The 45,598-nt window shown below is 40.7% G+C and carries 44 protein-coding genes and 1 other annotated feature; of the genes, 2 read left to right on the top strand and 42 right to left on the bottom strand.

Going from position 1 to position 45,598, the window contains the following annotated elements; genetic code table 11:
* Positions 1-500 precede the first annotated feature (500 nt).
* Positions 501-689: a 50S ribosomal protein L28 gene (gene rpmB / locus ABES52_RS12220; RefSeq protein ID WP_429651437.1), complete on the top strand. Its 189-nt coding sequence runs from the start codon at positions 501-503 to the stop codon at positions 687-689.
* A 70-nt stretch (positions 690-759) separates the two neighbouring features.
* On the opposite strand, the gene spoVM is transcribed toward rpmB, so the two are convergent.
* From spoVM to ABES52_RS12135, 17 genes are all read right to left on the bottom strand, one after another.
* Positions 760-840: a stage V sporulation protein SpoVM gene (gene spoVM, locus ABES52_RS12215; protein ID WP_017551496.1), complete on the bottom strand. Its 81-nt coding sequence runs from the start codon at positions 838-840 to the stop codon at positions 760-762.
* Between the two features lie 109 nt (positions 841-949).
* Positions 950-1,600, bottom strand: coding sequence for a thiamine diphosphokinase (locus ABES52_RS12210; protein WP_429651436.1), 651 nt, complete (start codon positions 1,598-1,600; stop codon positions 950-952).
* 252 nt (positions 1,601-1,852) lie between these two features.
* On the bottom strand, positions 1,853-2,521 hold the full coding sequence (rpe, locus tag ABES52_RS12205; RefSeq protein WP_429651435.1) for a ribulose-phosphate 3-epimerase: 669 nt from the start codon (positions 2,519-2,521) through the stop codon (positions 1,853-1,855).
* 2 nt (positions 2,522-2,523) lie between these two features.
* A complete protein-coding gene (gene rsgA / locus ABES52_RS12200) occupies positions 2,524-3,405 on the bottom strand; it encodes a ribosome small subunit-dependent GTPase A (protein WP_429651434.1) in 882 nt (293 codons plus the stop codon).
* A gap of 11 nt (positions 3,406-3,416) precedes the next feature.
* Entirely contained in the window at positions 3,417-5,375 is a 1,959-nt protein-coding gene (pknB, locus tag ABES52_RS12195) for a Stk1 family PASTA domain-containing Ser/Thr kinase (RefSeq protein ID WP_429651433.1), read from the bottom strand.
* 5 nt (positions 5,376-5,380) lie between these two features.
* Complete coding sequence (locus tag ABES52_RS12190; protein ID WP_429651432.1) at positions 5,381-6,133, bottom strand: Stp1/IreP family PP2C-type Ser/Thr phosphatase; 753 nt, start codon at positions 6,131-6,133, stop codon at positions 5,381-5,383.
* Positions 6,134-6,138: 5 nt separating this feature from the next.
* Positions 6,139-7,230 carry a dual-specificity RNA methyltransferase RlmN gene (gene rlmN, locus ABES52_RS12185; RefSeq protein WP_429651431.1) on the bottom strand — a complete coding sequence of 364 codons (1,092 nt, stop codon included), beginning with the start codon at positions 7,228-7,230 and terminating at the stop codon, positions 6,139-6,141.
* On the bottom strand, positions 7,231-8,571 hold the full coding sequence (gene rsmB / locus ABES52_RS12180) for a 16S rRNA (cytosine(967)-C(5))-methyltransferase RsmB (protein WP_429651430.1): 1,341 nt from the start codon (positions 8,569-8,571) through the stop codon (positions 7,231-7,233).
* Positions 8,564-9,517, bottom strand: coding sequence for a methionyl-tRNA formyltransferase (gene fmt / locus ABES52_RS12175; protein ID WP_429651429.1), 954 nt, complete (start codon positions 9,515-9,517; stop codon positions 8,564-8,566). Before fmt ends, rsmB begins: the two co-directional genes overlap by 8 nt.
* 8 nt (positions 9,518-9,525) lie before the next feature.
* Positions 9,526-9,999: a peptide deformylase gene (gene def / locus ABES52_RS12170; protein WP_429651428.1), complete on the bottom strand. Its 474-nt coding sequence runs from the start codon at positions 9,997-9,999 to the stop codon at positions 9,526-9,528.
* A gap of 27 nt (positions 10,000-10,026) precedes the next feature.
* Positions 10,027-12,444: a primosomal protein N' gene (gene priA / locus ABES52_RS12165; RefSeq protein ID WP_429651427.1), complete on the bottom strand. Its 2,418-nt coding sequence runs from the start codon at positions 12,442-12,444 to the stop codon at positions 10,027-10,029.
* Complete coding sequence (gene coaBC, locus ABES52_RS12160; RefSeq protein WP_429651426.1) at positions 12,435-13,655, bottom strand: bifunctional phosphopantothenoylcysteine decarboxylase/phosphopantothenate--cysteine ligase CoaBC; 1,221 nt, start codon at positions 13,653-13,655, stop codon at positions 12,435-12,437. The genes priA and coaBC overlap by 10 nt, the downstream gene beginning before the upstream one ends.
* Positions 13,656-13,760: 105 nt before the next feature.
* Positions 13,761-13,970: a DNA-directed RNA polymerase subunit omega gene (gene rpoZ / locus ABES52_RS12155; protein WP_429651425.1), complete on the bottom strand. Its 210-nt coding sequence runs from the start codon at positions 13,968-13,970 to the stop codon at positions 13,761-13,763.
* Positions 13,970-14,587 carry a guanylate kinase gene (gene gmk / locus ABES52_RS12150; RefSeq protein ID WP_429651424.1) on the bottom strand — a complete coding sequence of 206 codons (618 nt, stop codon included), beginning with the start codon at positions 14,585-14,587 and terminating at the stop codon, positions 13,970-13,972. Before gmk ends, rpoZ begins: the two co-directional genes overlap by 1 nt.
* Before the next feature lie 14 nt (positions 14,588-14,601).
* Entirely contained in the window at positions 14,602-14,856 is a 255-nt protein-coding gene (remA, locus tag ABES52_RS12145; protein WP_429651423.1) for an extracellular matrix/biofilm regulator RemA, read from the bottom strand.
* A gap of 51 nt (positions 14,857-14,907) precedes the next feature.
* Entirely contained in the window at positions 14,908-15,783 is an 876-nt protein-coding gene (locus ABES52_RS12140; protein ID WP_429651422.1) for a YicC/YloC family endoribonuclease, read from the bottom strand.
* 146 nt (positions 15,784-15,929) lie between these two features.
* Positions 15,930-18,620, bottom strand: a complete 2,691-nt coding sequence (locus ABES52_RS12135; RefSeq protein ID WP_429651421.1) for a calcium-translocating P-type ATPase, SERCA-type — start codon at positions 18,618-18,620, stop codon at positions 15,930-15,932.
* A 163-nt stretch (positions 18,621-18,783) separates the two neighbouring features.
* On the opposite strand from ABES52_RS12135, the gene ABES52_RS12130 reads away from it, so the two are divergent.
* Positions 18,784-20,493: an Rqc2 family fibronectin-binding protein gene (locus ABES52_RS12130; protein ID WP_429651420.1), complete on the top strand. Its 1,710-nt coding sequence runs from the start codon at positions 18,784-18,786 to the stop codon at positions 20,491-20,493.
* Between the two features lie 121 nt (positions 20,494-20,614).
* Here the strand turns inward: ABES52_RS12130 and safA are convergent, their stop codons facing one another.
* The 25 genes from safA to spoIIGA form a co-directional block, all read right to left on the bottom strand.
* Complete coding sequence (gene safA, locus ABES52_RS12125; protein WP_429651438.1) at positions 20,615-21,181, bottom strand: SafA/ExsA family spore coat assembly protein; 567 nt, start codon at positions 21,179-21,181, stop codon at positions 20,615-20,617.
* Between the two features lie 236 nt (positions 21,182-21,417).
* Positions 21,418-22,041 carry an orotate phosphoribosyltransferase gene (gene pyrE, locus ABES52_RS12120; protein WP_429651419.1) on the bottom strand — a complete coding sequence of 208 codons (624 nt, stop codon included), beginning with the start codon at positions 22,039-22,041 and terminating at the stop codon, positions 21,418-21,420.
* Positions 22,038-22,760, bottom strand: coding sequence for an orotidine-5'-phosphate decarboxylase (pyrF, locus tag ABES52_RS12115; RefSeq protein WP_429651418.1), 723 nt, complete (start codon positions 22,758-22,760; stop codon positions 22,038-22,040). Before pyrF ends, pyrE begins: the two co-directional genes overlap by 4 nt.
* A complete protein-coding gene (locus ABES52_RS12110; RefSeq protein WP_429651417.1) occupies positions 22,727-23,668 on the bottom strand; it encodes a dihydroorotate dehydrogenase in 942 nt (313 codons plus the stop codon). Before ABES52_RS12110 ends, pyrF begins: the two co-directional genes overlap by 34 nt.
* Entirely contained in the window at positions 23,665-24,438 is a 774-nt protein-coding gene (locus ABES52_RS12105) for a dihydroorotate dehydrogenase electron transfer subunit (protein WP_429651416.1), read from the bottom strand. The genes ABES52_RS12110 and ABES52_RS12105 overlap by 4 nt, the downstream gene beginning before the upstream one ends.
* Entirely contained in the window at positions 24,435-27,644 is a 3,210-nt protein-coding gene (carB, locus tag ABES52_RS12100) for a carbamoyl-phosphate synthase large subunit (RefSeq protein ID WP_429651415.1), read from the bottom strand. The genes ABES52_RS12105 and carB overlap by 4 nt, the downstream gene beginning before the upstream one ends.
* Positions 27,637-28,728 carry a carbamoyl phosphate synthase small subunit gene (locus tag ABES52_RS12095; RefSeq protein ID WP_429651414.1) on the bottom strand — a complete coding sequence of 364 codons (1,092 nt, stop codon included), beginning with the start codon at positions 28,726-28,728 and terminating at the stop codon, positions 27,637-27,639. Before ABES52_RS12095 ends, carB begins: the two co-directional genes overlap by 8 nt.
* Positions 28,725-30,011, bottom strand: coding sequence for a dihydroorotase (locus ABES52_RS12090; protein ID WP_429651413.1), 1,287 nt, complete (start codon positions 30,009-30,011; stop codon positions 28,725-28,727). The genes ABES52_RS12095 and ABES52_RS12090 overlap by 4 nt, the downstream gene beginning before the upstream one ends.
* Before the next feature lie 12 nt (positions 30,012-30,023).
* Positions 30,024-30,905 (bottom strand): aspartate carbamoyltransferase catalytic subunit, encoded by an 882-nt coding sequence (locus ABES52_RS12085; protein WP_429651412.1) that lies wholly within the window; start codon positions 30,903-30,905, stop codon positions 30,024-30,026.
* A 186-nt stretch (positions 30,906-31,091) separates the two neighbouring features.
* Positions 31,092-32,417, bottom strand: coding sequence for a solute carrier family 23 protein (locus tag ABES52_RS12080; protein WP_429651411.1), 1,326 nt, complete (start codon positions 32,415-32,417; stop codon positions 31,092-31,094).
* A 172-nt stretch (positions 32,418-32,589) separates the two neighbouring features.
* Positions 32,590-33,132 (bottom strand): bifunctional pyr operon transcriptional regulator/uracil phosphoribosyltransferase PyrR, encoded by a 543-nt coding sequence (gene pyrR, locus ABES52_RS12075; RefSeq protein WP_429651410.1) that lies wholly within the window; start codon positions 33,130-33,132, stop codon positions 32,590-32,592.
* Positions 33,133-33,325: 193 nt separating this feature from the next.
* Positions 33,326-34,237 carry an RluA family pseudouridine synthase gene (locus ABES52_RS12070; RefSeq protein ID WP_429651409.1) on the bottom strand — a complete coding sequence of 304 codons (912 nt, stop codon included), beginning with the start codon at positions 34,235-34,237 and terminating at the stop codon, positions 33,326-33,328.
* Positions 34,212-34,703, bottom strand: a complete 492-nt coding sequence (gene lspA, locus ABES52_RS12065; protein ID WP_429651408.1) for a signal peptidase II — start codon at positions 34,701-34,703, stop codon at positions 34,212-34,214. Before lspA ends, ABES52_RS12070 begins: the two co-directional genes overlap by 26 nt.
* A 68-nt stretch (positions 34,704-34,771) precedes the next feature.
* A complete protein-coding gene (locus ABES52_RS12060; RefSeq protein WP_429651407.1) occupies positions 34,772-35,041 on the bottom strand; it encodes a TraR/DksA C4-type zinc finger protein in 270 nt (89 codons plus the stop codon).
* A gap of 389 nt (positions 35,042-35,430) precedes the next feature.
* Positions 35,431-38,199 (bottom strand): isoleucine--tRNA ligase, encoded by a 2,769-nt coding sequence (ileS, locus tag ABES52_RS12055; protein WP_429651406.1) that lies wholly within the window; start codon positions 38,197-38,199, stop codon positions 35,431-35,433.
* 50 nt (positions 38,200-38,249) lie between these two features.
* Positions 38,250-38,481, bottom strand: a binding site (T-box leader).
* Between the two features lie 55 nt (positions 38,482-38,536).
* On the bottom strand, positions 38,537-39,052 hold the full coding sequence (locus ABES52_RS12050; protein ID WP_429651405.1) for a DivIVA domain-containing protein: 516 nt from the start codon (positions 39,050-39,052) through the stop codon (positions 38,537-38,539).
* Positions 39,053-39,234: 182 nt separating this feature from the next.
* Positions 39,235-40,008 carry a YlmH family RNA-binding protein gene (locus ABES52_RS12045; RefSeq protein ID WP_429651404.1) on the bottom strand — a complete coding sequence of 258 codons (774 nt, stop codon included), beginning with the start codon at positions 40,006-40,008 and terminating at the stop codon, positions 39,235-39,237.
* Between the two features lie 68 nt (positions 40,009-40,076).
* Positions 40,077-40,337: a YggT family protein gene (locus ABES52_RS12040; RefSeq protein WP_429651403.1), complete on the bottom strand. Its 261-nt coding sequence runs from the start codon at positions 40,335-40,337 to the stop codon at positions 40,077-40,079.
* 8 nt (positions 40,338-40,345) lie between these two features.
* On the bottom strand, positions 40,346-40,771 hold the full coding sequence (locus ABES52_RS12035; RefSeq protein WP_429651402.1) for a cell division protein SepF: 426 nt from the start codon (positions 40,769-40,771) through the stop codon (positions 40,346-40,348).
* 18 nt (positions 40,772-40,789) lie between these two features.
* Positions 40,790-41,461: a YggS family pyridoxal phosphate-dependent enzyme gene (locus tag ABES52_RS12030; protein ID WP_429651401.1), complete on the bottom strand. Its 672-nt coding sequence runs from the start codon at positions 41,459-41,461 to the stop codon at positions 40,790-40,792.
* A complete protein-coding gene (gene pgeF, locus ABES52_RS12025) occupies positions 41,458-42,276 on the bottom strand; it encodes a peptidoglycan editing factor PgeF (protein WP_429651400.1) in 819 nt (272 codons plus the stop codon). The genes ABES52_RS12030 and pgeF overlap by 4 nt, the downstream gene beginning before the upstream one ends.
* Positions 42,277-42,330: 54 nt before the next feature.
* Entirely contained in the window at positions 42,331-42,606 is a 276-nt protein-coding gene (locus ABES52_RS12020; protein ID WP_429651399.1) for a YlmC/YmxH family sporulation protein, read from the bottom strand.
* Between the two features lie 126 nt (positions 42,607-42,732).
* Positions 42,733-43,509, bottom strand: a complete 777-nt coding sequence (sigG, locus tag ABES52_RS12015; protein ID WP_429651398.1) for an RNA polymerase sporulation sigma factor SigG — start codon at positions 43,507-43,509, stop codon at positions 42,733-42,735.
* A gap of 133 nt (positions 43,510-43,642) precedes the next feature.
* Positions 43,643-44,362, bottom strand: a complete 720-nt coding sequence (gene sigE, locus ABES52_RS12010; protein WP_429651397.1) for an RNA polymerase sporulation sigma factor SigE — start codon at positions 44,360-44,362, stop codon at positions 43,643-43,645.
* Between the two features lie 46 nt (positions 44,363-44,408).
* Entirely contained in the window at positions 44,409-45,338 is a 930-nt protein-coding gene (spoIIGA, locus tag ABES52_RS12005) for a sigma-E processing peptidase SpoIIGA (RefSeq protein ID WP_429651396.1), read from the bottom strand.
* Positions 45,339-45,598: the final 260 nt, after the last annotated feature.

Here is a 45,598-nt window from a genome sequence, read left to right as displayed (position 1 = left end):
ATAGAGGAGAGTTAAGGAACTAACTTAATAGTAGGACAAATTTTTTGGCTTTGTTAACTGATACTGTTGATATTTATACATTTCGCTACAGGCGGACGCTTTCCGCGGGCAAGCCGTAAGCCGCTTTCCTCGCTATGCTCAAGTATGGCTCTTGCGGCTTCTTGTTCCCGCTGGAGTCGCCGCCTTTCGCTTCATGTCAGATGAGGGTTTTATCCCTTAACGATACATTCATTAAAAACAAGTATCAATGATCGGAATTCGTCTAGGAATGAATGTCCCTTTTATTATTGTTCACCTAACCAATTATTTACTATGCAGTGAAATAGTTTCATTTTTATAGATCTTATATACTTCCACGATGTCAAGGAAATTTTCTTGAAAGTCTTTGCAAGAAGTATTGCAATCTCTTACTATGTGTGATAAATTATTAAGGTATCTTTTAAGATAATTTCAAGTGATGATTCATATGGAAATAGCTTCACTAGTGAGGAGGGAATAAAATGCCAAAAAAATGTGTAATCACTGGTCGTAAAACTCGTTCCGGTAACTCTCGCTCCCACGCAATGAACGCAACAAAGCGCACTTGGGGAGCTAACCTTCAAAAAGTTCGCATTCTTGTAGATGGTAAACCAAAACGTGTTTGGGTTTCTGCAAGAGCATTAAAATCAGGTAAAGTTGAGCGTGTGTAATCACGTTTTCACTAATTCAAACACAAAAAAGGTGTCCTTCCGTAATCGCGGTCGGACACTTTTTTTAGTCTTATCCTTTTTTAAAGGTTCCTAACATTGCTCGAACAATGCCTCCAAGAAATTTAGGTAATTTAATTGTATAAAATTTCATTATACTCCCTCCTCATCAAATCAAAAGCTTTCTAGACAAAATTACATTCTAACCTATATTATTCAAATGAAGTCGATAAGTACGTAAGCTTCCCTAAATCGGGCGTCTATCAAAGGTCGTTACTTCTTATCATCATTAATATGCCCTCAGTAAACGAAAAAGTACCATAATCTTCTTTTAGTTCATTACTAATCGTTAATGTCGAACCCATGAAGATGTCTCTTTGATGAAGAGGATACTTAAAACCTTGTAAAGATAATTGCTTAACCGTTAGTGTAAGTGGGAGAAACGAAACATATTTTTTATCATGGATGATAGGTAATCGATATTCCCCTGGCGGATAAACAGCAATGATATTTTGGTCATCAATGAGTTCCACTTTTCCTTCCAAACGTAAAACGGAATCCAAGGTTAACAGTTGGACGTTCGCCATGAAATGGTCTAGCCGGCCACCTGTTGCCCCAAAAATACGAACTCGTTCCGGCTGCTGCCTGATAGCCCAATTTAATGCTAATTCCATATCTGTTTCATCTTTTTCAGGTACAAATTTTTTAATATGAGAAACAGCCTGATTAATTTCCTCCCATTCATTTTCCGTGACTGAATCAAAATCTCCAAAAGCAACATGCGGTGTGATTTTCTCATCTAATAACCGTTTAACACCACGATCTACTCCAACCCAAACAACGGAGGAACCATCATATGGCCCCAGCGGCGGATAAAAATGCTTCGGACCTCCACCAACAATATGGATAATCACATGTCCCTCTCCTTTCTAAAAGGCTCTACCCTAAAATAACTAACTGTTGATATTTATACATATCGCTTGTGGCGGACGCTTTCCGCGGGCAAGCCGCAAGCCGCTTCCCTCGCTACGCTCAAGTAGGGTCTTGCGGCTTCTTGTTCCCGCTGGAGTCGCCGCCGTGTGAATAACTGACTAAAAAACAACAATGACATATAACAATCCTTCTAAAAAGAATACCAGCACAAGGGCTGGTTTCTTTCGTACAAATTATTTATTTAATGCACTTAAAGCTGATTGTCGGATCGCATCAATTGCTTTTGCTCTATTTTCTTGATTATACACGGCAGAACCAGCAACTAACACGTTAGCTCCCGCTTCAACACACAATTTAGCCGTTTGCTCATTCACTCCACCATCGACTTCGATTTCAACATCTAGTCCATTTTGATCAACAAAATGTTTAACTTGACGGATTTTTGGTAACACCGTTTGGATAAATGATTGTCCGCCAAACCCAGGATTTACCGTCATTAATAGGACAAGATCGACATCGTGAATAATATGTTGAATCATTTCCACAGGGGTATGAGGATTTAACACCACCCCAGCTTTTACCCCTAATGATTTGATATGTTGAATGGTCCGGTGTAAATGTGAACATGCTTCCACGTGTACTGATATGTAATCAGCACCTGCTTTTGCAAATGAATCTAAATAACGGTCAGGTTGTTCAATCATTAAATGGACATCAAGTGGTAACTTCGTAATAGGACGGATCGCCTCCACGATTTGAGGTCCTAACGTAATATTAGGAACAAAATGTCCGTCCATTACGTCTACGTGGATATAATCTGCTCCACCTCGTTCCACATCGACGATTTCTTCTCCAAGTTTCGCAAAATTAGCGGACAAAATAGACGGAGCGATTTTGATCATCATTAAAACCTCGGCTTTCTGTCTTTAATTTCTTCGTAAAATTGCAAGTAATGCTCATAACGGTAAACAGGAATATCTCCTGCTTGCACCGCTTCTTTTACCGCACATTTCGGCTCATTAATATGCTGGCATCCCCGAAACTTACATCCTTCACTCCATTTCACCATTTCAGGGAAGTAAAGGTTCAAATCGGCGGCTTCAATATCGATAAATTCTAGAGAACTAAATCCAGGAGTATCAGCTACTAAGCCGTTTCCAATTTCAATTAGTTCGACATGTCGCGTCGTATGTTTTCCTCGTCCTAAATGGTGAGAAATCGCCCCTGTTTTTAATTGTAACTCAGGACGTATCGCGTTTAATAAAGACGATTTCCCAACCCCTGATTGACCAGCAAATACAGACACTTTTCCGTCTAAAAGTGGGAGTAATTCTTTGATTCCATCGGACGTTTTAATCGAAGTTTTAATCACGTTGTACCCAATATGTCGATAATCTTGTACATATTGTTCAAGCTGTTCTTTAGTTGTCTCATCGAGTAAATCCATTTTTGTAATGACGATAATAGGCATGATATCTTTGGATTCAACAAGAACTAGAAACCGATCTAAAAGAATTGGACTAAAGTCCGGTTCGACAGCTGAAAACACTAAAATTCCTTGGTCTACGTTCGCAATAGGAGGGCGAACTAGCTCATTTTTTCGTTCTTTAATTTCTAAAAGGTAACCTTCTTGTTCATTTTCTGCTTGAAAAACAACATAATCTCCAACGAGAGGAGTGACGTTTTTCTTACGAAACACTCCTCTTCCGCGACATTGATAAACGGTTTGCCCCTCTTTTACATAATAAAACCCGCTAAGTGCTTTTACAATTTTTCCTTCGGCCATAGCATTCCTCCTTATTCTTCTTCGGGATACGGAATCACTTCATCCATGATTACATTGCGATCTTTAATCACTTTAAAGCCAGCTTTTTCACCGGGCGCAATAAAAAATTCCAATCGTTTTTTCACCGTTTCAGTAATATAAAACGTTTCATACGGTTCTGTCATACTATGATTGATGTCCTCAATAAAAATTTGGATTTCTTGTGGCGTTCCTAGTGGTTCAGCATCGTAAGGAATCGTAATTTCTCGAAAAACTTGTTTCGGTGGGATTTCTTCTTTCCCTTTAGATACGACGACTTTCACTTCATCCCCTTTGTCCAGCTCAGTTCCAGGTTCAGGTGATTGAGAAATAACAAAGCCTATTGGGACTTCATCGTCATACTTTTCTTCCACAATGTTTATAACTAGGCCAGTGGCTTCTGCATAGGCATTTAAATTTTGTAAATTAAAGTTTGTTAAGTCTTTTAAAACAATTTTTTCAGGTCCGATGCTCACAGTAAATTCAATATCGGTTTCTTCTGGTACGACTTCCGTATTCGGTTCTGGTGATTGCCCAACAATCGTTCCTTCTGGTTGATGATGATGAACTTCTTTTTTCGTGACAGACCGAAACCCTTGACTCTTTAAAAACGTTTCAACTTGCTCGTACGAACGGCCTGTAAAATCGACCAATCGTATCGTTTCTTTACCTGAACTTATAAATAAATCTACTACCGTTCCTTCCTTAACGACTTTACCAGCATTCGGCGCTGTCTTTATCACTTTTCCTTTTTCAATTTCATTGCTTGGAGTTTCCGTCGTATCTCCTACTTCAAAACCTAGTGAAATGAGGGTTGATATAGCATTATCTAATTCCTCTCCAGTTAAGTAAGGAACTTCGATTTCATCAGGTCCAAGCCAATCAGGAAGAACGGTCAGAGCCAATACCCCTAATAATGATAAGACAATTAGAAAGAAGAATAAAAACCATGGCCATTTTTTCCGCTTCTTTTTCTTAGCCTTTTCTTGCTTTCCTAACTTACCCTCTCCATTTTTATGATGGACAATAGTCTCATCCAATGAAGGGGTAGTTCTTTCACTCGAAATAATCGGTATTGCCTTTGTTGCTTCTTCATCTTCGGGAATGATAAATTTCGGTTCATTGAGACGTTCCGGTTCTAATGCCGTACGCAAATCCTCGGCCATTTCTTCTGCACTTTCATAGCGTTGAAATGGATCTTTTGCCGTCGCTCGTATGACGATATTTTCTACACTTTGTGGAATGCTTTCATTCCATCTTCGTGGTGAAGGAATGTTCGATTGCAAATGTTTTAACGCAATAGAAACGGCAGATTCCCCAGAAAATGGTAACCGACCGGTTAACAACTCGAACATGACAATTCCTAAAGAATAAATATCGGACTTTTTCGTTGCCATTCCCCCGCGGGCTTGTTCTGGTGATAAATAATGAACAGATCCTAAAACCGAATTGGTTTGGGTAATCGTCGTCGCACTTAACGCCATAGCAATTCCAAAGTCGGTAATTTTGACATTCCCATTTCTATCAATTAATATGTTTTGCGGTTTTATATCTCGATGAACAATATGATTTTGATGGGCATGGGCAACCGCAGATGTTAATTGCAGCATAATATCTAACACTTTTTCAACCGATATTGGGTGATGCTTTTGGATATATTGTTTTAACGTTAATCCATCAACGTATTCCATGACGATGTAGTAAATATCATTTTCCTCACCAACATCATAAATGTTAACGATGTTTGGATGAGCTAGACTGGTGGCTGATTGTGCTTCCCGTTGAAAACGCCGTATAAACTCTTCTTCACTTGCAAAGTCTAATCGCAAAATTTTCACGGCAACATCCCGTTCTAAAATAACGTCCCTTGCTAAGTAGACGTTGGCCATTCCTCCGCCACCGATCATGTCTAAGATTTTATATCGTCCACTGAGTCGTTTACCAATTAACATGTGCATCACCCGCTCTCACTATCAGCTGCGAATTCAATAATGACAAGGGTAATATTATCTTCCCCACCGTTATCGTTTGCCATTTGGATTAACGTTTTGCCCTTTTCCTCAATGGATATCTTATCATCCAAAATATGACGTATTTCGTCTTCCGTCACTTTATTAGACAATCCATCCGAACAGAGAAGTAAAAAATCCCCTTCTTCAAATGTAATTGTTTTAAGTTCGACTTCGACTTTTTCCTCGGTACCTAAAGCTCTTAACAGGATATTTTTACGCGGGTGATGCTCGGCATCTTCTTTACTGATTTGACCAGTTCGGACGAGTTCGTTTACTAGAGAATGATCTTCCGTTAATTGACGAATCCCTTGTTCATTATATATGTACCCGCGACTATCCCCAATATGGGCAATTGTCACAAACTTTTCAGTACATATGGCGGCCACTAACGTTGTTCCCATTCCTTCGCATTCTTTATGGCTTGTTGAATATTCAAATACTTTATCATTCACATATTTGATTTGCTCATTTAACCATTGTTCAGCCATCTGTGGAGTTTCAAATGGTTCAGTCGTTGCCTCCCATTGTTGTTGCAAAAGGGAAATCGTCATTTCACTGGCGACTTCCCCTGCTTGGTGCCCTCCCATTCCATCAGCGACAATCGCTAACACGTCTCCATATGAATTTCGGAATATGCCTCCATTATCTTCATTTAATTGGCGCACTTTCCCACGGTCTGTATAATAAACTGCCCGCAAGCTCCTCACCTCGTTTCTTCTTTCCGCTCCTTTGCCCGAAGCTGACCGCATGCGGCATCAATATCGTGCCCATGTTCGCGACGAATCGTTACATTAATACCATGTTTTTTCAACGTGCGTTCAAATGTAAATATTTGATTTCGTGGCGTTCGGACATAATTTCGCTCCGGAACATAGTTTACAGGAATTAAGTTTACGTGACATTTTAAACCTTTAATTAATTGGGCTAATTCTTCAGCATGTTCGACTTGGTCGTTAACGCCACCAAATAGGCCATATTCGAAACTTACTCTACGACCAGTTTTTTCAATATAATATTTCACCGCATCTATTAAATCTGGGAGTTTATACGCTTTATTAATTGGCATTAATTTTGTACGTAATTCTGTATTTGGGGCATGCAGTGAAATCGCAAAATTAATTTGTAATTGTTCCTCCGCGAATTGATAAATCTTAGGAATGATTCCACTTGTTGAGACCGTGATGTGACGGGCACCAATGTGTAAACCTTTCTCATGGTTAATAATTTTTAAGAAGGCCATCATTTCATCATAATTGTCAAAAGGTTCACCAATTCCCATAATTACGACATGGCTGACCCGTTCTCCTGCTTCATCTAGTGCTTTTTGAACGTTTACCACTTGGGCAACAATCTCCCCAGCTTCTAAGTTCCGTTTTAGACCACCTAATGTAGAAGCACAAAATGTACAACCGATGCGACATCCCACTTGTGTTGTCACACAAACGGAGTTACCGTAATTGTGACGCATTAACACCGTTTCAATCGAATATCCGTCATGCAATTCAAATAAAAATTTGATTGTCCCATCTTGAGAAGTTTGTTTAACGATCGTTTTTAACGTAGTGATGGAAAACTGTTCCGCTAATTTTTCCCGCAAGCTCTTTGATAAATTCGTCATTTCATCAAACGAAGTGACCCGTTTTTTATACAACCATTCGTAAATTTGCTCGGCCCGAAAGGCCTTTTCTCCATTATCTTTTAACCACTCTTTTAGTTCTGTAAGCTGAAAAGAGTAAATGGATGGCTTTTCCGATTTTTGTAGGACTTTCCGTTGTTTCACCGTGGTTGATTCCATTTACTTCACCTTCTTTCGTAAGCATGCTATATAAAACCCATCGCTTCCAAAATCTTGAGGAAACACTTGCACTTGATGACCGTTAACCAACGGTTGAACGGGTTCTGGAAGTGAAAGTGGTTCAGGCATATATTCAGGATGTTGTTGCAAAAACTGTTCAATGACTCGGTCGTTTTCATCTCGGTCGACCGTACATGTACTATAAACAAGAATTCCCCCTTGTTTTACTAGAGGAGCCACTGCATGTAAGATGCTTTGTTGTACAGATTTTAGAGCTTGCACATCTTCTACGTTTTTCGAGTATTTAATATCTGGCTTACGGCGCAGTACTCCTAAACCAGAGCATGGGGCGTCCACTAACACTCGGTCAAAAGTCTCATTAGCAAAATAATCTCCGGCCTTACGACTATCTATACATTTCGTATGAATAATCGTTAACTTTAACCGGTTCCGCTGTTCTTCAATGAGCTTCACTTTATGCTCATGTAAATCAAGAGCCCAAACTTCTCCCTCGTTGTCCATCATTTCGGCAATGTGTGTGGTCTTTCCACCAGGTGCCGCACAACAATCTAATACTTTCATCCCCGGTGTTAGTTTCAATGCGTGTGCAACCAGCATCGAACTTTCATCTTGAACCGTCAACAGGCCTTCATTAAAGGCTTGTGAATGTGCTAAATTCCCACGTAACGAGCGAATCCCTTCAGGAACAATCGGACTTGGTTGAACGTTCCAGCCATCATTTGTAAGCTGATCGAGAAGTTGTTCACGTGAAAGTTGAACGGTGTTCGTACGAACGGTTTGAACAGGTGCAATTAAATTTTCTTCACACATTTGTTTTGTTCGCTCAAGTCCAAATTGTTCAACCCATCGCTTCACTAACCATATAGGATGACTTGTTTCAATTGAAATTCGCTCAATCGGATCGCTGATTTGATCTAAGGAAGGAACTCCTTCGCGTTGCACTGATCGAAGAACACCATTCACTAGCCCGGCAATTCCTCGATGCCCTTTTCTTTTCGCAATTTCGACCGCTTCATGGATCACCGCTCGATCAGGAATTTTATCTAAAAATACCATCTGGTAAAGGGATAATCGCAATAATTGGCGAACCCAGCTTTGAAGTTTTTTCGGTTTTTTTAAAAAGGGAGCCAAGAAATAATCTAAAGTATATTGACGTTGAATCGTTCCATATGTCAACTCGGTTAGTAGCGCAGTATCTTTTGGAGGCAATTGGTGCTCTTTAATCACATGATTGAGCAATATATTACTGTACGACTGATGTTTCTCAACCGCTAATAATACGTCTAAGGCAACTTCGCGAACGTTTTTCGTTTTAGACATTTTCTTCTCCTAACTTCATACCGATTGTAATATGACTTCCTGCCCCCCGTAAAAAGTCCTTGGCCTCCATTCGTTTTTTACCAGCTGGCTGGAGTTCGGTAATTTTAATACCAATTTCGTTACCCGTAGCCACCACAAAACCATCTTCTTCGACCTTTACGATTTCGCCAGGTGTACTCTTATGATTGAGCGGATATTTGACGCCCCACCAAATTTTTAATACGTTACCAGCCAATGTCGTAAAGGCCACTGGCCACGGGTGAAGACCACGAATGTGGTTGTAAATGTCTTCTCCATTTTTCGACCAATCAATTTTTTCTTGCTCTCGTTTAATATTATAGGCAAACGTTGCTTCTTCATCATTTTGTGGAATTGGCTCAATGTCTCCACGAAGAAGCTTCGGAATTGTTTGTGATAATAGCTTGGCTCCTGCCTCACTTAATTTATCGTGCAGACTTCCAACGTGGTCATCCTCTTCAATAGGGACTTCCACTTGCGTTAAAATATCGCCTGCGTCAAGTTTTTCTACCATATACATAATGGTTATTCCCGTTTTTTTCTTTCCTTGAAGAATTGCATAATGAATCGGGGCACCGCCTCGTAATTCTGGAAGCAAGGAAGCATGAACATTAATACATCCGTAACGAGGTGCATATAGTATTTCTTTCGGTAATATTTGACCGAAAGCAGCGGTTACAATTAAGTCGGGTTGTAACGCTAAAATTTTTTCATATTCTTGAGGATCTTTAATTTTTTCCGGTTGATAAACAGGAATTCCATGCTTTTCGGCTTCTACTTTTACAGGCGGTGGCGTTAACACGCGTTTTCGCCCAACAGGACGATCCGGCTGGGTAACGACGGCCACGACGTCGTACCCATCTTCAATGATTTTTCGAAGTACGGGGACCGAAAAATCTGGTGTTCCCATAAAAACGATTTTTGTCATTCGCTCTCCTACCCTTCTAATTCTTCTTCTTTGACGTATTCAATAATTTTAGAAGTAAATAAGATTCCGTTCAAATGATCGATTTCATGTTGTATGGCACGCGCTAAAAAGCCGTTCGCTTTTAGAAGAAAATAGCGCCCTTTCCTGTCTTGGGCTTTTACTTTAACAGAATATGGTCGGCTTACTTTTCCGTACACTCCCGGAAAACTAAGGCAACCTTCCACATCCGTATCTTCTCCATGGCTTTCAATAATTTCGGGATTAATTAATTCAATCGTTCCATGTTCATCCCCAATATCAACAATCGCAATACGCTGATTGACCCCTACTTGCGGAGCGGCTAGTCCGACCCCATCAGCAGCCACCATTGTATCATACATATCTTGTAATAGTTTTCTTAACTTTTTATCAAATACTGTGACCCGTTCACAGTTCGTTTCTAATATGTCTGCTGGATACGTAACGATTGGTAAAATAGCCAACGTATTTCCTCCTGTCTTTTTCACTTCCTACATCATCATGTATGGATGTAAATCAACGGATACATACACATTTTCCGAATTACGTTCTTTCACATAAAAGTCTAAAATTTTCTTCAATGCAGGAATGAGCCTTGGTTCCCGCTTGTATTTTATCAAACATTGATATCGATATCTATCGTTGATCCGAGGTATTGGTGATACGGTAGGTCCTAAAATAATTGCTTCTTCTGAGAGTTGAGTTTTCATATAAGACGTAATTTTTTCACAGACGGATATCACCTTCATTAAATCTTCATGACTCACATGTATGAGAGCTAAATAATAAAAAGGGGGATAGCGTCCCATTTTACGCATGACCATTTCCTTCTGATAAAAGTCGTTATAATTTTGCTCCCCAGCTAATTCTATGCTGTAATGTTCGGGGGTGTAAGTTTGAATGACAACTTCTCCTTGTAACTCATGTCGCCCGGCACGGCCACTTACTTGTGTCAACAGCTGGAACGTTTTTTCAGAGGCGCGAAAATCAGGTAAATGCAACATGGTATCCGCACTTAAAACACCTACGAGCGTGATGTTTGGAAAATCTAATCCCTTAGCAATCATTTGCGTACCTAATAAAATATCCGCTTTTCCTTCTTGGAATTGGCTTAATAACCGTTCATGGGCGCCTTTTCGACTTGTTGTATCTACATCCATGCGAATGACTCGAGCATGAGGCAACAATTTCCCAAGTTCTTCTTCCACTTTTTGTGTACCTGTGCCAAAATAACGAATATGTTCACTTCCACATTCCGTACAAACCCCTGGTACGGTCGTTTCAAACCCGCAATAATGACATTTTAATTGATTCGTCACTCGATGATACGTTAAGGAAATGTCACAATGCGGACATTGCATAACGCTTCCACAATCGCGACACATCACAAACGACGAATAGCCTCGTCTGTTTAAAAAAAGGACCGTTTGCTGCCCTTTTTCGAGTCGGTCTTGTAGCTTTTCGAATAATAGAGTTGAAAACATCGACCGATTTCCTTTACGAAGCTCTTCCCGCATATCAACAATCGAAACGTCTGGTAACGACCGGTCATTCATTCGTTTCGACAATGTCAATAAGTGATACACATTTTTTTGAGCTCGAGCAAACGATTCTAACGATGGTGTCGCGCTTCCTAAAACGACAGGACATCCATGGAATTTTCCGCGATAAATTGCCACATCCCGCGCATGATATCGCGGATTCTCCTCCTGTTTGTAGCTTGTTTCATGTTCTTCATCAATAATAATAATGCCGATATTTTCGAATGGAGCAAAGATCGCTGATCGAGCTCCTACAACGACCTTCACTTCTTTTCGTTGGACTTTGCGCCACTCATCGTACTTTTCACCGATGGATAGGCCGCTATGTAACACCGCCACATCATCACCAAACCGCCCTTTAAACCGGTGTACCATTTGAGGGGTTAACGAAATTTCCGGAACGAGTACAATTGCCTCTTTTCCTTGTTCCAATACTCGTTGAATGGCTTGTAAATATATTTCGGTTTTTCCACTTCCGGTTACTCCGTATAACAGATACGTGCGATGATCGCCGTTTTCAATGGACGAAAGGATTGGGGAAATCGCTTTTTGTTGTTGGTCGGTTAACGGAAGCGGATACGTTTTTTCAAACGAACGATGTTGATAAGGGTCGCGATACACTTCTACTTCCTTCTCTTGCAATATACCTTTTTTCACAAGCTCTTGAACAACCGATGTTGACGTTTGACAGGCGGTCGTTAGTTCTTTCATCGTCCAGCTCGTTTCAGGAGATTTCAATAAAAACTCTAGCACTTCTCGTTGTTTTTTCGCATGTTTAGAGAAAGTATCCATGATTCGTTTTAGCTCGTCTGTAGGATGGCTGAGTAAATAATGCTTTTCGATTTTTTTTCGTGCTTTATCTTTCACATCGTATACGACTTCAAACGTCCCTATCGATACTGCTGTTTGAAGCGTTGAAAGCCAATTTCGTTGATCTGCTTCTTTCCATGAGATTTCGGTACGATCGTTAAACCATTGTTGCAATTCCACTGGGAGCTGGTTGATTCCTTCACGGTTTACCAAAACGAGCTTCTTTTCATATTTGGCTTTCATTGCCGCTGGAAGCATCGCTTGGTAGGCAGAGATTTTAAAGCATAACGTATGTTCCGTCAGCCACTCACCGAGCTGTAACAATTCTTTGTTTAATACGGGTGATAAGTCCATCGGCTCACTTATTTTTTTTAAGTTTTTTACCGTTGAAGTCGGCTTTAAGCGAACAACTACCCCTTGGACTTTACGTGGACCAAACGGAACGATTACGCGCATGCCTGGGACTATTTTTCCGACCCACTCATCCGGAATGAGGTAATCAAACTCTTTGTCTGTTTGCATCGTCGGAACGTCAACAATTACGGCGGCTACTTGCATGGTTCATCCTCTTTCATATCGGAAATAATTTCTTCAAACAACTTCTCCGCCACTTCGTGCTTAGACATAAGCGGCAACGTCTTTGTGGAACCATCTTTCTTTACAAAAGTAACAATGTTTGTATCCGTTCCAAAACCAGCCCCTGCTGTTATCACATTATTCGCCACAATCATATCCGCATTTTTCTTTTCTAATTTTTGACGTGCATAATGTTCGACATCGTTCGTTTCTGCGGCAAACCCTACAACATATTGGGTCGTTTTTCTTTTCCCAATTTCTTTTAAAATATCTTTTGTTCTTTCCAGTTCAATCATTAAGTCTCCATCTTGTTTTTTCATTTTTTGTAGATACGTCTGTTTCGGCCGGTAGTCCGCTACGGCCGCGCTTTTAATAACGATATCGCTATCAGATAACCGTTCAATGACCGCTTGGTACATCTCTTCAGCAGATTCTACCGATACGAATTCGACGTTTGCTGGAGGCACTAATGAAGTCGGTCCTGAAACGAGCGTAACATCCGCACCAAACGAAGAAGCTACTTCTGCTAAAGCGTAGCCCATTTTCCCGGTAGAGCGGTTCGTGAAAAAGCGGACAGGGTCAAGTCTTTCACGTGTCGGTCCTGCTGTAATTAACACTTTTTTTCCTTTAAGTGGTTGGCTCTCTTTTTTGGCAAAAAACTCCTCCATTAAAGCGACGATTTTTTCCGGCTCTTCTAACCGACCTTTGCCAATATATCCACAAGCTAAATATCCTTCGGATGGTTCGACAAATCGATAACCATAGGAAGCAAGTGTCGCAATATTTTTTTTCACGGCCGGATGGTCATACATATGGACATTCATCGCTGGCGCAATCCAAACTGGTGCCGTCGTAGCGAGCAAAGTCGTGGAAATCATGTCGTCAGCAATTCCGTTGGCGAGTTTTCCAATCATATTCGCTGTTGCTGGAGCTACTAACACTAAGTCCGCCCAATCGGCTAAATCGATATGAGCAATAACTTTCGGATTTTTTTCATCAAACGTATCATCGTACACTTCATTCCGTGACAATGCTTGAAAGGTAAGCGGTGTCACAAATTGTTTCGCTGACTTGCTCATCATCACTTTTACGTCAGCGCCTTGCTGGGTAAGTTTACTTGTTAGCGCACATGCTTTGTATACCGCAATTCCACCTGTAACACATAATAATATTCGTTTACCTTGTAACGTCATTCTCCCATCTCCTCATACAAAATCGGTTCTTCTTTCTTTAGTTTAACAAGCATTAGAAGGAGAGGCTTAAAATAAAACAAAATAACAACCTATAAAAATAGGTTGTTATTCCTTCGATTCCTTCACAGGAACCATTCGAAGACGTTCAGCATCAATTTCTTCTAACGCTTTACCAACAAATTTTTGTGATACGTACTTTTCTAAAATGCCTTCTTCTTTGTCTTGTAATTGACGGGCACGTTTAGCCGCAATTGTAACTAAAGAGTATTTAGAATCAATTTTGTTCATTAAAGAATCAATGGATGGATATAACATTACTTCTCACCCTCCAACATTTTTTTATACATTTTCGCCACACGTTCACGTCGACAATGCTCCGCTTTGACGATGGCTTTAATTCGCTCGCAAGCAAGTTCTACTTGATCGTTAACTACGACATAATCGTATAAGTCCATCATTTCAATTTCTTTTTTTGCTTCTTCTAAGCGATTTATAATTAATTCTTCGGTTTCAGTTCCGCGAGAAACGATGCGGTTTTTTAACTCTTCTAAGCTCGGTGGTGCAAGGAAAATAAACAGTCCGTCTGGGAATTTTTCCCGCACTTGCTTCGCCCCTTGGACTTCAATTTCTAAAACAACGTCTTTTCCAGCATCCATCGTTTCTTTTACATAATCGACAGGTGTACCGTAATAGTTGCCGACATATTCAGCATACTCAAGTAGTTTTCCTTCTTTAATCAATCGTTCAAATTCTTCGCGGGTTTTAAAGAAATAATCTACTCCATCCACTTCACCTTCACGAGGTGGGCGGGTCGTTATTGAAATCGAATATTCAAATTGAGTATTTTCTTGTTCGAAAAGCGCTTTTCGTACGGTTCCTTTTCCGACACCTGATGGGCCAGATAGAACGATTAACAATCCTTTTTCCTTCATTCCTGTTCCCCCTATTATTCATCTAGCTCTTTATCCACTAGTCGATGGGCCACCGTTTCCGGCTGAACGGCTGATAAAATGACATGATCGCTATCCATAATAATGACAGCACGCGTTCGTCGACCATATGTGGCATCAATTAACGTTCCTTTTTCACGCGCTTCTTGAATTAATCGTTTGATAGGTGCTGATTCCGGGCTTACAATAGAAATAATACGGTGGGCGGATACAATATTGCCAAACCCAATATTTATTAATTTAATCGCCATGCTGCTCCCCCAATTCTCCCTGTTCTACTAAAATGGTCTATGATGGTACCATCACTCGATGTTTTGAACTTGTTCCCTCATTTTTTCTAAAAATGTTTTCATTTCAACAACTTTCGATGCAATGTGAGAATCATTTGCTTTCGAACCGATGGTATTGACTTCCCGGTTCATTTCTTGAATTAAAAAGTCCAGCTTTCGACCAACCGGCTCTTGTAATTGCAGGGTGTGTTGAAATTGTTGAATGTGGCTAAGTAAACGAGTAATTTCTTCATTAATATCGGCTTTGTCTGAGAAAACTGCCACCTCGGTTAACAATCGAGCTTCGTCAAACACCCCGGAAGCAAATTCCTTCATTTTCTTTTCAAGCCGTTCTTTATATGCTTTGACAACCGAAGGGGCTAATTCTTTTAACGATTCGACTGTTGTACAAAGCTTTTGTAGATGGAGCTCTAAATCTTTATGTAATTCTTCGCCTTCTTTTTGGCGCATGTCCAACAATTGCTTCCCCGCTTCTTCCACTGCGGCTAAAACTAACTGTTCCACTTCTTCATTTGCTTCTTCTCTTTCTTCAATCGAAATTAGTTCATCCCGCATGAGGAGATCTTGAAGCGTAACATCCTTAGGGAGATTGTATCTTTCTGTGATTCTGTTTACTAATTGATAATAATCATCTAATAGCTCCCAGTCAATATGTAACGAACGATGAATCAGTCCTTCTCCTTCTATGGTTACGAAGACCTCAACACGTCCTCGGTGAATAAAACGCGACAAGATTTTCTTCATTTTTTCTTCCAATTTTAAAAGTTGCCGTGGCATGCGAATTTGTATTTCACTAAATCGATGATTGACCGATTTCATTTCAACTGTAACATCTAATTGATTTGAGGACACTTGCGCTCTTCCGTAGCCCGTCATACTAAGAACCATGACAATCACTTCCAATCTAGTAGTAAACGATTTATACGTATTTTATACATGTTCATTTGAAGTAAATGTCGTATTTATAACAGTAAATGTTATTTTGTTTAAAAACAATAAAAAAGGTAATAGAGAAGACTCTACTACCTTTCTGATTATAGCATACTTTTTCGTCTTTTTCTTGCAAAAAATGTCCCTGCTAGTAAAAAGGTCGGGATGGCGCTTAAAGCAATAATTAATAACCAATCTCTTGGATCAATTGCGACTGTATGAAAAATTGGTTGTAATGGTGGGAAATAAATGACAACGATCATTAACACAATCGAAGATAACACGGCCCACACTAAATACATATTGCCAAATGGATTTCTCGAAAAAATAGAGGTTTCACTGCGACAGTCAAAGACGTGAATTAATTGCGCTAACACAAGGGTCGCAAAAGCGCATGTTTGCGCGTATGCTAAATCGTTCGGATGTTGATCATACGTTATTAAAAAGGCTAATAAAGTCGCAAATCCGATTAAAAATCCTCGCGATATGACCTTCCAACCTAGTCCGCGTGCAAAGACGCCTTCATTCGGATGTCTAGGTTTTCGGTTCATCACATCATCTTCAGGTCGATCTAATCCTAAAGCCATGGCTGGTAACCCATCTGTCACTAAATTCACCCACAAAATTTGTATCGGAACGAGGGGAAGTGGTAAGGCGAGCAACATCGCAAATAACATGACTAATATTTCTCCCACATTGGAGGCGAGTAAATAGCGAATAAACTTACGAATATTTTCATATATATTGCGTCCCTCTTGAATCGCTTCTTTAATCGTAGCAAAATGGTCATCTAAAAGAACAAGGGATGAAGCTTCTTTTGTCACATCTGTTCCAGTAATCCCCATGGCAACCCCAATGTCCGCTGCTTTAATCGCTGGGGCATCGTTTACTCCATCGCCAGTCATCGCTACAATATGCCCACGATTTTGAAAGGCTTTAACAATTTTTAACTTATGTTCAGGGGACACGCGCGCAAAAACAGATGTCTGTTCGACTACTTGTTCTAACTCTTCGATCGTCATGTCATTTAATTGTTGTCCTGTAATGACGCGATCATTTGGCCGTAAAATGCTTAATTGTTTCGCAATTGCCTTTGCGGTGATCACATGATCCCCAGTAATCATGACGGTTTTTATGCCAGCTTGACGACATTGGGCCACAGCCTGTTTTACTTCTGGACGCGGTGGATCGATCATCCCTTGAAACCCGACAAGCGTTAAATCTCGTTCAATGGATTCAGGTACCATTGGTATAGTAGAATTAGGTAACTTTTTATAAGCGACCGCAATGGTCCGTAGTGCTTGAGAAGCCAATTGTTCAATTGTGGCTATACATATGCGCTCTTTTTCTTTTGATAGAGGGACCGTTTGTCCGTTCCAAAGGATGGCATTACAATTGGAAAGCAGTACATCTGGTGCCCCTTTCGTGACCAAAAACCGCGTACCTTGTCGATCTTTTACAATGACACTCATCATTTTTCGTTTGGAATCAAACGGAAGTTCATGTTCCAATAGAAATTCTGTTGCCAATTGTTCACGATTCAGTCCTGCCTTATAAGCGGCAACAACCATCGCCCCTTCCGTTGGATCGCCGTTAATGAAGTATCGATCTTCATTTACTTGTAATTGTGCGTTTGAACATAACAATCCGTACTGCATTAAAAGGTGCATACTTCGGTCGTTATGGGGATGAACTAATTGATTGGCTCGATAAAATTGACCGCTTGGTTCATACCCATTTCCAGTGACGGTCCATAAGTTTCCCCCACTCCATAAGTGAGTGACGGTCATTTTATTTTGGGTCATCGTACCGGTTTTATCGGAACAAATAACAGAAGCACACCCTAACGTTTCTACCGCTGGTAGTTTCCTAACAATGGCGTTCTTTTTTATCATGCGCTGAACACCAAGGGATAAAACGACCGTCACAATCGCTGGTAATCCTTCTGGGATAGCGGCTACTGCTAGCGATACCCCTGCTAAAAACATCGTATACACATCATGCCCTTGTAACACCCCAACAGCTACGACTAACAGGGTTAGTAAAAGAGCTGCAGTAATTAAAATTCTCCCTAATTGTTCAAGACGCCGTTGTAAAGGGGTCGTCATGCTTTCAGCATGTTGTAAAAGGTGAGCAATATTGCCCATGGCTGTTTTCATCCCGATCGCACTTACGATACCTATCCCGTTTCCTCTTGTGACCATCGTTCCCATAAAGGCCATATTCGCGACATCGCCTAAGCTAACACTTTCTTCATATATGGGATCCGCATGTTTACTGACAGGAACCGATTCTCCGGTTAAAGCGGATTCTTCAATTTCTAAATTGTTCGCCTTTATGATCCGAACATCCGCTCCAATTCGGTCACCGCTTTCAAATTTTAAAATATCCCCAACGACAATTTGTTTCGTTGGAATGGTGATCCACTTCCCTTCTCGAAGAACGGTCGCTTGGGGAGATGACAATTCTTTTAGAGCTTCTAATGACTTTTCCGCCTTTCTTTCTTGAAAAAAACCTAACAAGCCATTGATGAATACGATAGCAATGATGGCAATAGCATCAATGTATTCTCCTAACAAGCCTGATATGAGAGTAGCTGCTAATAAAACAAGAACCATAAAATCTTTAAATTGACTAAAAAATAATAGTAATAAAGAGGGCTTCTCCCCTTCTTCGAGTTCGTTCCATCCAAACTGCTTTCTTCGTTTTTGAACTTCTTCTTCGTGAAGACCCGTTTTACTATTCGTTCGTAGCGCTTGTTCTATCTCTTTTATTGGCATTTGATGATACTTCATCTGAACGATTCACTCTCCCTCTTCCCGTCCTAAAATCCATACTCATAGGAAGCTTATTCAGACTCGTCCAAAAAAATGTTATAATTTATTCATTCTGTGAAAGGCACCTTCCTTTTTATTCATGGAAGTTGGAAAATATTTTTAAAGTAAAGGGTGTTTCATCATGTCTTTTGATGGACTGTTTACGCGAGCGATGTGTCACGAACTCGCCGAAACGCTTGTCGGCGGACGTATTAATAAAATTCATCAACCATATAAGCAAGAAATTGTTTTACTTGTTCGTTCCAAAGGGCAGAACTATCGCCTATTACTTTCTGCCCATCCATCTTATGCACGGGTGCAATTGACGAAGGAGACGTATGAAAATCCACCAGAACCTCCGATGTTCTGCATGCTTTTACGTAAACATTTAGAAGGAGGTATTATTGAAGAAATTTCACAACATGAATTAAACCGCATGATAATCATTCGTGTGAAAGGTCGAAATGAAATAGGTGATGTCACAAAGAAGCAACTTATTATTGAAGTGATGGGACGGCATAGCAACATAATTTTAGTCGATGAAGAAAAACAAATGATTTTAGATAGCATTAAACATATCTCCTATGCTGTCAATCGCTACCGTGCCGTATTACCAGGGCAAACATATATTTTTCCGCCAAGTCAAGATAAACGAAATCCATTAAATGCTCGGGAAGATGATGTATTACAAGCGCTTGACTTTAATAGCGGAAAAGTAGACAAACAAATCGTCCAAGCATTTGCAGGTGTTTCCCCGTTATTAGCAAAAGAAATTTTGTGGCAAGCGAAGTTACCAAACCGCTCAACCGTACCAAAAGCCTTTTTACCAATGATGGAGCGAATCCGTCATCACGAGTACGAACCGAGTATTATGTACGGTCAAAAAGAATCGTTCTATTTATTTCCGTTAGAACATATTCAAGGGGAAACTCGTTCGTTTTCCACATTGAGCGAAATGCTTGATGCGTTTTATTTTGGAAAAGCCGAACGGGACCGGGTAAAGCAACAGGCCCATGATTTAGAACGGTTTATTAAAAAAGAAAAAGAAAAAAATGAAGCTAAAATCGAAAAGTTGAAGCAAACGTTAGTAGATGCCCAACAAGCAGACAAATATCAGTTATACGGTGAATTGTTAACGGCTAATATTTACGCCATTCAAAAAGGAATGACCGAAATTGAAGTCGTGAATTATTATGATGAAAATGGCTCAACAGTCACGATTCCACTTGACCCGCAAAAAACACCGGCAGAAAATGCTCAACGGTATTTTTCCAAGTACCAAAAAGCACGTAACGCGATAAAAGTAGTAACCGAGCAAATTGAACGAGCCGAAAACGAAGTCGCTTATTTCGATCGTCTGTTACAACAAATTGAAACCGCATCACCAAAAGATATTGAAGAAATTCGCGAGGAGCTCGTAGAAGAAGGCTATTTACGCCCCAAACAAACAAAAACGGTGAAAAAGCAAAAACAGCAACCTGTTTTAGAAGTGTACGAAGCGTCAGACGGAACGGAAATTTTAGTTGGAAAAAATAACAAACAAAATGATTACTTGACCAACAAAGTAGCTAAAAAAGATGAAATTTGGTTACATACAAAAGATATCCCAGGTTCACATGTTGTTATTCGCAGTACGGAACCATCGGAGGAGACGATTATTGAAGCAGCCATGATTGCGGCTTACTTTAGTAAAGGCCGCGAATCCAGCTCGGTTCCGGTTGATTTTACAAAAGTACGATATGTGAAAAAGCCAAGTGGCGCAAAACCTGGGTTTGTTATTTATGATCATCAGCAAACCGTGTATGTTACTCCTTCAAAAGAAAAAGTGCTACAAATGAAAAAGATAAAATAGGGCCAGCTTGATGCAGGCCCTTTTTTTGTCACACTTTTCAGTTGGAAGGTTCATACAACTGAATTTCGTAAAAATAAAGGCTCCACTTTGGTGAAATTATAGAGCCTTTTTTCTCATGAAATTATCGTCTAATAAACATTTGTGTCCAGTAATAACCGTATGCGCCACCTTTTGCATACCCAACTCCGATATGCGTATAGTTTTGACTTAAAATGTTTTGGCGATGGCCTTGGCTGTTCATCCACGATCGAACGACCTCTTGTGGTGTCCGTTGACCTGCGGCAATATTTTCTCCTGCGGCACTATAGGAAATACCGAAGTTTTTAATCATCGTAAACGGAGAACCGTATGTTGGTGAATTATGAGAAAAATACCCACGATCTCGCATATCCATGGATTTAAAGCGAGCGACCCTTGATAACTCCCAATACGGTTTTAATGGGGGTAACCCGTATTTTGCACGTTCTTGATTCGTTAACTGAATGACTTCGTGTTCGATTTTTTTAATCGCATCATAAGTCGGTATGTTTAATTTTTGCCCAGGATAAATTAAGTCAGGATTTTTAATTTGTGGGTTTGCCTCAATAATTTCTGTTAAACCTACTTGATATTTTACTGCTAATTTCCACATTGTATCGCCAGGAACAACAGTATGGGTAATCGTCCCTTGTCCAAATGCCGTTTGCATTGGCAAAAGACAGATGAAAAGCCCAATGATAAATATTAATTTTTTCACCTTGCCTACACTCCTTCATTTTAATCTTATACGCCGATTATTTTCTCCCATTTCCTCCATAATAAAAGCATGAACTTTTTCCAATATGTGATGTCTGTTTTAATAACTAATCGTATTTTTCTATCGACTCTTTGTAAAAACTTATGTTCTCAACAAAAAAGAGCCGACCATTGTCAGCTCTTCATTCATTATTGATCCCAGTTTTGCGGGTCGTTTTGCCACTCTTGAATCGTATCAACATCTTGTTCGTGAATCACCCCTTTTTCTAATGCCGCTTCAAGTAAAGTTGAAAAGTTCACGAGACTATACACCGAAAATCCTGCTTCTTCCATTTGCTGTCGACCGATTTTTAACTCATATGTAAAAATCGATACAATTCCAGCTACTTGTGCGCCTGCTTTTTGTAACGCTTGAGCCGCTTTTAGTGCACTACCTCCAGTGGAAATTAAATCTTCAATAACTACTACTTTTTGACCTTTTTGCACCCGTCCTTCAATTTGATTTCCTTTTCCGTGGTCCTTTGGTTTGGACCTTACATAGACAAGTGGAAGCTCAAGGCGGTCACTCACTAACGTTGCGTGCGGAATACCGGCTGTGGCTGTTCCTGCAATAACCTCAACATCTGAAAATTTTTCTTTAATGAGACCGACTAACTCTTCGGCAATGGTTTTTCGTAGTACCGGGTATGATAACGTTAACCGATTATCACAATAAATTGGGGAACGAATACCAGATGACCATGTGAAAGGATTTTTTGGTTGTAAAAATACCGCTCCGATTTCTAATAATTGTTCGACAATCCACTTTTTCATAACTTCATCCCCTCCCATTCTCTTTTTACTTGATGATAAGCAGCTAACGGATCTTCCGCTTTTGTGATGGAACGTCCAACGACAATCATAGATGACCCTAATTGTCGTGCCTTCATCGGTGTAGCAATTCGATATTGATCATGCGGGTTGTCTCCAGCTAAGCGAATACCAGGTGTGACGCGCAAAAACTCTTTTCCGCAATGCTGTTTAATATCTCCAGCTTCATATGGGGAACAAACGACGCCATCGACACCAGCCTTTTTAGCGAGGGATGCTAAATGAAGGACATGGTTTTTCAGTGAAATGGAAACTTTCATCTCATCATGTACTTGCTTTTCTGAAGTAGAAGTCAATTGAGTAACCGCCAGTAATCGTGGACGGTCATCTCTACTACATCCCCCAGCCTCTAGCCCTTCTCGCGCTCGTTCCATCATTGTTTTGCCCCCTAACGCATGAACGTTAATCATGTCTACTCCAAGCTTCGCTAAGCCTTTCATCGCTTGTTCCACCGTATTAGGTATATCGTGAAGCTTTAAGTCTAAAAAAATCCGATGGTTTCGTTCTTTTAAAGAGTAAATGATGGAAGGACCATTTTGTAAATACAGCTCCATCCCAACTTTGACGAATAACGGTTCTCCTTCAAACAGTCGTAAAAATTGCTCCGTTTCAGTCCACGTTGGAAAATCTAGCGCAATGATTGGTCGTTCGTACACCGCCATCTCCATCCCCTTTCTGATAATTCGGTAATGTGATCTACCTTTCGTTCCTCCAGCACTTGTTCTAATTCGTTGATGAGTTTCGGACAAATATAAGGATCGACAAAATTGGCGGTTCCAATAGCTACAGCGCTTGCCCCGGCAAAAAAGAACTCCAACACATCCTCCACGGATTGAATGCCTCCCATACCGATGATCGGTAAGGTAACATGTTGGCTCACTTCATAAATCATGCGAATCGCAATCGGCTTAATCGCAGGGCCAGATAACCCACCGGTTTCATTCGCTAAAATCGGTCGACCTGTTCGAGTATCGATACGCATGCCGACAAGGGTGTTAATCATCGTTAACCCGTCAGCCCCACCGTCTTCCACCGCCTTCGCCATCGAGACGATATTAGAAACATTTGGTGAAAGTTTCACATACACAGGAACGGAAGAAACTTCTTTTACCCTCTTTGTCAGACGTTTCGCAATAAGCGGGTCGGTTCCGAATGAAATACCTCCTTCTTTTACGTTTGGACAAGAAATGTTTAATTCGAGCGCTTTTACATTTGGTGCTATTGAAATATGTTTAGCTACTTCAACGTAATCTTCTTCTTTTGATCCAGCGATATTCGCAATAATCGGCACATCAAATTGCTCCAACCAAGGGAGTTCTTCCGACATCACTTTGGTTAAGCCAGGGTTTTGCAGCCCAATGGCGTTTAACATTCCCGCCGGAGTTTCTGCTACCCGAGGTGTCGGATTACCAAAACGCGGTTCTACCGTCGTCGCCTTAATCATGATGGCGCCTAACTGACTCAAGTCGTAAAGCTTGGCAAATTCTCTCCCAAATCCAAAACAACCCGATGCCGGCATCACTGGATTTTTCAAATCAAGTCCTGGGAGTTGAATACGTAGTCGGCTCATAAGATCACCTCACCGAAAGGAAACACTGGTCCATCGCTGCATATTTTTCGATAATCATTCGAATAGTCTGAAGACGTCGGACATACACAGGCAAAGCAAGCCCCAATGCCACACCCCATTCGTTCCTCTAATGAAATATACCCTTTCCGATCACCGAAACGTTCCTCCAAAGCTTTTAACATTGGAATTGGTCCACACGCATATAGGCAATCAAACTCATATCCTTCTTGTTCAATCACATCGGTGACAAATCCTTGATAACCGTATGTTCCATCGACGGTGGCAATTGTTGTTTCTCCTAATTGTGCAAACTGGTCATGATAAAATACGACATCTTTTGTTTGAAAGCCAAGCACATGGATCACTTCGATTTTTTGCTTCGCCAATTGTCGTGACAATTCATAAAGGGGAGGAACGCCTATTCCTCCTCCAACAATTAATGCTTTTTGCCCTTTTTTTAATTCATGAAGCGGGAAGCCATTGCCTAAAGGTCCTATCACATCAACGGTGTCACCAGCTTGTTTACAAGCTAACAACCTCGTTCCTTTTCCTTCTGCCCGGTATATAATCGTCATTCGTTTTTGTCCCTTATCAATTTTTGCAATGCTAATCGGTCTTCTAAGGAGCGGATCAAACCCATCGTGCACTCGAATGTGAATAAATTGTCCAGGCGAAGCAAGTTCAACAAGATGTCCTTCTAGAACCATTTCATAGATGTGGTGTGCAATTTTTCGTTGGCTCACCATGAGCATGTTTTCGTTCTGGATCATACGATTACCTCACTTACTTTTGTAAAAGATGGCATGGGGTCACTTGAAAAGGTCATCGACTCTAACACCGTTAAGATCGCTTCAGCGGTATCTAAGGAAGTCAAGCACGGAATACCATTTTCTACGGATGCCCGACGAATGCGGAAGCCATCTCGTTCCGGTTGTTTTCCTTTTGTTAATGTATTAATGACGAGTTGCGCATCTCCTTTGCGGATCACATCTAAAAGGTTTGGTCCGTCCGCTCCGATCTTTCTCACTTTTTCCACCGGAATGCCCGCTTGCTCTAAGTATGACGCGGTTCCTTCGGTAGCGAGAAGCTTGTAGCCAATATTGGCAAAACGTCTAGCAATCGTAACTGCTTCTTCTTTATCTTTATCTGCCACAGTTAACAAGACGGACCCGTATTCTTGAACGTTCATACCAGAGGCAATCAATCCTTTGTATAAGGCTTTTTCTAACGTCACGTCTTTCCCCATAACTTCCCCGGTTGATTTCATTTCCGGACCTAGCGTAATATCTACGTCTTGTAGTTTGGCGAATGAAAAGACCGGTACTTTTACATAAACACCTGGCTGTTCTTCAACAAGACCGGCAACATATCCAAGATCGGATAGACGATAGCCGAGAATGACCTTGGTGGCGATATTGGCCATTGGGATGTTAGTCACTTTACTTAAAAACGGTACTGTGCGACTTGAACGCGGATTGACTTCTAAAACATAGACCTCCCCGTTGGATACGACATACTGAATATTTAATAGACCGATAATGTTTAAGCCTTGGGCAATTTTTTTCGTATATTGAATGATTTTTTCTTTTTGAATAGGCGTTAACGTTTGTGGAGGATAGACCGCAATCGAATCTCCTGAGTGAACCCCAGCTCGTTCGATGTGCTCCATAATTCCTGGAATGAATACATCATTGCCATCGGAAATCGCATCGACTTCGATTTCTTTTCCTGTTAAATAACGGTCGATAAGTACCGGATGTTCTGGGTTCACTTTTACCGCATGCTCCATATAGTGTAAAAGCTCTTGTTCATGGTAGACGATTTCCATCGCTCTGCCACCCAATACGTAAGATGGACGGACGAGGACAGGATAACCGATTCGTTTAGCGATGGTGACGGCCTCTTCAATGGAATATGCGGTACTTCCTTCAGGCTGTGGGATCCGTAATTCTTGTAGCGTTTGTTCAAACTTGTCTCGGTCTTCTGCCAGGTCTAAGCCTTCTAACGTGGTCCCTAGAAGCTTTACGCCTCGTTTCACTAACTTATCCGCTAAATTTATAGCCGTTTGACCACCAAATTGAACAATTACCCCTTCTGGTCGCTCTAAATCAATAATGTTCATCACATCTTCAATGGTCAGTGGTTCGAAATATAATTTGTCCGATACACTAAAGTCGGTTGAAACGGTTTCCGGATTGTTATTGATAATGATTGCTTCATATCCAGCTTCTTTAATGGCCCAAACAGAATGTACGGTCGCATAGTCAAATTCGATACCTTGCCCAATTCGAATCGGACCAGAACCGAGGACGACGACACTTTTTCGATTTGTAACCACCGATTCATTTTCCTCTTCATACGTTCCATAGAAATACGGTGTTTCCGATTCAAATTCCGCTGCACATGTGTCAACCATCTTGTATGTTGGCACAATTCCTTGTTCTTTACGCCATCTGTACACATCTTCTTCAGATACTCCCCACAATTTACTGATAATGGTATCGGAAAATCCAAATTGCTTCGCTTTTCGAGCAATCTCTACCTGAAACGGATGGTCTTTTATTTCTTTTTCATAACGAATGATGTTTTCTATTTTTTTAAGGAAAAAGCGATCAATTTGACTCCATTCATGAAGCGTTTCAACTGAAATGTTTCGGCGCAGGGCTTCAGCGATATAGAACAGTCGTTCATCTCCCGCTTTTCTAATTCGTTTTTCGACCGTTTGATGATCAATGGCCTCGGCATTTTTTAATTCTAAGTGATACACGTTATTTTCTAAGGAGCGGACCGCTTTTAATAGCGATTCTTCAAAGGTTCGTCCGATGGCCATTACTTCACCAGTTGCTTTCATTTGCGTACCTAAACAACGGTTGGCCGATTCAAACTTATCGAATGGCCAGCGTGGAATCTTGGTTACTACATAATCTAACGCTGGTTCAAAGCATGCATATGTTTTTCCAGTGACCGGGTTGATGATTTCATCAAGTGTCATCCCAACTGCAATTTTCGCAGCTAACTTGGCAATCGGATAACCGGTTGCTTTGGACGCTAGTGCTGATGAGCGGCTGACCCGCGGGTTTACTTCAATGACGTAATATTGGAAGCTGTGTGGGTCTAACGCTAACTGAACATTACAGCCCCCTTCGATTCCAAGGGCACGAATAATTTTTAACGATGTATCGCGTAACATATGATATTCGCGGTCGCTCAGCGTTTGACTAGGTGCAACGACTATCGAGTCACCCGTATGAATGCCGACCGGATCGATATTTTCCATGTTACAAACGACAATGGCATTGTCATTTCCGTCACGCATCACTTCGTATTCAATTTCTTTATAGCCAGCAATACTTTTTTCCAAAAGACATTGGCCTACCGGACTATTTTTAAGACCGGATGATACGATACGAACTAAATCTTCTTCATTTTCACATATACCGCCACCTGTTCCTCCAAGCGTAAACGCAGGACGAACGATAATCGGGTAACCCACTTTTTCTACAAATTGATACGCTTCTATTAATGTATGAACAATGGTACTCTCAGGAATCGGTTCTCCTAATTCGTTCATTAATTGTCGGAACTGATCGCGGTCTTCTGCTCGTTCAATAGCCGATAAATTCGTTCCAAGTATTTCGACACCACACTCATCAAGCACGCCTGATTGGGCTAATTGGACCGCTAAGTTTAATCCCGTTTGTCCCCCTAGTGTTGGTAAGATGGCATCTGGGCGCTCTTTGCGGATAATTCGACTAACAAATGAGACCGTTAAGGGTTCAATATAGACCACATCGGCAATTTCCGTATCCGTCATAATCGTTGCTGGGTTAGAGTTGACGAGGATTACTCGATATCCTTCTTCTTTTAAGGCTAAGCATGCTTGTGTACCGGCATAATCAAACTCAGCCGCTTGACCAATGACGATTGGTCCGGATCCGATGACGAGAATGCTGTTAATGTCCGTCCGTTTAGGCATGTAAATTCTCCTTTCTTTGTTGTGACGCAATCATTTGTAAAAATTGATCAAATAAATCGTTCGCATCTTGTGGACCTGGTGAGGCTTCCGGGTGATATTGCACCGTAAACGCTGGATAATCAAGGTGAGCAAGTCCTTCGATCGTTTCATCATTCAAGGCAATGTGCGTGACTGTTAAGCGTGTATTCGCTATGGATTTAGGGTTAACGGCATATCCATGGTTTTGACTAGTTATCGCTACTTTGCCTGTTCGTAAGTCTTTGACCGGCTGATTTCCTCCGCGGTGCCCGAATTTCATTTTGTACGTGTCCGCTCCATTCGCTAATGCAAACAGTTGGTGACCAAGGCAAATACCGAAAAGCGGCACTTTTCCTAAAATTCCTTGAATCATCTGAATCGCTTCTGGAACATCTTTCGGGTCTCCTGGGCCATTGGATAACATAACGCCGTCCGGACGTAAGCGAAGGATTTCTTCCGCTGTCGTGTTGTATGGTACGACGATGACATAACAATCGCGATTGTTTAACTCCCTTAAAATACCGTGTTTCATCCCAAAGTCGACTAATACGATACGCCAACCTCGGCCAGGGCTTGCATACGGTGTCTTCGTTGATACTTGTTTAACTTGGTCTCTAGGAAGTTGAATCGATTTTAGACGAGAGATAACTTCATCTTTGGAGATATTTAGCGGACAAATCGCTCCTTTTAGCGTCCCGTGCTTACGAATCAAACGGGTCAATTTTCGCGTATCGATACCAGCTAATCCGGTAATCCCTTGCTTTTTAAAATAATCATCTATACTTTGTTCACTACGCCAATTGGATGGATATGAAGCAACTTCACGAACGATAAATCCTTTGATGGATGGTTGGATCGTTTCAAAGTCATCTCGGTTTATTCCATAATTACCAATTAAAGGATATGTTAACGTTACAATTTGTCCGCAATAGGATGGGTCTGATAAAATTTCTTGATATCCCGTCATACTCGTATTAAAAACGACTTCCCCAATCGTTTCTGATTCACAACCGAAACCTTCCCCAACAAAGCAAGTTCCATCTTCTAAAATGAGTTGACGTTTCATGATTGTATCTCCTCCTCTTGCCAAGCCATATTTCCATTTACAAAGGTAGCAACGGGCCATCCTTTACATTTCCAGCCTGTAAATGGGGTATTTTTTCCTTTCGATACAAATGTACGTGGATCAATTTCTTTTTCTTTTTCTAAATCGATGACCGTGATGTCCGGTGGTGCTCCTACTTGAAGCGTTCCGTACGAAAGACCGAACACTCGTGCTGGTTTCACCGTGAACCAATCGACCAGTTGTTTTAAGGTACAAACTCCTTTTTCGACAAAATACGTATATAGAAGCGGAAAAGCCGTTTCTAATCCGACAATGCCGAATGGTGCTAGTCGCATGCCTTCGTTTTTTTCTTCTTCCGTATGCGGGGCGTGATCGGTTGCGATAAAGTCAATCGTTCCGTCTAGCAATCCTTTAATCAAGGCTTGTTGATCCTCTTTTCCTCGTAACGGAGGATTCATTTTAAAATTGCCATCAAGAGTTGGAATATCTCCATCATGGAGAAGGAGGTGATGCGGTGTCACTTCTGCCGTTACGTTAATCCCAGCTCGTTTGGCATCCCTTATTACACGAACGGACTCTTTCGTACTTATGTGACAGACGTGATAATGACAGCCGGCCGCTTCCGCAAGAAGCACATCTCGAGCAATATGCACCGCTTCACTTACGCTTGGGATCCCTCGTACACCATGCTTTTTTGCAAATTCTCCGTCATGAACAAATCCACCGTTTAACAACGTTTCGTCTTCACAATGGGCCACAATCGGCATGTCAAGCGTAGCCGCTTTTTTCATCGCTTCGTACATCATTCCAGCTGATTGGACCCCTACCCCATCATCGGTGAAAGCAAACGCGCCTGTTTCTTTTAAACCTGCAAAATCCGTTAGTTCTTTCCCTAGTTGCCTTACGGTAATTGAAGCATAAGGGAGAACGCGAACATGCGCCGTCTCTTCAATTCGCTCCTTTAACCATTTCATTTGCTCAGGAGTATCAGGGACTGGTCGTGTATTGGGCATGGCAGCAACAGTTGTAAAACCTCCTTTTGCTGCCGCCAGAGTCCCTGTCGCAATCGTTTCTTTTTTTTCACCACCTGGTTCGCGCAAATGAACATGGACATCGATTAGGCCTGGTACTACAAGCTTTCCTTTCGCATCGTATACGTCATTATCTGCTGCCGGTAATTTAGCTCCAATTTTTACTATTCGTCCATTTTCAAACTGTATATCTTTTTGTTCTATCTCTCCGTTTGGATTCAGCACATACCCATTTTTAATCATTCCGTTCATCCTTGATCCCTCCTATGTATCCAACAAATATTTGATAATGGCCATACGCATAAATACACCGTTTGTCATTTGTTGAAAAATTCGTGAGCGTTCACTCTCAACTAGAGATGAAGCTAATTCGACATTACGGTTAACTGGGGCTGGATGCATAATAATACTTTGTGGTTTCATCTTTTTTGCCCGCTCTTCTGTTAGGCCGTATAATTGGTGATATTGTGCCGCCTTTAAATGGCTCGTACTGACATGCCGTTCATGCTGAATCCGCAACAACATGACCACATCTGCCCATTCCGTAGCTTCATCAACTGTTAGATACATCCCATTTTGTAAATAATCATCTGAAAACCATTCATCCGGTCCGGCAAATGCTACTTCGCTTCCTAGCTTTTTTAATATAGTTGCATTGGACCTGGCGACGCGGCTATGTCTGATGTCACCGATAATGGCCACTTTAATCGCTTCAAATGTACCGAACTCCTCATAAATAGTCATTAGATCAAGCAACGATTGCGTAGGGTGATGACCACAACCGTCTCCTCCATTGATGATTGGAATGTTGATTTCTTTTAATTCAGCAAAATATTCGTCTTGAGGATGGCGGATGACGATGAGGTTTGCACCGATGGATTCTAATGTTTTCACCGTATCATACAAGGATTCTCCCTTTTGTACGCTCGACGATAACACGTCAAACGGAATGACTTGTAAGCCGAGCTTTCGTTGGGCCATTTCGAAACTACATTTCGTACGCGTGCTTGGTTCAAAAAAAAGGTTAAAAGCAAACGTTGGATAAGTTGGCGTCCAACTATCTCCTTGTTTAAATGATTGTGCGAGGCGAATGAATTCAAACACTTCTTCTCCTGATACATCGTGGATCGTAAAAAGATGTTTCACCGTTGTCTCTCCTCTTCACTTGAAAAGTTTTTGGTAAAAAAAACACCCTAACATAACGTTAGGGTGTTGAAGTGTACAAGATCGTCCTATTGTACCGCTCCATCCAGAAAGAAGGTATACTTCCCCCATACGGTGCGCTCTCAACACCCTTATAAGTCTCACGGGACTTAGTTAAAAGGTGCTTCCTTATGCAACTTGATTGTTTTCAGATTCCTTAGCAAACAGTTCGTCTTCCGACACTGAATCTTTATTAGGAAGAATAAGGTTTAAAAGAATTCCGATGATGGCCGCAAGCGCCATACCAGATAAGGATAACTCATCTGTTATTTTTACAAAGGCACCACCGATTCCGACGACAAGAATGACCGATGAGATGATTAAGTTTCTCTTTTTCCCTAAATCCACTTGATTATCAATCAGCATACGTAACCCGCTCGATGCGATAATTCCGAACAGTAGAATAGAGACTCCTCCCATAACCGCTGAAGGGATAGAACTAATTAATGCAGTTATTTTTCCGATAAACCCAAAGATAATGGCTAACACAGCCGCTCCGGCAATGACGAATACACTAAATACTCTTGTAATGGCTAAAACTCCGATATTTTCTCCGTACGTTGTGTTAGGCGGTCCACCGATGAGTGAAGCGATCATCGTTGCAACGCCATCTCCTAATATGGAGCGGTGTAAGCCTGGTTTTTTGATGAAGTTACGACCTACCACTTTACTTAACACCATTTGGTCCCCTGTATGCTCCGCAAGCGTTACTAATGCGACAGGAATCATAATTAAGGCAATTTCTTTTGAGAAGCTTGGGGTATAGGTGACAAATGGTACGATAAAATCAGGTACTTCGAAAAGCGGCGCTGCTTTTACACCTGATAAGTCAACGATTCCGGCGAAGAAGGCGATGATATAACCGCCAACGATTCCGGCAAGAATAGGGACAAGACCGAAAAACCCGCGCATAAAAACCGCACATCCGATGGTAATTCCTAAAGTGGATAAAGCGACTAAAAAATGTTTCGTACTATACACTAGTTCTTCGGCTCCTGGATTTTCATACATCGCCATATTCACGGCAACTCCCGCAAGCCCAAGGCCGATGACGATAATAACTGGTCCAACAACAACCGGTGGTAACAATTTCATTAACCATTTCGTACCGAACTTCGCAATCAGTAGGGCAACTACCCCATACACAAGTCCAGCTAAAAAGCTACCAACCATAGCCCCTTCTGGACCCCCGATCGCTTTAGCCGAAATAATCGGAGCAATAAAGGCGAACGATGATCCTAAATAAGCTGGAATTTGACCTCTAGTTATCAGTAAATACGCTAACGTTCCTAAACCACTTGAAATTAAAGCCACACCCGGGCTTAAACCGACAAGGAAAGGAACAAGGATCGTTGCCCCGAACATCGCAAACAAGTGCTGAATACTCAGGCTAAACCATTGGCTTAATTTAGGCACATCTTGTACATCTAAAGCTACGTCACGTTTTTGTTTCATTTTAGATCCTCCTTTTTATTTCGTATAAAAAACCCTCTTTGCACCGTCCAGAAGGTACAAAGAGGGTATATACATCCTACTTAAAGATAGTCGACACCTATGTAAAGTCGGTGGAGGATGTTTTCCGCCCTTTGTCAGCCTCTCTGGACTGCTTTTAAAAGGACTTTCCTATTTAGTTTTCATGAATCGTTACGCTATCATTTTCATCCACTTCTTTTAGTTGCACAACAATTTTTTCGGTCCGGGATGTAGGAATATTTTTACCGACATAATCAGCGCGAATCGGCAGCTCCCGGTGACCGCGATCGACTAATACCGCCAGTTGAATCGCTGCTGGCCGCTCGATATCAATGAGCGCATCCATCGCCGCGCGGACCGTTCTTCCTGTATACAATACATCATCGACTAAAATGACTTTTTTATCCTGAATGGATACAGGAATTTCGGATCCTTTCACTTTTGGTTCTTTATCTGGTGAGATTTTACTTAAATCGTCCCGATAAAGGGTAATATCGAGCTCACCAACTGGAACCGCTTGCCCTTCAATTTGTTCAATTTTTTCGGCTAATCGTTGGGCTAAGTAAATTCCTCTCGTCCGGATACCGACAAGCACACAATCGTCAATTCCTTTATTTCGCTCGATAATTTCATGAGCAATGCGTGTTAACGCTCGTCGAATCGCTTGTTCATCCAGTACCATCGCTTTTGGTACCATCTCTTGTCACCTCATTTCTACTGTGGAAACGGGAAAAATAAAAACCCTCTCACCGTTCGGCAAGAGGGTACAGTTCTCCTAAGGATAGATAGACGACTCCTATCTTCAATAACCGTTTCCTTCTCAGCCTCACGGGACTGTATTAAAGGACTTTATGAAGCTACTATCATGATACAGACAGATAGAAAGGATGTCAACTTCTTTTTCGTAAAAGTTCTAAAATATCTTGAAAGTCTTTTGGTAATGGGGCCTCGAATTCCATGTATTCGCCTGTTCGTGGATGGTTAAATCCTAAGACGGCTGCATGCAACAATTGTCCGTTCGCATCAATCGTTTTTTTCGGTCCGTATTTCGGGTCCCCGGCTAACGGATACCCGATATACTTCATATGCACGCGTATTTGATGCGTACGACCTGTTTCGAGCTCGCATTCAATGAAAGTGAAATCTTTTAACCGTTCAAGGACGCGAAAATGCGTAACGGCTGGCTTCCCATTATCGACAACAGCCATGCTTTGTCGGTCTTTTGGGTCCCTGCCAATTGGGGCATCGATTGTTCCTACCTCATGCGGAATGACCCCATGCACAATGGCATAATATTTTCGAGTAACCGTCTTCTCTACTAATTGTTCGACCAATCGTTCATGAGCGAGATCATTTTTGGCCACCATGAGTAAACCGGACGTATCTTTATCGATTCGGTGAACAATTCCTGGGCGCATCACGCCATTAATACCGGATAAATCTTTACAATGCGCCATTAATCCGTTCACTAACGTTCCAGTCGTATGTCCTGGTGCCGGATGAACAACCATCCCTTTTGGTTTATTGACTACAAGCACGTCTTTGTCTTCATAATATATGTCTAAATCCATTTCTTCTGGTTCAACTTCCAATGGTTCAGGTTCAGGAATTTCAATCGTAATTCGATCGTTCAAGGCACATTTGTAATTCGGTTTGACTGGTTTACCGTTTACCATCACATTTCCGTCTTTAATCCATTGCTGCACTTGCGTCCGTGACCATTCCTCATTTAAGGAACTAATCACTTTATCAATACGGACGTTTTCTTGTTCCTCATCAATGATGTGTTCCATTATTTCCATAAGCCTTCTCCTTCTTTGCTAGTCGTTCTTCACGAATCATGTCGATAAAGAGTAAAACGACACCGATCGTTAAAGACGAATCGGCGATATTAAAAATCGGAAAATCATACGTAAAAATATACGTGTTGATAAAATCGACCACTTCTTTTCGAAAAACTCGATCAATAAAATTTCCAATCGCTCCGCCAAGCATAAACGCTAAACTTAGGCGAAGGAGCGGTTTTCCTTTGGCATGCGTGTGCATGTAATAAATAATTCCGATAATGACAACGATTGTGATGATGTAAAAAAACCACATTTGCCCTTGTAAAATACCCCAGGCCGCTCCACGGTTTCTGTGCGATGTAATGTATAACACATTTTCAATAATTTCAATGCTTTCGCCAAGCTCCATCTTTTTTACAATGAGCCATTTTGTAAATTGATCCAATAAAATAACAAATAACGCAATTATGTAGTGAATCACAAAGGCAACCTCCATATCTACGGCATCGTTACCTTTGCATTTTAGCATAAATTGTTTTTTGTGGACAATTATATAAATGGAATTGGTTTTCGATAATACTGTTTTATTTCCCACCAGTCATCCATCGTACGTATCGTAGGAATAACTGTCAGCCATTCAGTAGGAATTGGTTTTCCGCAACATTCGCATATACCGAATTGTCCATTTTCCCATTTTTCTAGAGCGTAATTAATATCAATTAATTCTTTTTCCATCGTTGAACGAACGTGGACATTGGAACTCGAAAAGTTTTGCAAATCTTTCTTTAATGCCATAAGTACGCTATTAATGTTCTCCATTGAACCATCCCCCCGTTTACTTTTAACTTTCCCTACGAACAAGGAGACAGTACCTTTCAATTTCTTCTATTGGACACAGATTTTAACGAAAGGCTCTACCCTGTGGATAACTTTTGCTGTTATTACATTTATCAATGTGCCAATTTTTATTAGCATGGTTGTCTGTTAAATGATACTGTTGATATTTATACATTCGCTTGTGGCGGACGCTTTCCGCGGGCAAGCCGCAAGCCGCTTCCCTCGCTATTCTATCAGTCCAGGGTCATGCCTGGCTTTATGTTCCCGCTAAAGTCGCCGCCGTGTGAACAACTTGCTAAAAATCAACAATGATATATAACATAGCCTAACGAAAAAAGAGGTGCCATGTGACACCTCTATGTTTAAATATCTTATACGTTTGTATAATGCTCTTTCACCAAGGTTGCACAGCGTTGGCATAATGTTGGATGTTCGTTGTCTGCTCCAACATCTTTAGTTACGTTCCAGCAACGCTCACACGTTTCTCCTTCCGCTTTTTCAACAACGATCGTGGCATGTTCCAGTTTAAGAGCGTTTTCTGGTGCCTCTTCGACTGTACCAGCCACTTCAAAGGCGGATACGATAAACAATTGCTGTAAGTTTTCTTCAATAGAGTTAAGCAATTGTTTGGTTTTGTCGTTGACGTAAAGTGTTAATTTCGCTTGTAATGATTTACCAATGACTTTTTCGTTACGCGCTTCTTCTAATGCTTTTAATACATCGTCACGAATCTTCATAAACGCGTTCCATTTTTCTTCTAATTGATCAGCATTTGGTAGGTCAACGTATTCTGGCATATCTGTTAATTGAACGCTTTCTTCCTCTACGCCAGGAATGTAGGACCACACTTCATCCGCTGTGTGTGAAATAATTGGTGACATTAGTTTGGCTAAAGCAACTAAGCACTCGTAAAGCACTGTTTGCATTGAGCGGCGTTCATGGTTATTTGGTGCCTCGCAGTATAAAATGTCTTTTGCATAATCAAGATAGAAGGCACTTAAATCAAGCGTACAGAAGTTGTTGACCGCATGATAGATGCTGGCATATTCATACGTTTCATAAGCTTCGCGTACATGCTTGATTAATTTGTTTAGTTTGACAAGCATGAATTGGTCTACTTCACGTAACTGTTCATAAGCCACTTTATCTTTTGTTGGGTCGAAGTCCGCTAAGTTACCAAGTAAGAAACGGAACGTGTTGCGGATTTTGCGATACACTTCGGCGACTTGTTTTAAAATCGCATCAGATACGCGGACGTCCGCTTGATAATCGACAGATGCAACCCAAAGGCGTAAAATATCCGCACCTAATTGATTCATTACTTTCGCTGGAACGACGACGTTACCGAGCGATTTACTCATTTTACGCCCTTCACCGTCAAGCGCAAATCCGTGGCTTAAGACACCTTTGTATGGAGCTTTTCCTGTTACAGCGACCGCTGTTGTTAAGGAAGAGTTAAACCAACCGCGATATTGGTCAGATCCTTCTAAATAAAGGTCAGCTGGACGATCTAAATCATCTCGTTCGACAAGTACCGCTTGATGGGAAGAACCAGAGTCAAACCAAACGTCCATAATATCGGTTTCTTTAGTGAACTTGCCGTTCGGGCTACCTGGGTGCGTAAATCCTTCTGGTAATAAGTCTTTTGCTTCCCGTTCGAACCATACGTTTGAGCCGTGTTCACGGAACAAGTTCGCTACATGTTCGATCGTTTCATCGGTAATGATTGCTTCCCCGTTTTCTGCGTAGAATACCGGAATTGGTACGCCCCATGCCCGTTGACGAGAAATACACCAATCGCCACGATCACGAATCATGTTGTAAAGACGAGTTTCTCCCCAAGCAGGCACCCATTTCGTTTCTTTTACAGCTTCTAATAATTCATCTCGGAATTTGTCAATGGATGCGAACCATTGTGCTGTCGCCCGGAAAATAACCGGTTTTTTCGTACGCCAGTCGTGCGGATAGGAGTGAGTAATAAATTGTAGTTTTAATAATGCACCCACTTCTTCTAATTTTTGCGTAATTGGTTTGTTGGCATCATCGTAGAACAACCCTTCAAATCCAGGCGCTTCGTTCGTCATATATCCTTTTTCGTCAACTGGACATAATACATCTAATCCGTATTGCTGTCCAACACGGAAGTCGTCTTCCCCGTGACCAGGAGCTGTATGAACGCAGCCCGTACCGGAGTCTGTTGTAACGTGATCGCCAAGGATGACTAACGAATCACGGTCATAAAGTGGATGTTTCGCCACAACATATTCTAATTCGGCACCTTTGACCGTTTTAACAACTTCATAAGACTCCCATTCCACTGTTTTCGCAACTTCTTCTAATAACGCTTCCGCTACCACGAAATGTTCGTTGTCTACTTTTACGACAACGTAGTCAAGTTCAGGATGAACAGCAATTCCAAGGTTGGCTGGAATCGTCCATGGAGTTGTCGTCCAAATGACGATTTTTGTCCCTTCGTCTAATACGCCTTTTCCATCTTTCACAGAGAAAGCAACGTAAATGGATGGAGAGCGTTTATCTTTGTATTCGATTTCTGCTTCAGCTAAAGCCGATTCACTGGATGGAGACCAGTAAACTGGCTTTAACCCTTTATAAATATAACCTTTTTTCGCCATTTCCCCGAATACTTTAATTTGCTGTGCTTCGTACTCAGGTTTTAGCGTAATATAAGGGTTTTCCCAATCACCACGAACACCGAGACGTTTAAATTGTTCGCGTTGGTTATTAATTTGCTCATATGCATATTCTTCACATAGTTTACGGAATTCAGCAACCGACATTTCTTTACGGTTGACGCCTTTGTTCGTTAACGCTTGCTCAATCGGAAGACCGTGCGTATCCCAACCTGGTACATATGGTGCATAATAACCTGTCATTGATTTATAACGGACGATAAAGTCTTTTAAAATTTTATTTAGCGCATGCCCCATGTGAATATCTCCGTTCGCGTACGGAGGTCCATCATGTAGAATGAATAGCGGACGACCTTTCGTGCGCTCTTGCACTTTTTTATAAATGTCCATTTCATCCCATTTTTTCTGAATTTCCGGTTCGCGCTTCGGTAAATTTCCGCGCATTGGAAAATCCGTTTTCGGCATTAATAACGTTTCTTTATAGTCCATGTTCATCCTCCTATTTATCCTAAGTATCAATAAAAAAACCTTCTCATCCCAAAAGGGACGAGAAGGTATTCATTCCCGCGGTACCACCCTTATAGACAGACGAGTCCATCTGTCCACTCGGTATTCGTAACGTGAATAATCCGTCCTTTTCTACTAAATGGCTCGTTCGAAAAGGAGCTCTAGGGTGATTTTCCAGCACTCACCTTCTATCAGGCTTCCACCGTCCCTGACTCGCTTGAAAAAGGCGCTTGAGCACTGTACTGTCCCTATCATCGCTTTTTCTATCATCCACTTGTTTTTAAATTATATGTAATTCCCATGGATTTCGTCAAGGTCCTTACGCTAGGCTATCTTCCTCTTCTAAAGCTTTTAATTCAGTAGCGTCAATTTCAAATTCCATTAATTGATCCCAGTCTTCGCTGTTTACTAAATCTAACTGGGCTTCAATAAGCATGCGGAAGCGCGTACGGAATACTTTCGACTGTTTTTTCAACTCTTCAATTTCAAGAGCAATTTTTCTCGCTTTTGCTAACGCTTCGTTTACAATACGGTCAGCGTTTTTCTCCGCTTCACGAATGATTAACTTCGCCTCTTTTTGGGCATTTCGCTTTACTTCTTCCGCCGCTTCTTGAGCAACGACAATCGATTTATTGAGCGTTTCTTCTATATTTGTAAAATGACTTAAACGCTCGTTTAACGAAGCTAATTTTTCTTCTAATTCGCGCTTTTCACGAATCAATAATTCGTAATCTTTAATGACTTGGTCTAAAAACTCATTAACTTCATCTTCATCATACCCTCGAAAACCTCGGCTGAATTCTTTGTTATGTATGTCTAACGGTGTTAAAGGCATGCTGCCACCTCCACAACTGAATCATGTATTTTTATTATACAGATGATTCGACAGTTTGTGGGGAAATTCCTGCAAATTCGATGAGATTTTCTTTGCAATTATTGCATCTTTTTCGACGGCCTTGGCCCGCTGTTAGAAACAAATAATTTTAAAACATAAAACCGCCTTCAACTCAAACACCCTTATTTTAAGATTCCCATGGTGATACGCCATTTTTCTTTTTTCGTTTGGCCGTCTATAGAAAATAGCTTACTTCGTCCGAATCCTTTCGCGGAAAGGATATCACCTTCTTGACAAATAAACGAAGGTTCATCAATGAGCTGCCAGTTCACTTTGACGAGACCATTTTTAATCATACTTTGTACTTTTTGACGAGATAAATTGGTGATTCCAGAAAGAACAACATCTAACCGTAGCGAGGATACAGTCGTCTGTTTTTCCTGCCATTCTTCGGCATGATTCATGATGTCCGAAAGCGGGAGTCGTTCCACTTTTACAGATGCTTTTCCAACCTTTTGCATGTGCATTTCGATAAACGACGCTAATTCCGCTACAACCAAAAATTGGATTCGACCATTGTTGACTATAATGTCGCCAAACTTCTCACGTTTTATACCTAAAGAAAGTAAGGTGCCAAGCACTTGGCGATGGTCCAATTGAACAAATTTGGTCGGATATTTTAATTCAAAGAGCACGATGTCAAAATCTTTTTCTTCTGGGGAATAATAGGACGGGTACAACAGCGCTCGCTTTCGCTCAGCTGTGGGATTTCCCCCAAAAAATTGGACGTTTATATCACCGCTTCCGACGATTGATTTCGTTAAAAACTGTTGTCTCGGATCTAAAAAGTCCGTCAATTTCGGAGCATACATCATTTCTACTTCGGATTTCCACGCTATCACTTTATCGATAAAATCTTTTTCTTCCGGTCGGAAATGTTGATAAATTCCTTCCATATGGCGAGAACTCCTTTGTTGAAATATTATGAAGGAGAAAAGAAAAATCGGGGCTATCCCCGATTCTTTTAAAACCAATAATACAATTGGACTAACCCTCTTGAAGCTAAATTTAAAACAATAAAAGCCACAATTGGTGAAATATCAATCATCCCGATAGGTGGGATAAAGCGGCGAAACGGCTCTAAATACGGTTCACATATACGAGCTAAAAATTGGCCGATGCTGGATTCTCTAGCGTTTGGAAACCAGGACATTAAAATATAAATAATTAGTGCCCATGAATAAATTTCAATAAGTTTTAATAAAAGTACAAATATCGTATCCATTCTTTTTATTACCACCTCGAATCTTCGTAATTGTCCTCCATCACAAAGTCGGAAATGTTCCCACTTACTTCTACATTATCCGGTGTACATAAGAAAATATTCGTTCCGATTCGTTGAATATCTCCTCCAATAGCATAAACCGTTCCACTTAAAAAGTCTACAATTCGCTTTGCTTGATCGTGTTGAATGCGTTGCAAATTGACAACAACCGCCCGGCGATTTTTTAAATGATCAGCAATATCTTGCGCTTCTGCATAAACACGTGGTTCGACTAATACGACTTTGGAAGACTTTTGTACACTTTGTAAGCTAACAACATTTTGTTTCGCTTGCGATTTTTGGACGGCCGGGAGTTGTTCCTCTATGTATTCTTCCTCATTTTCGAATTCATCGTCTAAAAAGAAAAACGTTTTTAATTTTGATTTAATGCCCATCTTTTCCACCTCCTATCACTATTCACCGACTAAAGACGAACCGATTCGCACAAAGGTAGCTCCCTCTTCTACGGCGATGATATAGTCGTTCGACATGCCCATCGATAATTCGGTACACGGTGCGTATTTTTTATTTAGTGCTTGTACCTTTAATTGTAAAGTTTTCAATTGTTGAAAACAACGTCTAATCAACGTTTCGTCATCTGTAAATGGTGCCATCGTCATCAGTCCAACAACGACAATGCGGTCAAAAGAAGCTAATTGCTCAATAAACGGGATGAGTTCATCCGGTCTGAGCCCATGCTTAGACTCTTCTCCGGATACGTTCACTTGTACAAAACACTTGATCGGTTTGGACGCCCGTTTTTGAATTTCTTTCGCCAATGATAAACGGTCCAACGAATGTATGTAATCAACTTTGTCTATGATATTTTTTACTTTACGTGATTGTAACGTACCGATGAAATGCCATATAGGCTTGTCCTGAAATTGTTCCCATTTTTTTAAAAAGCCATCATCGCGATTTTCTCCAAGATGGATAATTCCTGCCTCTAACGCTTCTTGCGCCCGCTCATTGCTTACATATTTCGTAACGGCAATAATTTGAACCTCTTCTTTGTTACGGTTGGACCGTTCACACGCTTCTTTGATGTTTTGTTCAATGATTTGTAAATTTTCTTTGACACTCATTTAGAACGATCCTCCTTCCAACCAATAAACGCTAACATTCGTCCCGCATTCCCTTTGTCACGTCGATGGGAGAAAAAATCTTCTTCTTTGCATGAAGTACATAAGGAACTTGTCTGGATGTGTTCTCTTTTCACACCGGCTTGAATTAAAAGCAATTTATTGACTTTTTTTAAATCAAGTTCGTATTGACCTGGCTTTACTTCATTATAGATATTTTCGACACCATGTTCTACCGTCTTTTTCACTAAATTGATCACTTTATCATCCACGATATAACACGCTGAACATATGGATGGACCAATAACCACTTCAATATCGGCTGGAGATACGCCTTCCTTTTTAAAAGTATCAATCATTTGCCCGGCAATATTTCGTACGGTTCCTTTCCACCCTGCATGCGCTACACCGATGATTGGACAGTTTCGTGCACGGAAATAAAGCGGGACACAATCAGCAAAACAAAGGGTAAGTAAAATCCCTTTCTCCGTTGTGTAAAATCCATCCGTATGAGGAAAGCTCGTCGAATAATCGAGAGCCCCTCTTCCACGATGTTTTCTTTGCACTTTTACGATAAGGCTTTCATGTGTTTGTTCAGCTCCTACCCAATGTTGAACAGGGAACGAAAGGGCATTGGCAAGCTGTTGACGGTTCACTTGAACAGTTTTCCAATCGTTTGTGACGTGAAAGGCCAAATTCCCATTCCCGTTGGTCGGTAACTGTTTTGTTGAAATGCCGACAACAAGCTCGGAATCCACATTCGTCCATTCAGGAATCGTGTAGTATGAAGAATCCAGCTTTACCATTGGTTCACTCATCCACATTTCTCCATTTCTTTTTTCTTTAGTTTAACATATTTGTGGTTTCTTTCGTCACTCTTTTGGCTTTTCTAATTGATATTGAAACGTTGTTGACTCTTTTAAGCGAACAAGAATAACATCGGCACCAATTTTTACAATTTGTGTCCATGGTATAAATAAGTCGTCATCTTTTCCTAGAAAACCAAATAGTTTCCCGCTTCCTCCAATAATTACTGCGGTTATTTTTCCAGTGTCTGTATTAATTTCAAAATCGACAATGTTTCCTAATCGACGGCCGTCCGAAATGTTCACAACATCTTTTATTTGAAATTCTGAAATTCTTACCATTTTTGTCCCTCACTTTTCACTCTATTTACTTTCAATATATGCGGAATGAAAAGAACTTCATGAGTTTTAGACAAGTAGTATTCAAAAATTCCATAAATAAAAAAAAGGCTCCACAAATTGGGAGCACTAATGAATATTTTTATTCATTTGTTTGATCGCTGCTTTTTCTAACCGTGACACTTGAGCTTGGGAGATACCGATTTCTTCGGCCACTTCCATCTGTGTCTTCCCTTGGAAAAAGCGTTTGCGAATAATCATTTTTTCCCGCTCATTTAATCTTCTTAAGCCCTCTTTTAACGCGATTTCTTCAATCCATTGACTATCTTTATTTCGTTCATCACTTAATTGATCCATCACATAAATCGGGTCTCCCCCATCATTGTAAATCGGTTCGAACAGGGAAACTGGGTCTTGAATTGCATCTAATGCAAATACTACTTCTTCATGAGAAACTTCTAATTCTTTCGCAATTTCTTCAGCCGTCGGTTCCTTTGACGTTTCTGACATCAGACGTTCACGGACTTGCAAAGCTTTATACGCAATATCCCGTAATGAACGTGATACCCGAATCGGATTATTATCACGTAAATAGCGTCGAATTTCTCCGATAATCATTGGAACCGCATACGTTGAAAATTTAACATTTTGACTTAGATCAAAATTATCAATGGATTTCATTAAGCCAATGCATCCAACTTGAAACAAATCATCGACATATTCTCCCCGATTGTTAAATCGTTGAATGACGCTTAATACAAGGCGTAAGTTTCCATTGACGAGCTTTTCCCTCGCAGAAAGTTCTCCCGCTTGCATTTGGCGAAAGAGCTCGCGCATTTCTTCGTTCTTTAATACAGGTAATTTGGAGGTATCTACACCGCAAATTTCAACTTTGTTACGTGACACAGACTTCCCCTCCTCACAGGAGCTCTTGTACAAAGTTAAGTATCTCCTTGCGAGGGAAAAATATGCATCACCAAAACCCTTAGAAACGCGGAGCCCTTGTCCTACTTACGTTGTAAATTAGAAAAAAAAAATTTTACACCATCTTGTTAAATTCTTTTCGTAATCGTTTAATGATGCGTTTTTCTAAACGAGAAATGTATGACTGAGAAATTCCTAGCATATCCGCGACATCTTTTTGCGTTTTTTCTTCTTCTCCTGATAGCCCAAAGCGAAGCTCCATAATTTGTTTTTCTCGATCGGAAAGTTGATGCAACGCTTTTTGTAGTAATTTTCGGTCGACGTTTGCTTCTAAATCTCTCGTTATAATATCGTCATCGGTTCCTAGAACATCAGAAAGTAGTAATTCATTTCCGTCCCAATCAATATTTAATGGTTCATCGAACGACACTTCTGCTCGGATTTTATTATTTCTCCGCAAATACATTAATATTTCGTTTTCAATACAGCGAGAAGCATATGTAGCGAGCTTGATTTTTTTCTCAGGATTAAACGTATTTACAGCTTTAATTAAGCCGATGGTCCCGATGCTAATTAAGTCTTCGATGTTTATCCCCGTATTTTCAAATTTCCTAGCAATATAGACAACGAGTCGCAAGTTACGTTCTATGAGCAGTGAGCGAGCCGCCTTATCCCCCTTGGGTAATTTTTTTAATAACATTTCCTCTTCTTCTTTTGTTAACGGAGGAGGTAACGCTTCGCTGCCACCAATATAATATATTTCGTCTGTCTTAATTCCCAATTTAATTAATAGTTTGTACCAAAGATAAGATAAAAGAATGCGCCAATTCTTCATCATAGACTCCTCCTTTAAGATAAAATTTTTTATAGGAACAAGCTATTTATGAGGCGGTTGAAACCGGGATTCCTGTCACCATTTTCGGATGAATAATACAGTGGAATGTTTGATCAGAGGACAACTGTTGTGTTGATAATACGACCAATGCTTTTTCTGGTATAAAGGTTTGATGATCGTTCGTCGTAATTTTTACATAGTCAACTTTATAGGCAATGAGTAATTGTTGATCATTACCGACAACTTTCGTTGGAAGAATACGAATACGATCTTCCCATTCATGCGGAAGCGTTATCGACGAATTCAATAAATCATCAGGGAACTTTGCAAGATGAACGACATCAGCTGGAAACCGCTCTTCCATACCTTTAATGGAGGCAATCATTACTGGAGATTGACTAATCGGATCTACGAGTTGGTTCCCACTATCAATAAGACCTATCCAGTGAAAAGTCTCCCCATTTAATAAAACTTCCACTTGTACCCATCTGTCATATTGAATTTGAATATGTTCCATATGGTCAATTCGACTTTTTGTAAAATACCAAGCAAGAGGTAGTCCAAACATTACAAACACCCAACTAATCGGGTCGCCAAATCCTTTGGAAAGAGACGAATAAATCGATACTTCTATGGATGAATCAAATTGAATAAAATAATGAAGCCCAATTAAAAATCCCCCAAACAAAAAGGTTGTAAAATAAAAGGTCAATAACGATTTTAAAAAATAAGTGAAACGTCGAAACCGAAAGACGAACCAAACCATCAACACGGAAACAAACAATTTACTAATGGGATGTTGGATGTAAGAACTAACAGGAGTAATGCTGAATAGAATAACGAGAGAACCGATAAATCCTCCTACAACATACCTCCACCTTGGAATCGATTGTTTTAAAATCCAGCCCGTCATCATCAGCAACAAACAATCGACTAACCAGTTTAACAACCAAATGACATCGAGGTAAACGGTCACTTTTCTCCTCCTTCACCGAGCGCTCCCTTCCTATTACGGAAAGTATACCGCATGAGGTTAGTCAAAAGGTGTCAGTTTGTGTAAGGAATTCCAAACATATTTTTGTTCATTTTCTCGAAATTTGTCATTGGGGTACATACATATTCGGAAGTCTTGTTTCGTATTCTTTTGATTAAGGGAATTTTTCTAAAATGAGAATTGTTTAACTAAATTCATTTAAGGAAAAGCTCTTTAAATGTTACTGTTGATATTTATACATT

Source organism: Aeribacillus pallidus, from assembly GCF_050478865.1.
Taxonomy (GTDB): domain Bacteria; phylum Bacillota; class Bacilli; order Bacillales; family JACDOC01; genus JACDOC01.
This window is presented reverse-complemented; position numbering and strand designations above follow the sequence as displayed.

What these genes read in the sequence shown, in the direction of transcription:
- rpmB (WP_429651437.1), top strand. Translation starts at nt 501, where the DNA reads ATGCCAAAAAAATGTGTAATCACTGGTCGTAAAACTCGTTCCGGTAAC.
- spoVM (WP_017551496.1), bottom strand. Translation starts at nt 840, where the DNA reads ATGAAATTTTATACAATTAAATTACCTAAATTTCTTGGAGGCATTGTT.
- rpe (WP_429651435.1), bottom strand. Translation starts at nt 2,521, where the DNA reads ATGATCAAAATCGCTCCGTCTATTTTGTCCGCTAATTTTGCGAAACTT.
- rsgA (WP_429651434.1), bottom strand. Translation starts at nt 3,405, where the DNA reads ATGGCCGAAGGAAAAATTGTAAAAGCACTTAGCGGGTTTTATTATGTA.
- pknB (WP_429651433.1), bottom strand. Translation starts at nt 5,375, where the DNA reads ATGTTAATTGGTAAACGACTCAGTGGACGATATAAAATCTTAGACATG.
- rlmN (WP_429651431.1), bottom strand. Translation starts at nt 7,230, where the DNA reads ATGGAATCAACCACGGTGAAACAACGGAAAGTCCTACAAAAATCGGAA.
- rsmB (WP_429651430.1), bottom strand. Translation starts at nt 8,571, where the DNA reads ATGTCTAAAACGAAAAACGTTCGCGAAGTTGCCTTAGACGTATTATTA.
- fmt (WP_429651429.1), bottom strand. Translation starts at nt 9,517, where the DNA reads ATGACAAAAATCGTTTTTATGGGAACACCAGATTTTTCGGTCCCCGTA.
- priA (WP_429651427.1), bottom strand. Translation starts at nt 12,444, where the DNA reads ATGCAAGTAGCCGCCGTAATTGTTGACGTTCCGACGATGCAAACAGAC.
- coaBC (WP_429651426.1), bottom strand. Translation starts at nt 13,655, where the DNA reads ATGACGTTACAAGGTAAACGAATATTATTATGTGTTACAGGTGGAATT.
- rpoZ (WP_429651425.1), bottom strand. Translation starts at nt 13,970, where the DNA reads ATGTTATATCCATCCATTGATTCTTTAATGAACAAAATTGATTCTAAA.
- gmk (WP_429651424.1), bottom strand. Translation starts at nt 14,587, where the DNA reads ATGAAGGAAAAAGGATTGTTAATCGTTCTATCTGGCCCATCAGGTGTC.
- remA (WP_429651423.1), bottom strand. Translation starts at nt 14,856, where the DNA reads ATGGCGATTAAATTAATAAATATTGGGTTTGGCAATATTGTATCCGCC.
- ABES52_RS12140 (WP_429651422.1), bottom strand. Translation starts at nt 15,783, where the DNA reads ATGGTTCTTAGTATGACGGGCTACGGAAGAGCGCAAGTGTCCTCAAAT.
- ABES52_RS12135 (WP_429651421.1), bottom strand. Translation starts at nt 18,620, where the DNA reads ATGAAGTATCATCAAATGCCAATAAAAGAGATAGAACAAGCGCTACGA.
- ABES52_RS12130 (WP_429651420.1), top strand. Translation starts at nt 18,784, where the DNA reads ATGTCTTTTGATGGACTGTTTACGCGAGCGATGTGTCACGAACTCGCC.
- safA (WP_429651438.1), bottom strand. Translation starts at nt 21,181, where the DNA reads ATGCAAACGGCATTTGGACAAGGGACGATTACCCATACTGTTGTTCCT.
- pyrE (WP_429651419.1), bottom strand. Translation starts at nt 22,041, where the DNA reads ATGAAAAAGTGGATTGTCGAACAATTATTAGAAATCGGAGCGGTATTT.
- pyrF (WP_429651418.1), bottom strand. Translation starts at nt 22,760, where the DNA reads ATGGCGGTGTACGAACGACCAATCATTGCGCTAGATTTTCCAACGTGG.
- ABES52_RS12110 (WP_429651417.1), bottom strand. Translation starts at nt 23,668, where the DNA reads ATGAGCCGACTACGTATTCAACTCCCAGGACTTGATTTGAAAAATCCA.
- ABES52_RS12105 (WP_429651416.1), bottom strand. Translation starts at nt 24,438, where the DNA reads ATGATCCAGAACGAAAACATGCTCATGGTGAGCCAACGAAAAATTGCA.
- carB (WP_429651415.1), bottom strand. Translation starts at nt 27,644, where the DNA reads ATGCCTAAACGGACGGACATTAACAGCATTCTCGTCATCGGATCCGGA.
- ABES52_RS12095 (WP_429651414.1), bottom strand. Translation starts at nt 28,728, where the DNA reads ATGAAACGTCAACTCATTTTAGAAGATGGAACTTGCTTTGTTGGGGAA.
- ABES52_RS12090 (WP_429651413.1), bottom strand. Translation starts at nt 30,011, where the DNA reads ATGAACGGAATGATTAAAAATGGGTATGTGCTGAATCCAAACGGAGAG.
- ABES52_RS12080 (WP_429651411.1), bottom strand. Translation starts at nt 32,417, where the DNA reads ATGAAACAAAAACGTGACGTAGCTTTAGATGTACAAGATGTGCCTAAA.
- pyrR (WP_429651410.1), bottom strand. Translation starts at nt 33,132, where the DNA reads ATGGTACCAAAAGCGATGGTACTGGATGAACAAGCGATTCGACGAGCG.
- ABES52_RS12070 (WP_429651409.1), bottom strand. Translation starts at nt 34,237, where the DNA reads ATGGAAATAATGGAACACATCATTGATGAGGAACAAGAAAACGTCCGT.
- ABES52_RS12060 (WP_429651407.1), bottom strand. Translation starts at nt 35,041, where the DNA reads ATGGAGAACATTAATAGCGTACTTATGGCATTAAAGAAAGATTTGCAA.
- ileS (WP_429651406.1), bottom strand. Translation starts at nt 38,199, where the DNA reads ATGGACTATAAAGAAACGTTATTAATGCCGAAAACGGATTTTCCAATG.
- ABES52_RS12050 (WP_429651405.1), bottom strand. Translation starts at nt 39,052, where the DNA reads ATGCCTTTAACACCGTTAGACATACATAACAAAGAATTCAGCCGAGGT.
- ABES52_RS12045 (WP_429651404.1), bottom strand. Translation starts at nt 40,008, where the DNA reads ATGGAAGGAATTTATCAACATTTCCGACCGGAAGAAAAAGATTTTATC.
- ABES52_RS12040 (WP_429651403.1), bottom strand. Translation starts at nt 40,337, where the DNA reads ATGGATACGATATTTGTACTTTTATTAAAACTTATTGAAATTTATTCA.
- ABES52_RS12035 (WP_429651402.1), bottom strand. Translation starts at nt 40,771, where the DNA reads ATGGGCATTAAATCAAAATTAAAAACGTTTTTCTTTTTAGACGATGAA.
- ABES52_RS12030 (WP_429651401.1), bottom strand. Translation starts at nt 41,461, where the DNA reads ATGAGTGTCAAAGAAAATTTACAAATCATTGAACAAAACATCAAAGAA.
- pgeF (WP_429651400.1), bottom strand. Translation starts at nt 42,276, where the DNA reads ATGAGTGAACCAATGGTAAAGCTGGATTCTTCATACTACACGATTCCT.
- ABES52_RS12020 (WP_429651399.1), bottom strand. Translation starts at nt 42,606, where the DNA reads ATGGTAAGAATTTCAGAATTTCAAATAAAAGATGTTGTGAACATTTCG.
- sigE (WP_429651397.1), bottom strand. Translation starts at nt 44,362, where the DNA reads ATGAAGAATTGGCGCATTCTTTTATCTTATCTTTGGTACAAACTATTA.